The organism is Xanthomonas hydrangeae (genome assembly GCF_032697525.1).
GTDB lineage: Bacteria > Pseudomonadota > Gammaproteobacteria > Xanthomonadales > Xanthomonadaceae > Xanthomonas > Xanthomonas hydrangeae.
The window spans coordinates 2,763,949-2,821,243 of sequence record NZ_CP103836.1; the positions used below are offsets into that span (position 1 = coordinate 2,763,949).

The 57,295-nt window shown below is 62.8% G+C and carries 51 protein-coding genes (2 of these 51 running past the window's edge); 26 read left to right on the forward strand and 25 right to left on the reverse strand.

The window, feature by feature from the left end; translation table 11 throughout:
* The 10 genes in view from NYR97_RS11635 to NYR97_RS11680 are tightly spaced (at most 56 nt apart) and all read left to right on the forward strand, a layout consistent with a single transcriptional unit that may run on beyond the window.
* Positions 1-1,640, forward strand: the 3' portion of a protein-coding gene (locus NYR97_RS11635; protein ID WP_316693164.1) for an acyl-CoA dehydrogenase family protein. 139 nt of this gene lie to the left of the window's left edge; 1,640 of the gene's 1,779 nt are visible here — the last part of the coding sequence; its start codon lies off the left edge, out of view; the stop codon is at positions 1,638-1,640.
* A complete protein-coding gene (locus NYR97_RS11640; RefSeq protein ID WP_316693166.1) occupies positions 1,637-2,371 on the forward strand; it encodes an ABC transporter ATP-binding protein in 735 nt (244 codons plus the stop codon). Before NYR97_RS11635 ends, NYR97_RS11640 begins: the two co-directional genes overlap by 4 nt.
* Positions 2,368-3,840, forward strand: a complete 1,473-nt coding sequence (locus NYR97_RS11645) for an ABC transporter permease (protein WP_316693168.1) — start codon at positions 2,368-2,370, stop codon at positions 3,838-3,840. Before NYR97_RS11640 ends, NYR97_RS11645 begins: the two co-directional genes overlap by 4 nt.
* Entirely contained in the window at positions 3,833-4,804 is a 972-nt protein-coding gene (locus tag NYR97_RS11650; protein ID WP_316693170.1) for a beta-ketoacyl-[acyl-carrier-protein] synthase family protein, read from the forward strand. Before NYR97_RS11645 ends, NYR97_RS11650 begins: the two co-directional genes overlap by 8 nt.
* Positions 4,801-5,790, forward strand: coding sequence for a hypothetical protein (locus NYR97_RS11655; protein WP_316693172.1), 990 nt, complete (start codon positions 4,801-4,803; stop codon positions 5,788-5,790). The genes NYR97_RS11650 and NYR97_RS11655 overlap by 4 nt, the downstream gene beginning before the upstream one ends.
* Positions 5,791-5,812: 22 nt before the next feature.
* Complete coding sequence (locus NYR97_RS11660; RefSeq protein ID WP_316693174.1) at positions 5,813-7,030, forward strand: ATP-grasp domain-containing protein; 1,218 nt, start codon at positions 5,813-5,815, stop codon at positions 7,028-7,030.
* Between the two features lie 24 nt (positions 7,031-7,054).
* Complete coding sequence (locus NYR97_RS11665; RefSeq protein ID WP_316693175.1) at positions 7,055-7,504, forward strand: pentapeptide repeat-containing protein; 450 nt, start codon at positions 7,055-7,057, stop codon at positions 7,502-7,504.
* The gene (locus NYR97_RS11670) at positions 7,504-8,526 is read left to right on the forward strand and encodes a diiron oxygenase (protein ID WP_316693176.1); all 1,023 of its coding nucleotides are present in this window, start codon (positions 7,504-7,506) and stop codon (positions 8,524-8,526) included. Before NYR97_RS11665 ends, NYR97_RS11670 begins: the two co-directional genes overlap by 1 nt.
* A gap of 56 nt (positions 8,527-8,582) precedes the next feature.
* Positions 8,583-9,440, forward strand: a complete 858-nt coding sequence (locus NYR97_RS11675; RefSeq protein ID WP_316693177.1) for a hypothetical protein — start codon at positions 8,583-8,585, stop codon at positions 9,438-9,440.
* Positions 9,437-10,249 (forward strand): dimethylarginine dimethylaminohydrolase family protein, encoded by an 813-nt coding sequence (locus NYR97_RS11680; protein WP_316693179.1) that lies wholly within the window; start codon positions 9,437-9,439, stop codon positions 10,247-10,249. Before NYR97_RS11675 ends, NYR97_RS11680 begins: the two co-directional genes overlap by 4 nt.
* 675 nt (positions 10,250-10,924) lie before the next feature.
* Here the strand turns inward: NYR97_RS11680 and NYR97_RS11685 are convergent.
* Positions 10,925-12,028, reverse strand: coding sequence for an alkene reductase (locus tag NYR97_RS11685; protein ID WP_316698187.1), 1,104 nt, complete (start codon positions 12,026-12,028; stop codon positions 10,925-10,927).
* A gap of 111 nt (positions 12,029-12,139) precedes the next feature.
* Between NYR97_RS11685 and NYR97_RS11690 the strand changes: the two genes are divergently transcribed.
* A complete protein-coding gene (locus tag NYR97_RS11690; protein WP_316693181.1) occupies positions 12,140-13,048 on the forward strand; it encodes a LysR family transcriptional regulator in 909 nt (302 codons plus the stop codon).
* A 195-nt stretch (positions 13,049-13,243) separates the two neighbouring features.
* On the opposite strand, the gene NYR97_RS11695 is transcribed toward NYR97_RS11690, so the two are convergent.
* The gene (locus NYR97_RS11695; protein ID WP_316693183.1) at positions 13,244-13,846 is read right to left on the reverse strand and encodes a TetR/AcrR family transcriptional regulator; all 603 of its coding nucleotides are present in this window, start codon (positions 13,844-13,846) and stop codon (positions 13,244-13,246) included.
* 305 nt (positions 13,847-14,151) lie between these two features.
* On the opposite strand from NYR97_RS11695, the gene NYR97_RS11700 reads away from it, so the two are divergent.
* The 3 genes from NYR97_RS11700 (at position 14,152) to NYR97_RS11710 (ending at position 17,578) form a co-directional block, all read left to right on the forward strand.
* Complete coding sequence (locus NYR97_RS11700; RefSeq protein WP_425613072.1) at positions 14,152-15,288, forward strand: MFS transporter; 1,137 nt, start codon at positions 14,152-14,154, stop codon at positions 15,286-15,288.
* A gap of 148 nt (positions 15,289-15,436) precedes the next feature.
* Positions 15,437-16,549, forward strand: a complete 1,113-nt coding sequence (locus NYR97_RS11705) for a DJ-1/PfpI family protein (RefSeq protein WP_316693187.1) — start codon at positions 15,437-15,439, stop codon at positions 16,547-16,549.
* Positions 16,550-16,564: 15 nt separating this feature from the next.
* On the forward strand, positions 16,565-17,578 hold the full coding sequence (locus NYR97_RS11710) for a GlxA family transcriptional regulator (RefSeq protein WP_316693189.1): 1,014 nt from the start codon (positions 16,565-16,567) through the stop codon (positions 17,576-17,578).
* A gap of 95 nt (positions 17,579-17,673) precedes the next feature.
* Here NYR97_RS11710 and NYR97_RS11715 read toward each other — a convergent pair whose 3' ends face one another.
* Positions 17,674-18,744, reverse strand: a complete 1,071-nt coding sequence (locus NYR97_RS11715; protein ID WP_316693191.1) for an acyltransferase family protein — start codon at positions 18,742-18,744, stop codon at positions 17,674-17,676.
* A 209-nt stretch (positions 18,745-18,953) separates the two neighbouring features.
* The gene (locus NYR97_RS11720) at positions 18,954-19,487 is read right to left on the reverse strand and encodes a hypothetical protein (RefSeq protein WP_316693192.1); all 534 of its coding nucleotides are present in this window, start codon (positions 19,485-19,487) and stop codon (positions 18,954-18,956) included.
* A 239-nt stretch (positions 19,488-19,726) separates the two neighbouring features.
* Here NYR97_RS11720 and NYR97_RS11725 point away from each other — a divergent pair, with 239 nt between their 5' ends.
* Positions 19,727-21,205 carry a SulP family inorganic anion transporter gene (locus NYR97_RS11725; protein ID WP_316693193.1) on the forward strand — a complete coding sequence of 493 codons (1,479 nt, stop codon included), beginning with the start codon at positions 19,727-19,729 and terminating at the stop codon, positions 21,203-21,205.
* Here NYR97_RS11725 and NYR97_RS11730 read toward each other — a convergent pair.
* The gene (locus NYR97_RS11730) at positions 21,158-21,403 is read right to left on the reverse strand and encodes a hypothetical protein (protein WP_115039615.1); all 246 of its coding nucleotides are present in this window, start codon (positions 21,401-21,403) and stop codon (positions 21,158-21,160) included. The genes NYR97_RS11725 and NYR97_RS11730 overlap by 48 nt on opposite strands.
* Before the next feature lie 192 nt (positions 21,404-21,595).
* Between NYR97_RS11730 and NYR97_RS11735 the strand changes: the two genes are divergently transcribed.
* Positions 21,596-21,799 carry a hypothetical protein gene (locus NYR97_RS11735; protein WP_316693195.1) on the forward strand — a complete coding sequence of 68 codons (204 nt, stop codon included), beginning with the start codon at positions 21,596-21,598 and terminating at the stop codon, positions 21,797-21,799.
* Positions 21,800-21,927: 128 nt separating this feature from the next.
* Positions 21,928-22,158: a DUF1653 domain-containing protein gene (locus NYR97_RS11740; protein WP_176340263.1), complete on the forward strand. Its 231-nt coding sequence runs from the start codon at positions 21,928-21,930 to the stop codon at positions 22,156-22,158.
* Between the two features lie 132 nt (positions 22,159-22,290).
* On the opposite strand, the gene NYR97_RS11745 is transcribed toward NYR97_RS11740, so the two are convergent.
* From NYR97_RS11745 to NYR97_RS11765, 5 genes are all read right to left on the reverse strand, one after another.
* Positions 22,291-23,028, reverse strand: coding sequence for a DNA/RNA non-specific endonuclease (locus NYR97_RS11745; RefSeq protein WP_055821242.1), 738 nt, complete (start codon positions 23,026-23,028; stop codon positions 22,291-22,293).
* Positions 23,029-23,604: 576 nt separating this feature from the next.
* Positions 23,605-25,737, reverse strand: a complete 2,133-nt coding sequence (locus NYR97_RS11750) for a methyl-accepting chemotaxis protein (RefSeq protein ID WP_316693203.1) — start codon at positions 25,735-25,737, stop codon at positions 23,605-23,607.
* Positions 25,734-26,162 (reverse strand): type 2 periplasmic-binding domain-containing protein, encoded by a 429-nt coding sequence (locus NYR97_RS11755; protein WP_023905351.1) that lies wholly within the window; start codon positions 26,160-26,162, stop codon positions 25,734-25,736. Before NYR97_RS11755 ends, NYR97_RS11750 begins: the two co-directional genes overlap by 4 nt.
* Before the next feature lie 9 nt (positions 26,163-26,171).
* On the reverse strand, positions 26,172-27,341 hold the full coding sequence (locus NYR97_RS11760) for a hypothetical protein (RefSeq protein ID WP_205392624.1): 1,170 nt from the start codon (positions 27,339-27,341) through the stop codon (positions 26,172-26,174).
* Positions 27,342-27,863: 522 nt separating this feature from the next.
* Complete coding sequence (locus NYR97_RS11765) at positions 27,864-28,265, reverse strand: Rid family hydrolase (protein ID WP_316693209.1); 402 nt, start codon at positions 28,263-28,265, stop codon at positions 27,864-27,866.
* Between the two features lie 127 nt (positions 28,266-28,392).
* Here NYR97_RS11765 and NYR97_RS11770 point away from each other — a divergent pair, with 127 nt between their 5' ends.
* Complete coding sequence (locus NYR97_RS11770; RefSeq protein WP_316693211.1) at positions 28,393-29,319, forward strand: LysR family transcriptional regulator; 927 nt, start codon at positions 28,393-28,395, stop codon at positions 29,317-29,319.
* A 70-nt stretch (positions 29,320-29,389) separates the two neighbouring features.
* On the opposite strand, the gene NYR97_RS11775 is transcribed toward NYR97_RS11770, so the two are convergent.
* Complete coding sequence (locus tag NYR97_RS11775) at positions 29,390-31,249, reverse strand: M14 family metallopeptidase (RefSeq protein ID WP_316698189.1); 1,860 nt, start codon at positions 31,247-31,249, stop codon at positions 29,390-29,392.
* A 101-nt stretch (positions 31,250-31,350) separates the two neighbouring features.
* Here NYR97_RS11775 and NYR97_RS11780 point away from each other — a divergent pair, with 101 nt between their 5' ends.
* The 4 genes from NYR97_RS11780 (at position 31,351) to NYR97_RS11795 (ending at position 37,043) form a co-directional block, all read left to right on the forward strand.
* Complete coding sequence (locus tag NYR97_RS11780; protein ID WP_316693213.1) at positions 31,351-32,091, forward strand: ABC transporter ATP-binding protein; 741 nt, start codon at positions 31,351-31,353, stop codon at positions 32,089-32,091.
* Between the two features lie 10 nt (positions 32,092-32,101).
* Positions 32,102-33,538 carry an ABC transporter permease gene (locus NYR97_RS11785; RefSeq protein WP_316693216.1) on the forward strand — a complete coding sequence of 479 codons (1,437 nt, stop codon included), beginning with the start codon at positions 32,102-32,104 and terminating at the stop codon, positions 33,536-33,538.
* Entirely contained in the window at positions 33,538-34,806 is a 1,269-nt protein-coding gene (locus NYR97_RS11790; RefSeq protein ID WP_316693217.1) for a DUF3526 domain-containing protein, read from the forward strand. Before NYR97_RS11785 ends, NYR97_RS11790 begins: the two co-directional genes overlap by 1 nt.
* Positions 34,807-34,892: 86 nt before the next feature.
* Positions 34,893-37,043, forward strand: a complete 2,151-nt coding sequence (locus tag NYR97_RS11795; RefSeq protein WP_316693219.1) for a TonB-dependent siderophore receptor — start codon at positions 34,893-34,895, stop codon at positions 37,041-37,043.
* Positions 37,044-37,127: 84 nt separating this feature from the next.
* Here NYR97_RS11795 and NYR97_RS11800 read toward each other — a convergent pair whose 3' ends face one another.
* The 5 genes from NYR97_RS11800 to NYR97_RS11820 all read right to left on the reverse strand — a co-directional run bounded on the left by NYR97_RS11800 (position 37,128) and on the right by NYR97_RS11820 (position 43,359).
* A complete protein-coding gene (locus NYR97_RS11800) occupies positions 37,128-37,778 on the reverse strand; it encodes a DUF2894 domain-containing protein (protein WP_316693221.1) in 651 nt (216 codons plus the stop codon).
* Positions 37,775-38,449: an OmpA family protein gene (locus tag NYR97_RS11805; RefSeq protein WP_205392617.1), complete on the reverse strand. Its 675-nt coding sequence runs from the start codon at positions 38,447-38,449 to the stop codon at positions 37,775-37,777. Before NYR97_RS11805 ends, NYR97_RS11800 begins: the two co-directional genes overlap by 4 nt.
* Positions 38,446-41,127, reverse strand: a complete 2,682-nt coding sequence (locus NYR97_RS11810; RefSeq protein WP_316693222.1) for a DUF802 domain-containing protein — start codon at positions 41,125-41,127, stop codon at positions 38,446-38,448. The genes NYR97_RS11805 and NYR97_RS11810 overlap by 4 nt, the downstream gene beginning before the upstream one ends.
* A 10-nt stretch (positions 41,128-41,137) precedes the next feature.
* Positions 41,138-41,875, reverse strand: a complete 738-nt coding sequence (locus NYR97_RS11815) for a DUF3348 domain-containing protein (protein WP_316693224.1) — start codon at positions 41,873-41,875, stop codon at positions 41,138-41,140.
* Between the two features lie 284 nt (positions 41,876-42,159).
* Positions 42,160-43,359 carry an MFS transporter gene (locus NYR97_RS11820; protein ID WP_316693225.1) on the reverse strand — a complete coding sequence of 400 codons (1,200 nt, stop codon included), beginning with the start codon at positions 43,357-43,359 and terminating at the stop codon, positions 42,160-42,162.
* 103 nt (positions 43,360-43,462) lie between these two features.
* Here NYR97_RS11820 and NYR97_RS11825 point away from each other — a divergent pair, with 103 nt between their 5' ends.
* Both NYR97_RS11825 and NYR97_RS11830 read left to right on the forward strand, forming a co-directional pair.
* Positions 43,463-44,374: a LysR family transcriptional regulator gene (locus NYR97_RS11825; protein ID WP_316693227.1), complete on the forward strand. Its 912-nt coding sequence runs from the start codon at positions 43,463-43,465 to the stop codon at positions 44,372-44,374.
* Between the two features lie 280 nt (positions 44,375-44,654).
* Complete coding sequence (locus NYR97_RS11830) at positions 44,655-44,867, forward strand: hypothetical protein (protein WP_023905335.1); 213 nt, start codon at positions 44,655-44,657, stop codon at positions 44,865-44,867.
* 176 nt (positions 44,868-45,043) lie between these two features.
* On the opposite strand, the gene NYR97_RS11835 is transcribed toward NYR97_RS11830, so the two are convergent.
* Both NYR97_RS11835 and NYR97_RS11840 read right to left on the reverse strand, forming a co-directional pair.
* Entirely contained in the window at positions 45,044-45,313 is a 270-nt protein-coding gene (locus NYR97_RS11835; protein ID WP_316693231.1) for a hypothetical protein, read from the reverse strand.
* Positions 45,314-45,322: 9 nt separating this feature from the next.
* Complete coding sequence (locus tag NYR97_RS11840; protein ID WP_205392611.1) at positions 45,323-45,712, reverse strand: YkgJ family cysteine cluster protein; 390 nt, start codon at positions 45,710-45,712, stop codon at positions 45,323-45,325.
* A gap of 182 nt (positions 45,713-45,894) precedes the next feature.
* Here NYR97_RS11840 and NYR97_RS11845 point away from each other — a divergent pair, with 182 nt between their 5' ends.
* Positions 45,895-46,062 (forward strand): hypothetical protein, encoded by a 168-nt coding sequence (locus NYR97_RS11845; RefSeq protein WP_316693236.1) that lies wholly within the window; start codon positions 45,895-45,897, stop codon positions 46,060-46,062.
* A gap of 78 nt (positions 46,063-46,140) precedes the next feature.
* On the opposite strand, the gene NYR97_RS11850 is transcribed toward NYR97_RS11845, so the two are convergent.
* Positions 46,141-47,304, reverse strand: a complete 1,164-nt coding sequence (locus tag NYR97_RS11850; protein WP_115039634.1) for a zinc-dependent alcohol dehydrogenase — start codon at positions 47,302-47,304, stop codon at positions 46,141-46,143.
* Between the two features lie 260 nt (positions 47,305-47,564).
* Between NYR97_RS11850 and NYR97_RS11855 the strand changes: the two genes are divergently transcribed.
* Complete coding sequence (locus tag NYR97_RS11855) at positions 47,565-48,209, forward strand: DUF4142 domain-containing protein (protein WP_316693241.1); 645 nt, start codon at positions 47,565-47,567, stop codon at positions 48,207-48,209.
* A gap of 1,091 nt (positions 48,210-49,300) precedes the next feature.
* On the opposite strand, the gene NYR97_RS11860 is transcribed toward NYR97_RS11855, so the two are convergent.
* The 6 genes from NYR97_RS11860 to NYR97_RS11885 all read right to left on the reverse strand — a co-directional run.
* Complete coding sequence (locus NYR97_RS11860; protein ID WP_316698190.1) at positions 49,301-51,058, reverse strand: ABC transporter ATP-binding protein; 1,758 nt, start codon at positions 51,056-51,058, stop codon at positions 49,301-49,303.
* 26 nt (positions 51,059-51,084) lie between these two features.
* Positions 51,085-52,236, reverse strand: a complete 1,152-nt coding sequence (locus NYR97_RS11865; protein WP_316693243.1) for a glycoside hydrolase family 1 protein — start codon at positions 52,234-52,236, stop codon at positions 51,085-51,087.
* 93 nt (positions 52,237-52,329) lie between these two features.
* Positions 52,330-53,517, reverse strand: a complete 1,188-nt coding sequence (glf, locus tag NYR97_RS11870; RefSeq protein WP_316693245.1) for a UDP-galactopyranose mutase — start codon at positions 53,515-53,517, stop codon at positions 52,330-52,332.
* A complete protein-coding gene (locus NYR97_RS11875; RefSeq protein ID WP_316693247.1) occupies positions 53,514-54,698 on the reverse strand; it encodes a glycosyltransferase family 1 protein in 1,185 nt (394 codons plus the stop codon). The genes glf and NYR97_RS11875 overlap by 4 nt, the downstream gene beginning before the upstream one ends.
* Before the next feature lie 38 nt (positions 54,699-54,736).
* Positions 54,737-55,906, reverse strand: coding sequence for a UDP-glucose 4-epimerase GalE (galE, locus tag NYR97_RS11880; protein WP_316693249.1), 1,170 nt, complete (start codon positions 55,904-55,906; stop codon positions 54,737-54,739).
* Between the two features lie 1,073 nt (positions 55,907-56,979).
* Positions 56,980-57,295: the 3' portion of an SDR family oxidoreductase gene (locus tag NYR97_RS11885; RefSeq protein WP_316693251.1), read on the reverse strand. The gene runs 551 nt beyond the window's last position; the window shows 316 of its 867 coding nt (coding positions 552-867); the start codon falls outside the window, past its right edge; the stop codon is at positions 56,980-56,982.

A 57,295-nucleotide genomic window follows, 5' to 3' on the forward strand; every position in this document is an offset into this window, starting at 1 on the left:
CGCTAAACGAGGATGGCAGTGTCCGGCTGCCAGATGGCTTTGACGGGCTGTGGCAGCGATGGCTCGGATGGGAAGATTTCGGCATTCAGGCCGGTGCAGCCGATGCTGCTCGTGGTGTGATCCCCGCACCCGCCAAGCAATTGGTGATGGAATTGTTGATGGGTGCCAATCCCGCCTTCATGTGTTTTGGCGGGTTCACTCCACCAGCCACACGCCTGATTCGCATGCACGGCACGCCTTCGCAGAAAGCTGCCTTGCTGCCGCCGCTCGAAGGATTCCGCTGGGACGCCTGCTACTGCGCGACGGAGTCAGGGGCGGGATCGGACCTGTTGGCCATCCGCAGCGCAGCCACCGAGCTGGGCGGCGGCATCTGGGGCGTGGCGGGCGAAAAGCTTTATATCACTGCGGGCTACCACGACCTCACCGAGAACACGCTGTACATCGTGTTGGCGCGCCCCGAGGGAGCGAAGGCTGATTCGATGTTCCTCAGCTGCTATCTGGTTCCGCGACGCTGGTGGGACGAGGCACAGGGCTGCTATGTCGATAATCACGTGCGTTGCCTGGAGGTGACCCGGAAGATGGGAATGCGCGGCTGCCCAAATACGCATCTGCGCTTTGGCGATCGCGGAACAACTCGCGGTTGGCTGCTCGGAGACCGCCGCAATGCAGGTATGCTCCAGTTCGCCACGTTGGTACGACACGCGCGAGTCAACTCGGCCATCTTTGCAACCGGGCTGGCCTCGACGGCTTATTTAAACAGCGTGGAATATGCGCAGCGGCGGATACAGGGGCGGCGCCTGCACGAGAACGCGGTGGCTACTGCGCCACGCCAGCCCATCGCTGAGCATGCCGATGTAAAACGTATGCTGATCGACATGCGTTGCAGGCTCGAAGCCAGCCGCAGTCTGGTGAGTCGGGTTACTTGGCTGAGTGCGCTACAGGAGGCCGAGCAGGCCACGCCGGCACCCGATGGCGAGCAGCTTGATCGCTGGTCACGCCTGGCGTCGCTGCTCGTGCCCATCACCAAGACTTGGACCGCCGACCAGGCATGGAAAATCTGCGAGACCGCGATGCAGGTGCATGGTGGCATTGGCTATACCGAGCACCTGCCGATCGAGCAATACCTACGCGATGTCAAGATATTGTCCATCTGGGAAGGAACAAGTTACATCCAGTCGTTGATGCTGGTGCGGGATGGCTTGGCTTATGGCCGCTCGGAGCGCTTGCTGCAGGTCTTGCGCGGATGGGTGCAGGACGAGCTGCAGCCATGTCGTAGGCATCCGCTGCTCGACTCGGCCTGCGACGCAGTCATGCAAGCTTTGGATGACTGTACGGCCACCATGGCGCACGTGCGTAGCGAGGTAACGCAAGGCAGGCTCGACGCGTGCAGCGCGCACTTTGTCCGTATCTGCGACATGTTCGGCACCACGTTGGGCGCATGGGGGCTGGTCCAGAACGCTGCGGCCGAACGTGCCCAGGCGCTCACAGGCCAAGCAGAAGGCAGCGGATACCAAGCGTCACTGAGCCATTTCCTCGACACGGTTCTGCCGTCGGTTCGCTTCTCACGCCAAGTCGTCACCGGGGTGGTCGTCGCGCCACTCCAGGTAATGGTGGCCCCATTGCAAACGGAGGTTGCATGAACGTTGTCGCCCTGCCGCAATCCGAAACTCCAACAGCTTGTGTTACAGCACAGGTGGCGCCGTCCATCGTGCTGCGTGGCGTGGGGCGCCGCTACAAGCTTGGCAAAGTCGATGTGCCTGCACTGGACGATATCAACCTGGATATCGGTCCGGACGAACTCACCGTGCTCAGTGGTCCTTCCGGCAGCGGCAAGTCCACCCTGCTCAATATCATGGGGTGCCTGGACACTGCCGACAGCGGGCAGGTGATGATCGCCGGTCATGATGTTGCAATAATGGGAGTGGTGGCACTGAGCGACCTGCGTGCAAAACGCATCGGTTTCGTCTTCCAGAATTTCAACCTGCTACCGGTGCTGACTGCTTACGAAAATGTCGAGTATCCGCTGCGGCTTCTGGGCCTGCCCGCGCCCGATCGAGCTCGGCAGACAACCCGGATGCTGGAGCAGGTAGGACTTGCCGGGCAGGCGGGTCACTTGCCCGGAGAGCTGTCCGGCGGCCAGCGTCAACGTGTCGCGATCGCCCGCGCGCTGGTCAAACAGCCGGATATCGTTCTGGCCGACGAACCCACGGCCAACTTGGACACTGCCAACGGCGATGCGGTGCTGGTCTTGATGCGCGAACTGCAGCGGCATACGCGGACTGCTATCGTGATTTCGTCGCATGATCCGAGAGTGGTCGCCGTCGCCGACCGCGTGGTGCGTCTGCACGACGGAAAGGTTGTGCGCACATGAGCAGTTCCACTCGGATGCTGGCCAGCGATCTGGCCATCGCATGGCGCAACCTGCGTCGTAACTGGCGGCGCTCCTTCACCACTATGGCGGCGCTAACGGTCGGCATCAGTATGTTGCTGCTCTTCGGTGGTTTCACCCGCGCGATCATGGCGACGCTTGAGACTGGCATCGTGAGCACAACCGGCCATCTGCATGTGCAGATGCGTGATTACGCGCGATATGGATTCGGCAACTCGGCACAGTACAGCGTTGACAACATCCAGCGGGTCGATGCGCTGATCGCCTCCGATCCGGAGCTGTCCTCGCAAGTCAGGCTGACCACACCGCTATTGTTATTCCAGGGCCTTGTCAGCCGTTACGATACTGGCGTGTCGCGGATGATGAGCGGGGAGGGGGTCAACCCCGACGACCAGCGTCGCCTGCGTGAATGGAACGCGCACAACCTGCGCACGCTTCCCAATGATGGTTTCGTGCTGGCAAGCACCCCCCAGGACGGTGCCGTCGTCGGCACCAATCTAGCCCGCATCCTTGGTTACTGCGAGCAACTGCATGTGGACAATTGCCCGGCATCCACACCAGCGCCGGGTGCTGCCGATGTGCGCACCGCGGGAGCGGCGGCTGGTAACCCTGCAACGCAGATGCCGCAGGCCCTTGCCGCGCCCATGCTGGATGCAGACACGCTGGACCTGACTGCTGCAGAAGCGCGGGGCGGAATCGGAGAAACGCCCAAGGCCGATCTATTGGTGGCGAACAACCGAGGGGCTCCCAATGTGGTCACGGTCCGGTTGCAGGCTGCGGAAAACCAGGGCCTGGAGGCCCTGGATTCCAGCTATGTGGTGGTGCCGATCGCACTGGCGCGCCAGCTGATGTACGGCCGCGATGCAGCATCTCAGGCGACCTTCCTCGTGGTTCAACTGCATAGCACCGACGACCTGCATGCGGCCAAGGAGCGGCTCAACCAACTGCTACGCGACAATGGTCTGCCGATGTATGCGGCCGACTTCACACAGTACTTCCCGGAGTACAACCAAGTGAAGCTGATGTTTCGCACGATCTTCGGTTTCATCGCAGTGTTGATGGGCATCATCGTGCTGTTCACCATCGCCAACACCATGAGCACCTCGGTGATCGAGCGGACCGACGAAATTGGCACCTTGCGTGCGCTGGGTGTACGCCCCGCGGGTGTGCAACGTCTGTTCCTTCTGGAGGGATTACTGCTCGGCCTGATAGGCGTGGGCGCAGGCGTGGTGGTGTCGTTGATCGTTGCGCTGCTGGTCAACAACTCCGGCATGACATGGGTGCCGCCGAACCGCGTCGTCCCGGTGCCGCTGACCGTCTCGTTCTGGGAAAGCCACGCGCTGGTAGCCGGTGTCGCGCTGTCGTTGCTGATGCTAGCCGTGCTGTCGAGCTGGTGGCCCGCACGCTCGGCCTCGCGTTCCCCCATCGTGGAGGCACTGCGGCATGTATGAGCATAACCAGGCTGCTTTCGGAGTGCCGCTCGGCATCGTCGACGCCGCTTATCATCTTCCGGGCAAGCCGAACGATCTGTGCACATGGGGACCGCGCATGGGAGTGGATGACGCGCGCATCGAACGGCTACTGGGAAATGGCTGTCGCTACTTCCATAGTGCGCAGATTGAGAGCGACGCTGACATGGTGGTCGCTGCTACAAGCCGATTGCTGCAACAGTCAGCTGTCGATCCCCGATGTATCGCCTACGTGATCCATGCACGCACGCAGAATTTCAGCATGCCGGCTGCGCCGCACTCGCTTCTCGGGGAGGTCTGCGCCCGTACCGGGATGGCGCCGAAACTGGCGTTCGCTGTCAGTCACCTTGCCTGCGCTTCTATCATCGCCGCATTGGACACGGCAGCGCGTCTGTTGCAGGGCGACCCGTCCGCCAGCCACTGCCTGGTCACCAGCAGCGACCGCGTATTTGGAAATGCCGACCATCGCCTGCGCCAGGATTCTGGTATCCAGAGCGATGGAGGCTCGGCCATCCTGATTGCCCGCACCCAGGTCCGCAGTTGGATAAAAACCATCGCATTGCGTACCTATCCAAAGCTGCATCCGGGGCCCAGCACCCCCACTATGGGACGGTTGATCGGCTCGGCCGCCTGGGCGCATACCGGTGAAGTGCTGGATGGTCTAGATGGTGATTCGGACGGTGGCCTCGACCTTGTGGACGCGCTATTGCCGACCAATGCCGACATGCCGTATTGGCGCGCATTGCTGCAGGCACGCCACGCGCCTACCGAGATCCTGTTCGAAGACAACGCACGGCTGCGTGGCCACGCCTGCTGTGCGGACCTGGCGATCAACCTGGCGGACGAGGGGCTGCGGCGAAGCGAGCAGGGACAACGCGTGATGTGCTTCAGCCAATCCAACGTCGGGGCGTACGGATATCTGATGTTGGAAGGAGCAGGCGCATGAGCTTGGCGATCATCGCAGCCAGCACAGCCGCGCTACAGCCGTCCATTCCCACCCTCGCCAGCGGGCGACCGTTTCCGCATCTGAGCTGCGTGGCGGGCATGGCGTCTGCGCCGCCCAGTTCCGCGCTGCTGCGCGCTTCCGGGTATGAGCAGCATCTGCGGAGCAAGCGCTGCCACTCCAGTTTAGGAGCACATGTAGAGGCACACGCACGCGCGCTTCTCGCGTCGCTACCTGGGCAAGCCCCGCCGGTCCAGGATGTCCTGCACTGCCAGGCAACGCTGCAAGATCAGATACTTGCGTCGATGTGCTTGCGCGTTGCCTATGCCTGCTCGTCGGAACCTCGTCGCGCCATGACGATCGACCAGACAGGCACCAGCGGCGTGGCTACTGCTCTTTTCCTTGGCCTGCATGCCGGCGTGGCTGCTCCTGAAGGGCTACTGCTGGTGACGGCGGCGGATACATGGTCCTCGACGTTCCCGGGAACCTTTCTGCCACTTGTCGCCTATGGCGACGCTGTTGGTGCACTCCTCTTGCGGCATGCAGATCCGACCCGACCTGCGCCGGGCGAGCGGGCTCATCTGCTTGCCGTCGTCTGCCGGCCCTGCATCGGGCGGGAGCCCTTCTGGAGCAAAGGACCCGTACGTGTGCGCAATGAGATTTGCGAACAGCTGGCGGGTGTCGCCGAGGAGGTTCTGTCCCGCGTGGGCTGGAACGCTGCGTCGCTAGATCTACTGCTTGGCGATCCTATCGGGCCGGACATAGGTGCAGATCTGGTCCAGCGTCTGGGGGGCTGCCCGCAGCGCGCGCCTCAGGCAGAAGGCGACCACGCCGCCTCCGTGGCGCTGATGGTCAATATTGTCAGCGCAATCGAATTCGCACAGGTACAGGATCGACCCGTGAAGTGCCTGCTGTGGACGGCGTCAGCGGACGGCAGTGTAGCCGCCGTCGCGCTGCATGCATTTCCTGACGCCAAGACCACCCCCTGACTAAGTCAACAAGGAGCGTTGTGTGTCCTATGCATTGATGATCGGCGGTCGCACACCGCACACGAGGGTTTTCCATGACATCCATGGTCGATCAATTCTGTCTCGTTTTCCGGGGCGCGTCCTGCTGTTTCTGGATGCCCCAACCATCCACGATCATGGCCCGAACGTCACGGTCGAAGTGATCACGTACATGGAATATGAGCGCGCACTACACCTGGCACGGGAGTACCACCAGCGTGAGGGGATCAGTTCCATTTCCACGCTTGGTGAGGACTCCATCGAGTTCGTGGCTGACCTGCGTGAAGCGCTCGGAGTTGTAGGTATGCTCCCCAAGGAGGCAAAGCTACATCGCGATAAGGTTGCCATGAAGCAACGGCTACGCTATGCGGGAATGCGTGTACCCAATTGGTCAGAAGCAGCTGACACCGCTGCGGTATTGCAATTGGCGGATGCGGCGGATCAGGTGGTCATGAAACCACGTGATGGCCAAGGGTCACGGCAAGTAGCCTTCCTACGCGGTAGGGAGGCAGTTTCTACTGCGCTGCAACGCTGCCGCAATCCGGAGTCCTTTGAAGTAGAGGAATACATTGATGGTTGCCTCTATCACACCAATTCCGTCGTGATTGATGGCCAGTTGCGCTTCACCGCGATCGCACAGTACGTGCCCGGAATGGGCAATATTGACTACACCCGAGGCAGTCCTTTCGTCTGTCTAATGGAGCCTGACGGTGCGCTGCACGCACGGCTGCTCGAATACTCGCGCAGAGTGATCGAAGCACTGGGACTGCGCAACGGTGTCACTCACATGGAGCTGTTCCACTCCAATAACGATGAGATCGTCTTCTGCGAAACCGCAATCCGTCCGGGTGGCGGAGGCATCGTGCACATGATCGAGGCGCAGTACGGAATCAACATGTCATTTTCCGCGCTGCTCGTGGATGCAGGGCACGGCGATATGGCGCTGGACGGTTTGAAGGACAGCCATCCGCAGATGGGTTTGATCGGACTGCGCAACACCAAGATGGGGACCGTGCAGGTGGCCGAGGGCTGGGACCAGTTCAGCATGCCGTGGGTGCAACTGTTGGAGATCACCATCAAGCCCGGTGACTTTCGTCCGCCAAGTTCCCATTGCACCGATTTCACCGCGCTGGCCATCCTGGCGGCGGATGGACAAGAAAATTTCCATGAGCGAATCACCCAAATATCCGATCATTTCGACCGGCACCTGAGACTGGTTTGATCCACATGCTCCAAAGGACGCAAAATGTCAAATATCCCGCTGCGCAACGGCCAGTACACGGTACAGGCCTACGACGTGAATCTTGCCGAATCCACGTTCGAAGACGTGGCACTTACGGCGGCGACATTCAAGTACACCAGCTTGGAGTCAGCAACCTTCGAACTGGTCCGGTTCGATGGCGCCACGCTCCATAACGTCGGCTTCGACGCTGCCACCATGGACCGTGTGAGCTTCGTGCGTGCACGTCTCACCAATGCGCGATGCGACCATATCGCGCTGGACAATGTGGATCTGGCAGGGGCGTCGATCGCCAACACCAGTTTCAAGGACGCGCACCTTGAGCGCATCGACTTCTCCGGCGCAACTATCACCGGTGGCCGCTATGTTGGTACGACCCTGGAAGGCATTGCTGTCGAGCTGCTGCTTGAGCTGCATCGTATGCACAGTGGGGCCGTCGCGCCCGAGGAGGCGTGATGGAGGCGGGCCAAGCACTGAACGCGGTGAGGCAGATTCGCATTCCAGATCGCGCACCTCTGGCCACTCGATGGCCGCTCAACGTGGACGCCGTGCTGCTCGACGATTGCTCCGGCACCGATGACCAGCTGGACAAGCTCTACGAGAAGGCAAAGCAGCAGCAGTGGAATGCAAGCGACTATGACTGGTCGTATGAGCTCAAGCACGACAATCCCCTGGACATGCCGGACCAGACCTTGTTGGTGTATGGAACCACGCTCTGGAACGAGATGCCTGACCCCGAGCGCGCCGACGTCCGCCGTCACTTCCAAGCCTGGACTCTTTCGCAGATCCTCCATGGTGAACAGGCTGCCATGCTCTGCGCGGTAAAATTGGCGCAGGCGGAAGAAAGCCACGCCGCCCGCATGTGCGCATGTGCTCAGGCATTCGATGAAGCGCGGCACATCGAGGTGTACTCCCGGCTGGTCAAGGATAAGGTCGCCATCAGCTACCCGTTATCTTCCGCCCTGCGGGGATTGCTCGAAAACACAGTCACCAGCCGCGAACTGGATATTACGAATCTGGGCATGCAGATCCTGGTCGAGGGACTGGCCCTGGCCATCTTTCAGAACATCGTCGCCTACAGCCGTGATCCTTTTATCAAGACGCTCGTCAGCAAGATTCAGCGCGACGAGGCCCGGCACTTCGCGGTCGGGCGTATCACCTTGAAGCGGCTGTACAACGGTGGGCTGGAGCAACACGAGATGCGGATCCGTGAGGATTTCCTCAAGGAAAGCATCCACGTGCTTTACGAACATCTTTGCGCCGACGATGTCTGGGAAACCTTGGGGCACAACCGCAAGGCAGGAGAGCGCACGGTGCGCGAGTCGCGTATCGCCAATGTTCTTCGTCGGGCGATGTTCCAGCGCTTGGTACCCTCGATTCGGGATCTCGGCTTGCTCAGTGCTTCGGTCAGCAAGCAGCTTGAGCAGCTTGGAATGCTGGACTATGCCTCGCTTCCGATTCGCGAGGGCAACGTATGACATTTTCCCGAGTGCTTTGGAAGGGGATGCGGCCTCGTCTAATTCGCCATAGTTCGATGATTCTTGCGATCACGGTGGGCTTGGCGATACTCATGTATTTGCGTCCTGCGCAGGGGACCCGGATCGTCTCTGACGCACTGGTATTCTTACTACTTTCAATCCTGATGTATCAACTTTATGTCGTAGCAGTAATGAGCGGGATGCTCTTCAGCCTGCGCGTGGAACTGCGCCGCAAGACTGCGCATCTATTGGGCGGATTCATGCTTGTTCTAGCAGCGCTGCTGACTGCAACAAGTGCTGTGGTGGTGGCCCTGTGTCTTCTTCTTCTCGGTTGGCTGATAGCGACTAGAAAATTGCCTTCCTTGAAGATGTACCGGCAGCTGTCCGTAGATCGGCGGGATGGAACCGTGTCTTGGGGGGATCTCTGGTTTCCCGTAGGTCTAGGCGGAACGGCAATCTTGTTCGGTGCCCAAAGTGCCGAGTGGCTCGCCGCAGCGCTTGTTCTCACATTGGCCGACAGCGCCGCTGCGCTGACAGGAACTAGATTTCCGAGCCCTGGTTACCGGATTGCAGGTGGACGCAAGTCACTCGGAGGGACCTGTGCTTGTCTGATCGCAGCCTCGGTCTGTATCGTGCTTGCCGGCTGGGCATCAGGGCTCAATTGGTCGTGGATAGGTTGCTTCGGATTGGCGGCCGTGGTCACGACGGTGGAGGCAGTTTCCACGCGTGGCCTGGACAATCTCCTGCTTCCGCTTGCGACCGCTGTCGGATTGAGCTGGCTGGAGGGGATCCCAGCGATAGCATGGCTTGCGGTTGGAACAATCTGCCTACTGCTGTTGGCTGCCCTGTCGGCCTGGCAGAAGTGGAGCCAGAGTCTTCATCAGGTCGAGTCATCCGGACTTCAGCCCAAATGACACAACACAGCATTCTAATGTGCGCTCCAGAGCATTTTGGCGTCGATTACGTCATAAATCCGTGGATGAAGGGACAATGCGGATTAGTTGACAAAGTGCGTGCACAGGCGCAATGGAAATCGCTTGTCGATACCATCAAAAGCACCGCTCGTGTAGTGCTGATTCCGCCCCAGGAAGGGCTGCCGGATATGGTTTTCACTGCCAATGCTGCACTTTTGCATGGACGCCGTGCTGTGGTGAGTAGGTTTCGGCATCCTGAGCGGCAAGGCGAGGAGTCCTACTTCGACGCATGGTTTGCAGCGGCTGGCTACAGTAATCCGGAAGGACTGCGGGATGCTTTTTTCGAAGGTGCCGGCGATGCGCTTTTTTCTGCATGTAAAACAGCATTATGGATGGGTCACGGACATCGCAGCGATGCTGCTGCCGGTCCGCTGCTGTCTGAAATGCTCGGAATTACAGTCAGGCCGCTGCGGTTGGTTCTTGAAGAGTTCTACCATCTAGATACATGTTTTTGCCCACTCGACAACGGGCACCTGCTTTATTACCCACCAGCGTTCGATGATATGTCTCTCAAACTCATCGCAGACTTCTATCCCGAGCAAAAGCGGATCGCGGTAGATCACGCAGACGCACGTTTGTTCGCGTGCAATGCCGTTAGTTTAGGAGATCGAGTCATCGTGCACCCGGTTTCGACGCATCTGCGGACTCAACTGAATGAGGCGGGCTACCAAGTGGCGGAAGTCAATCTGGATGAGTTCCACAAGTCTGGTGGATCCGCCAAGTGTCTGACACTTCGGCTGCCCATGTGATCGATGGGCAGTATGATCACTCCGGCTACCTAAGGGCATGCGGATGCAGTCCGATAGGCTACCGTTTGACTACGTCAGAGATTGACTGCTAAAAGCGAGTCCGCCGCCTCACCAGAGGCGGCGGACGGCAGTGAAATCAATCGGGATCAACGGGATTTTTTGCGTTTAACCCAATATGGTGCCGATGTCATCGCAAGGGTTCAATGTAAGCAGGCCGGGGAGGCCGATGTATCGCTGACTTGGAGGGCGCAGATTGCCCTCAAACTGTCCGGGGCCGTCTAATGAGGTCCGATTCACGTCGGCTCAGAAATCAGTCTGAAAGTGAGTCGAATTCCTGTCTTGTTCAAGGAAATTATCGCTAGTACAAATAGACGCATTGGTTGTTCGTGTGATGGCGGACCCAATATAACGCAGGCACTTGGACGCGCGTCCAAGTGCCTTTTTTGTGGCTCGAGAAAATTTCGAGAAACGTCTTCTTCTTCACTGATCGCGTAGTTGGCGTCTTCTGGATAATCCACTGCGTGGGCGGTATTCATCATGCAACTCCGTTGTGGTGCGCTTGCTTGCGCAGCCAGGTGAGGACATCAACTGCGCGCTGCTATACCCCCATGGAGGCGAATTCGCAGCGCGCAGCGTCAGCCGCCGGCGGATGCATCGGAGGTTGATGCTTGTGCGTTAGGTTGCGACCGGATAGTCGGTGTAACCCTCCGCGCCCCCGCCGTAGTAAGTTTCGCGATCCGGAGTGGCGAGCGGGACACCTGTCTGCAGGCGTGCCACCAGGTCCGGGTTTGCAATGAAGGGCTGGCCGAACGCGGCCAGGTCGATCATCCCCTGGTCGATCAGCCGAGTGGCCCATTCCAGGTTCAATTTGCCCGCAAGGATCACGGTGCCGCCGTAGGTGCGCTTGAACGCTGCAAGGAATGTTTCGCTCATGTCCGGCGAGCCGTTTGCGTGGTTGTCGTTTAGATGCACATACGCAAGCTCGCGCTTGGCCAGTTCTTCGGCCAGGTACAGGTAGCTGGCCTCGCTCTCCGCGTACTCGGGCATGTCGAACTGGCGGTTGTTCGGTGCAAGGCGGATTCCCACCTTGTGGGCGCCGATGCGCGCTGCCACTGCATCCACGGTCTCGAGAATGAGCTGTGCCCGATTATGCAGCGAGCCACCGTAGGCGTCGACACGGTCATTGGTGATCGGGTTGAGGAACTGCTCGAAGAGGTAGCCATTGGCCGCATGGATCTCGATGCCGTCGAAGCCTGCGTCGATCGCACGCTGGGCCGCCTGCTCGAAATCCCTGACGATGCCTGGCACCTCTTCGGTCTCGAGCGCACGCGCCGGGCTGGGCTCAGCGGTCCCCCGCGTTCCGTCTTCGCGGTAGATGAATGCAAAGCTCTTGGAGCCGGGTGCAACCGGGCGCGTGCTCGCGCTCACCGGATCGGCGCCATCGGGCTGCAGCGAGGTGTGCGACATGCGGCCCACATGCCACAGCTGGGCGAAGATCTTGCCCTGCCGGGCATGCACTGCATCGGTCACCACCTTCCAGCCGGCAACCTGCTCCTGCGACCAGATGCCGGGCACATCGATATAGCCCTGGCCTTGCTGCGAGACGGGAGTGCCCTCGCTGACAATCAGGCCTGCGCTTGCGCGTTGGGCGTAATAGGTTGCCGTCAATGCATTCGCCACGCATCCCGGATTGCGGGCGCGGGTCATCGGTGCCATGACGATGCGGTTGCTCAGCTGGATGTCGCCGAGATCGAAGGGTTGGAAGATCTTTGATGTCATGGGGAGGGCTATTTGATGGGGACAGGCTAAAGAAGGTAAGGTTGACCTCGATGCACATAAAGGTGCTAAAAGTCCCAACATTCGGGACACGGATTCCCCAAAGGTCTACCGATGATCCCTGTCGAGACACTCAATGGACTTGTCACCTTCGTCACCGCTGCACGTTCCAGGACGTTTACCGAGGCGGCCGACTCCCTGGGGATCTCGCGCTCGGCGGTGGGGAAGGCGATCGCCCGCCTGGAGGCGCGGCTGCGCGTGCGTCTGTTCCACCGCACCACGCGGCGCATCGCGCTCACTGCTGATGGTGAATCCTATTTCGCGACATGCGCTGCTGCGTTGGAAGAGATCGCCAGCGCAGAAGCCAGCCTGGCCTCTCAGTCGTCACTGCCTGCCGGCCGGCTGCGTGTGGACATGCCGTCGTCTTTCGGCCGCCACGTCATGTTGCCGATCCTGCTTCGCATCGGCGCAGCGCATCCCGATCTCCATTACACGCTCTCTTTCAACGACCATCTGATCGACCCGGCCCAGGAAGGCATCGACCTGACGATCCGGTTTGGCGGATTGGAGAACTCCGGTGGCCTGGTTGCGCGCAAACTGGGACGGCAGCGGCTGGTGTTATGTGCATCGCCTGCGTATCTCGCTGCACACGGGGCTCCTCGCACGATCAAGGAGCTGCAGGCGCATCGCAGCATCGTCGGCTTCCGCAATGGCCAGCCTGTTGGCTGGAGGTTTGGCGACAAGGTGATCGCCGGCGATTTTGTGCCCCAAGGAACGCACCAGTTGAATGACGGGGACGCTGTCATCGACGCTGCGATCGCGGGTCTGGGCATCTGCCAAATGCCGATCTCGCTGGTGCGCCCGCACGTCCAGTCGGGCAGGCTGCAGCTCGTTCTGGAAGAGTGCACGGCCTATTGCATCGAAATTTTCGCGCTCTGGCCGCGCACGCGCCACTTGCGCCCGAAGGTGCGCTACGTGGTGGACGAGTTGGTGCGGCTTTCCGCTATCGGCACTTTCGATTAAAGAGTCACGCAATGCGCGCTGCCGCTACCATCGATACCTGTAACTAGGTCCGGCGGCTTGAGTCATTCACTGCGAAGTCGACCCTGAGAGCCAGGCGCAGCGAGGCAAGCGGGCTCTCAAATGAATCTAGCTCCGTCATCCCGCAGCGAACGCCATCCCGGCGTTCTGCGGCGCACGGGTTGAAGTGCGGCCTGCCTAGCGGGTCTGGGCGTCCCAGAACCCCATGAGCTGCGTAATGGCAGCGTCCATCGCCTTGAAGCTCATGCCGTCCCTGGCGAGTGTGGATAGCCCAAGCAGGAAGCTGTCGAACACGCATGTGAGTGCAGCGGGGTCGGCATCCGACCCGAGTTCTCCGTTGACGATGGCGCGTTCCACGCAGGCGCGGATGCCGGCGCGTGTGCGGGCGCGCGAGCGCGTCAGAGGGGCGCACAGTGCCGAGAGCTCCGGCGACGGCGCGCTCATCACTCCCAGCGTGACCATGCAGCCCTTGGGGTGGCCGCGCTCGCATTGCATCTTGGCTGAGCGACGCAGCGCAAGTTCTACCGCCTGCTTCGGACCAAGCGAGGTGTCCCACAAGCAATGGGTCACCTTGGCATAGGTCGCCAGGTAGCGGTCCATGCATTCCTTGAAGAGCGCTTCCTTGGAGACGAACGCGGCATAGAAGCTGGGCGCGGTGATGCCGCCGCCAATCGCCGCCTTGAGTTGGCTCAACGAGGTGGATTCGTAGCCCTGTTCCCAGAACAGGTGAAGCGCTTGCTCGACCGCGGTGTCGCGGTCGAAGCTGCGTGGCCTTCCCATCTGTACCATTGCACTCTCCGATGCCTACATACAGACTAGTCGATACATATGTCGTTGACAATGTGGCCGCTTCGTAATATACATACCGAACGATACATATATTTTGCTTTCGATAGCAGGCACGGGCAGGCTGTTCGGTAGGTGGCCTGTTTCTTTTTGGCTTATATATGTACCGATCGATATAGATCGGCGTGATCTGGCCCGAAACTTATCTCAACCAAGGACAGCATGTGACCTCTCCAAACACATCAACGGCCAGTGCAATCCCCGCGCCGTTACCCATCGCCGCCCTATTGGCGCTGGCGATGACCGGTTTCATCTGCATCGTGACCGAAACCCTTCCTGCAGGATTGTTGCCGCATATGTCCGCAGGCCTTGGCATTACTCCCGCCCTGGCTGGGCAGACGGTGACCGCTTATGCGTTGGGTTCGGTGGTGGCTGCAATCCCGCTGACCATTGCGACCCAGCAGTGGAGGCGACGTAACGTGCTGTTGCTCACCATTGTCGGCTTCCTGGTGTTCAACTCCATCACTGCACTCTCAACCAACTACAGCCTGACCTTGGTGGCGCGTTTGTTTGCTGGCGCAGCCGCAGGCCTGGCTTGGAGCCTGCTGGCCGGTTACGCCCGGCGCATGGTGCAGCCGGAACAGCAGGGCAGGGCCATGGCGATTGCGATGGTGGGCACACCGATTGCGCTCTCCCTGGGCGTGCCGCTGGGCACCTGGATGGGCGGCATGCTGGGCTGGCGGAGTGCGTTTGCCGCGATGTCGGTGCTGACAGTCGTTTTGATCGTCTGGGTGCTGGTGAAGGTGCCCGATTATCCCGGCCAATCGGCAGCGCAGCGTGTGCCGCTGCGCAAGGTGCTTGGCACTCCTGGCGTGCGTCCCGTGCTCGCCACCGTGATGGCGTGGATGTTGGCCCATAACATCCTCTACACCTATGTGGCGCCATTTGCCGCACACGCGGGGCTGGGCCATCGTGTGGACGTGCTGCTGTTGGTCTTCGGCGTAGCCGCACTGGTTGGTATCGGCGTGGCAGCAAAGCTGGTGGAGCATCACCTGCGTCGCACCGTATTGATCTCGCTGGCGACGTTCTTCGCACTGTCTGTGGTGCTGGCGCTACTGCAGGACATGCAGCCTGTCGTTTACGGGTGTGTGGCGGTGTGGGGTCTGACGTTCGGTGGAGCGGCGACGCTGCTGCAGACTGCACTTGCCGATAGCGCAGGAGAAGGGGCTGATGTTGCGCTGTCGCTCAATGTCGTTGCCTGGAACAGTGTCATCGCCGGTGGTGGTGTGGTGGGCGGCGTGCTGCTGGAGCAATGGGGCGCGCAGACCTTTCCGGCGGCCATGGCCTTGTTGCTGGCGGCTGGATTTTGCATTGCATGGCGCGCCCGAAGCTACGGATTCGCTGCGGGCACACGCGCGCCAGTCGTCGGTCATTAGCCTGTTAGCCGTGGCAGTAAATGACGGGTCAGCGACATTGCCGACAGCAGATTGTGGCGGAAGAATCAGCGGACATCTCCTCTGCGGCATCGCCATGGCCCCCCTTACGTTTCACCGCGTTATCCGACGCGCTGCCTGGGCTGCGTGCATGATCCTTGCCGGGTGTGCCGAGCCGGCGGCGCGGTCTGCACTGCCGGCGCGCGGTGCCCCGGATATCGCTGCAACGGCACAGGCGACGCTGCCGCCCTACCGTGCTCGCATGGCGCGCGCCCGCCCGGTGATCGCGGTGGTGGGAAACAATGCCGGTGTGGAAGTCAGCGACTTTCTGGTGCCGTTCGCCATTCTCTCGCGTGCCGACACCATGGACGTCGTCGCCGTCACCCTCGATGAGGGGCCGCTGACAACTTTCACCGACCTTGGCGGCCCCAGCTTCAAGATCGCGACAGACACAACCGTGGCCCAGTTCGATGCCGCGCAGCCCGAAGGCGCCGACTATGTCATCGTGGCCGCTCAGGCTTCCGAACCGCGACTGCTTGCATGGTTGAAACAGCAATCGGTGCACGGCGCGACCATCGTCACCATCTGCAACGGGGCACTCATCGCCGCACAGATGGGCGTATTCGATGGTCGCCGCGCCACGGCGCATTGGTCGACCAGCGCCAGCCGCGCCGAGACGTTTCCCGCCATCCGCTGGACGCCGAATCGGCGTTATGTCGCGGATGGAACGTGGATCTCTACCGCAGGCGTGAGCGCCGCGATCCCGGCATCGATCGCGTTGGTGGAGGCCATCAGCGGGCAGGCGAAGGCGCAGGAACTGGCATCGACGCTCGGTGCAAAGGATTGGTCGCCGCAGCACGACAGTGATGCATTCCGTCCTCGCCTTGGCACAACCGCGTGGCCGCTGGCGAAGGTGCTGTATACCAACCGATGGCTGCACAGTGGCGAGCAGATCGATGTGCTGGGCGCACCCGGGATGGATGAGGCGACACTTGCGCTGACCGTGGATGCGTACTCCACCACGGGGAGAAGCCGCGCGTCCGTCGTCTCTACCACTGGCGCATCCTTTGTCACGCGGCATGGACTTGTCATCGTGCCCGACCGACAGCGCGAGCCGGGCAGCACGATCCCACTCGTCGCCCCGGCCGACCCGATGCCGGTGCCGGCTTTGAATGATGCGCTCGATGGCATCATGCAACGCTATGGTCGAGCAACTGCCAAGGGCGTTGCGCTGGCATTTGAATATCCCGACTACCCGCGCTGAACGCGCAAGGCCTCCATGTCCGACTCATCTCCTTCGCGTCACGTTGTGCTGCTTGCGCACGACGACATGAATATTCTGGACCTGACCGGGCCAGTGCAGGCACTGCATACCGCAAATCAATGCGCGCCCCTGGCTGGGGGCAGTTCGCGCTACCGGATCACCGTCGCGTCCGAGAGCGGCGGCCTGGTGACGACCAGCTCCGGTCTGCAGGTGATGTCGGTGGCGATTGCCTCGCTGGACGATGTCGCCATCGATACGCTGATGGCGCCAGGTGGTTGCCGCGGTGCGGTTTACGCCGTCTCGCCTCGATTGGTTGAGTGGGTGGCCACGCGCGGCGTAAACGTTCGCAGGCTCTGCTCGATCTGCACCGGTGCGTTTTTGCTTGCCGCCGCAGGGCACCTGGATGGCCGGCGTGCAGCCACGCATTGGGGCTGGGCGGACCGGCTCTCCAGCCTGCACCCCGGCGTACGTGTGGATGCCGACAAGATCTTCGTGCGCGATGGACATGTGTGGTCATCGGCCGGCGTCACGGCCGGCATCGACCTGACGCTTGCGTTGATCGAGGATGATCATGGCCACCGGCTTGCGATCGATGTGGCACGTCAGCTGGTGGTCTTCGTCAAGCGCTCGGGCGGGCAGTCGCAGTTCAGCGCACCGTTGTCGGCGCAGACCAGCGCGGGCGGCGATTTTGCGGAACTGCACGGGTGGATGGCCGCCAACCTGCATGAGGATCTGCGGGTGGAAACGCTTGCCGGCCGCATGAAGATGTCGCCGCGCACGTTCGCACGCGTCTACCGCAGCACATGCGGTGTCACCCCAGCCAAGGCGGTGGAAACGCTACGCGTGGAAGCGGCGCGCCGCCTGCTGGAATCCGGAAACGCGCCGATCAAGCGCATTGCGGCGCTGACCGGTTTATCGGACGAACAGACACTGCGCCGTACCTTCCTGCGTGTCCTGGGCGTAGCTCCGGGCGACTACCGGGATCGCTTCCAGGGCACCGCAGCGGATGAGCGTTCCGCCGTCGCCTGATGCATCCATGGTTGCGAGTACGCGATGCGGGAACGTCGGGAAGAGCCTCGGCCACGACGCTCCCAACGCACGGCTATTTCAAACAAAGCGGTAGGCTATCTGGTGGTATCGGTCGCTTCGGGACGCGCAGGAGCCACTAACGGACGCGATTCGAAAAGCCTGGTTCCAATGCGCCGCAACAGCGTGTTACCGGGCAACTCGATGACGCGATACATCAGCCATGCCAGCAGGAAAACCACCAAGGTGATCAGCGCGGCCATGGCCGGGGTATGCGCATGGTCGCCCAGTAATTTCATGGCGACATAGATCACCGGAATGTTCAACAGATACATCGAAAAGCTGAACTCGCCACACATCATGATGGGCCGGTGGCCGAACAGCAGCTTGCCCAGAGGTGTATCGAAGGAGAACATGAACACGAAGATGCCCGAGAACAACGCGCCTTCCAGATAGTTGTAAAACTCGCGCTTGCTGCCGAATTCCACCGGCAGGATGCGTGCGATGACCAGGCCGATAACGATCAGCGTCAGGCCTTGCAGCAACGCAAGCGTGCGCATGCCCTTGTCGGACCAGGCTTGATTGCGGAACAACCCAAACAGCACGCCGGAGAAGAAATATTGCATCTTGGAGCCGACAAAGGTGCCGGGCAGTTGGTCGCGGTAGGAGATCAGCAGAAAAATCGCGGTCAGCACGATTGCAAGCACGGAGGCGTTTCCCTGGTTTCTGAATTTCCACAGTGCGAACCACAGGCCCACGAAGACCGCGTAGAACTGCACCTCCGGCGGAATGCTCCACAGCGCGGACACGTTGCCGGAGAACAGCAGGTGACGCAGCAGATTCTGATGGGTGATCGCGTAGACGAAAGATGGGTCGATCAGGTTGTAGATCAGATAGGAGCCGATCACCACAAACAGATAGGCCGGAGCGATCCGCGAGAAACGCGAGATGCCGTAGCGCACCACGGAAGAGTAGTCGAATTGCTTGTGGCCGTAGAGAAAGGCCATCAGGAATCCGCTCAGGGTGAAGAACACCATGACGCCCACTTCGCCCGGATACAGATGGCTACGCGAGAAGAATCCGTCTTCCGCAAGATGCGAATAGACCACCAGCAAAGCGGCCAGTCCGCGAATTCCGGTGAGCGCATCGATGCGCTGTGCGGAGCTCATCGATCGTTCCTGCTGATCGGGAGTTGCAGAAAACAGGGGTTTGCGTGGGGCATGGATGGTTTGTCTTTGGCGGCCGGGGGAGCTTCCCGCGTGAGTGCGCCTATGTGACAAATTGGTTGCATCCATAACCTGATCTCATGAATGCTGATTCAGCAGCATGAAGGCGAGACCGACTTGGTGCTGGGTGATTTCCATGTCCGCGAGAAGTTTTAGCTCCGCGGACTGCGCGGTCGCGTAATGCGTAGGGTCGTGTTGGTGCTCAGCAACATCTGTACCGCTGTTTCCACACTGCCAAACCTGCGGCGTTGCAACAGGTAGACCAGTGCGAGAAGTCCCAGAAACATCAAAACCACGCCCGGTCTGATCGCCAGCGCTGGAACAAGAATGACGATGACGATGTACAGAATGGTCCAGTTGCAGAAGCCGGTAATGACGATTTCACGTCGCCGGCGGTCGATCGCGATGTGCCCTCGCATCACCAGCGGGTAGACAGGACCGACGAACACCAGAAACGTCTCACGAAATGCGTAGGCATGCTCGGACAGGGGATGGAATCTGAGGTCTGGCCAACGTGTCGGTTCAACCGCGTTTTCGACCTGCGCTAATGAAAAACAGGCCAGCTGGGTGCTGGTCACCGGAATCCGCCGTTGGAACACGGGCAGTCCCCATCTGAAATACGGCCGATTCCAGGCGATCTGCAGAACGCCTTCGATCACTAACAGCACAAGCAACAGCTGGAACATCTGGCATCCGTTGTCGAGTGTTGAGTCGACTGTAGCAACTCGGTATGGGGGCTGCGCGGCCCGTCTTGTTCTGCAGTGCTTCAACGCGTTAGCATCGACGTTCGTCTATAGCGATCTCCTCCGACACCATGACGCCACCCTGACCTGACGCATCACGCGCTCGCAGTCTCTGCGAAGGTCCAGGTGTTCGACGTTCATGTATTCGCGCCGTGTGTTTGCCGGTGCGCGGAGTCGTTTCAATGTCCAGATTTTTCTCGTTGCGCCAGCAATGGTTCGGCAATGTGCGTGGCGATGTGCTCGCCGGCATCGTGGTCGCGCTTGCGCTGATTCCCGAAGCCATCGCGTTTTCGATCATTGCCGGTGTCGACCCCAAGGTGGGGCTCTACGCTGCGTTCTGTATTGCGGTGGTGACCTCCATCGCCGGTGGCCGCCCTGGCATGATTTCCGCAGCGACCGGCGCGATGGCGCTGTTGATGGTGGAGTTGGTCAAGGATCACGGGGTGCAGTATCTGTTGGCGGCTACCGTCCTGGCGGGTGCGCTGCAGCTGATCGCGGCGGCGTTTCGGCTTGGCGCATTGATGCGCTTTGTGTCACGCTCGGTGATCACCGGCTTCGTCAATGCGTTGGCTATCCTGATCTTTCTTGCGCAGTTGCCGGAGCTAATCGGCATGCCATGGCCGGTCTATGCGGTGTGTGCAGCGGCCTTGGCCATCATCTATCTGCTTCCGCGCCTTAGCACGGCGATTCCCTCGCCGCTGGTTGCCATCGTGGTGCTCACCGTGGCATGTGCGTACTGGCAGATCGACATCCGCAGCGTGGGCGATATGGGCCATCTGCCCGACAGTTTGCCGGTGTTTTTGCTGCCGGATGTGCCGCTGCGCTGGGAGACGGTGCGCATCCTGCTGCCGGTGTCGACGACGCTGGCGGTGGTGGGATTGCTGGAGTCGTTGATGACCGCGCAGATCGTCGAAGACATGACCGATACGCCCTCGCAACGCAACCGCGAATGCGCAGGCCAAGGGGTGGCGAACATGCTTGCCGGCTGCTTCGGCGGCATGGCCGGTTGCGCGATGATCGGGCAATCGGTGATCAACGTACGCTCCGGCGGGCGTGGGCGCCTGTCGTGCATGGTGGCCGGCGTGGTGCTGTTGCTGATGGTGGTCTACGGCGCCAACTGGGTGCGGCAGATTCCGATGGCGGCGCTGGTGGCGGTGATGATCATGGTCAGCATCGGCACTTTCAGCTGGGGGTCGTTGCGCGATCTGCGCACGCATCCCAAAAGCTCTTCGGTGGTGATGCTCGGCACCGTCGTGGTCACGGTCTGGACGCACGACCTGGCCAAAGGCGTGTTTGCGGGGGTACTGCTGTCGGCGCTGTTTTTCGCGCGCAAGGTCGGGCGCATGTTGCAGGTGCGGGAGATCGATCGCGACGACGGTGTGCGGGTCCATGCCGTGCGCGGCCAGGTGTTCTTCGCCTCGGCCGGGCAGTTCGCCGCCAGCTTCGATCTTCTGAGTACGCCGCCCAAGGTGCTGATCGATCTCACCCACGCGCACTTCTGGGATATCAGCGCGGTGGCAGCGCTGGATCGGGTGGTGCTCAAGCTGCGCGCGCACGGCGCCACAGTCGACATCGTCGGCTTGAATCAGGCCAGCGACACGCTGATCGAGCGCTTAGGAACCCACCGGCGCGCTTGCGCGCGCTTGCGGGTGAGTCACTGAGGTCTGTCGCTCATGCGCGGCGGTGGCGGCGCCCAGCGCAGTTGTAGCAGACGCATGCTCGCCGAGCAGCGCGCTGAGACGGCGGTGGCACTCCCGGAAGGCGAGCGCAGAGGCCGGCATGTCGCAGGCGTCGAACGTTTGCGCCTCGGCCTTCCAGGATGCGAGCAGGTCGTGCAGATCGTGGATCAGGCTCGGCATGGTGTTTCCTTTGTAGGCGTGCTGGTAGCTACGGACGGAAGCGCGGGCCGGATGCAGTGCCGGCGAGACAGCCTCATGCGTCACCGGATGACGTGGCTGCGACGAGCTGTCCGGCCGGTGCGCAGGACACACGTGCGCGTCACATGGCCGGGAGGAGGGTGGCTTTGCGGTCTTTTGCCGCTGGAGCTGATCATGAGCAGTTACGAAAACGGCGTAGACGACCCGACCACACCGCCTAACGGCGTCAAGGCACCCGGCAAGGACCATGCAGCGATCCAGGACGGGCCGGCGCAGGACAGCGAGATTGATGACGACGATGCCATCGAAGACGAAGTGGATGCTGAGGTGGATCTGGACGATGACGACAAAGACGAAGAGGATGAGGATGAGCAGTAGCCGCTCTGAGTAAACGTGAGCACTGGTGCGTTGCTGAGGTCACGAAGATGCCGCGCGCCTTGCGGCATCTTCTGGCTGTGGTCGCGCTGGCTGTTTAGACTGGACGGCCCTCGATCACGTTGACGTCCATGGATCATTTGCCACCACTGCCTTCCATTGCGCTCGGGCAGTACCGCCACTTCAAGGGTGGCCGTTACGAGGTGCTGGGTGTCGTGCGCAGCAGCGAAACGCTTGAGCCGCTTGTGCTCTACCGCCCGTTGGACAGCGACATCGGTATGTGGGTGCGGCCCTATGCGATGTTCGTCGAGCAGGTCGAAGTGGAGGGAATTGAACGCCCGCGGTTTGAGTTTGTGGAGTAACGGTTGTCTGCAACTCACTACGCTACGAGCCGATCTTTTAACTGATCTTTCGTCGTGCATGGCGACGGTGTGAAGCCAATCAAAAAGCCCGGGCGTGCCCGGGCTTCTCTACATCGCGTGGCTGACTAGTTATCAGCTCAGGTCGCAATTGCTCGGCTGCGGCCAGGTGGTGGCAGGCAGCATGGCCTTGACGGCGGCCGGGGCGGTGATGCCGATGGCGCTGGCGCCGTACAGGTCTTCCAGTTCGTCGATGCTGACGATGTAGCTATCGAGCGAACCGAGCGTAGCGCTGTTGGGAATCAGCCAGCTGATCGCGCGCGTGCCGCCGCCCGGGTTGGCGGTGATGATCGTCTTCCAGAAGAAGTCCGGGGTGCGGATGCCATGGCTGGTCAGGAAGTAATCGTTGGTGGTGTCGCTGTAGATCACCCCGCCGTAGACCTGCACGCTGGCAATGTCGCGGTAACACTCGGCCACATTTTCGGCACGCACCCAGATGCCCTGATTGAAGCTGGCTACCTGCGGCACGATGTTGGACATCAGGTTGGCGCGACGGATGTAGGTCGCGTTGTAGTCCATGTGGTTGGAGGTCACCAAGTGGCCGCGATCGTAGCCGGTGCGCACGCTGGCGTAGGAGGCAGTGGAGGTCTGGCCGGCACAGCCGCTGGGCAGTTCGGTATCCAGATTGAAGCTGGACGGACGCGCCGCCGAGCCGGTATCGGCCTGCAGGACGTATTCGTAGCGTAGCGCGGTGTGGTTGGTGCAGTCGTAGCGCAGCGTGTAGCCACCCTTGTTGAGGGTGACGACCTGTGCATTTGCGGTGGCACTGAAGGCGGTGAGAAGCAGAACGGCGAAGAAGGTCCTGAAGCGCATGGGAGTGAATCTCCTTGGAATCATTCGGACGCACGAGGCCACCGCCGCCTGCTGTGAGCAGTTCGACGTTCAGCGGAACGTGCGCTGGAAGGGGGGACAGGCTGGCTCGATCTCTAGCGAGCGCGACAGCTATCGCACGCAAATGTTTCTTGTTGGTGACGTAGGCGTGAGGAATGTGCACTCGTACCACTTTTTTCGATAAAAGTGTGATGGTTATCAGTCTTTTTCGTGCATACGGCGCGCTGGCGATAAGCGATTGGTTATGCCCGGAGCGGGCAGATGCGCGTCTGAACCACGCTTTTGCAGCGGCGCGCAATCAGCAATGCGCTGTGGGTAACGTCGGAGGACCACTGACGTGAAGGTCAGGAAGTACGCCAGCTTCGGCCGGCCCTATCGGCAACGCAGGGGCACTCCTCGATGGGAAGGGGGTCTGCTCGCCGGGCAACACTGCCGGATCACCACATCGCCTCAGCTTCGCATTCGCATGATCCCAAAACAAAAAACCCCTCGTCTGCAGTGCGTGCAGAGAGGGGTGTCGAGCGTGTGGCGAGGCGTTCGGGTCGATCGAACCGAATGCTATGCGACGTGTCGTACCAGCTGCTGTTCGGTGGCAGGCGCCAGTTGGAACTGCGAGACCAACTGCGTGAGCGTGCTCGATTGCTTCTCCATCGCCCGTGCCGCAGCCATGGCTTCTTCCACCAATGCCGCATTCTGCTGCGTGGTCTCGTCCATCTGGATGACGGTCTGGTTGACCTGCTCGATGCCGGCCGATTGCTCGCTGGAAGCTGCGGTGATCTCGCCCATGATGTCGGTGACGCGATTCACGCTGGCAACGATCTCGGTCATGGTGGTGCCGGCCTTGCGCACCAGTGCCGAGCCTTCGGCCACCTTGCCCACCGAGGCATCGATGAGCCCCTTGATCTCCTTGGCGGCCCCGGACGAGCGCTGTGCCAAGGTGCGCACCTCGCTTGCCACCACGGCAAAACCACGGCCCTGCTCGCCGGCACGTGCCGCTTCCACCGCCGCGTTCAATGCCAGGATGTTGGTCTGGAACGCGATGCCGTCGATGACGCTGATGATCTCGGCGATCTTCTTGGACGAGGTTTCGATACCCGACATGGTGCCGACCACCTGGCTGACCACCTCGCCACCTTGCGAGGCCACCCCGGCAGCGCTGCGTGCAAGTGCGTTGGCTTGACGGGCGTGTTCGGCGTTCTGCCTGACGGTGGCGGTGAGCTCTTCCATCGAGGCAGCGGTCTCTTCCAGGTTGGCGGCCTGCAACTCGGTACGCCGCGACAGATCCTGATTGCCGGCGGCAATTTCGCCGGCAGCGGTATCGATCTCCGAGGACGAATGCTGGATGCGCCCGACGATATCGGTCAGGCGGTCCACCGTGGTGTTGGCATCGTCGCGCATGCGCGCAAAGACGCCGGAAGAGGTGCCGTGCATGCGTGTGGTCAGATCGCCGCTGGCAATGGCCTGCAACACCTGCGACACCTCGCCAAGACTCCTGTCCGAGGTGCTCATCAAGTGATTGAGATCCACCACGATCTGGCGGAAATCATGTTCGAACGCGGTCTCGTCGCCACGTGCGCTGAAGTCGCCCGCCGCCGCAGCCGCGGCCAAGCGCTTGATCTCGCCGTTGATCGACAACAGGCTGGCCCGCACATCGTTGATGGATTGGCTGATCACCGCTTTTTCGCCCGGCAACGGGGCCAGCTGCTGCGACAGATCGCCCGCGGCATAGCGTTCGGTCAACGCAACGATCTGCATGGTCACTGCGAGATGGCTGGATACCAGCGTGTTGCTGGCGCGCACCATGCTGCCGAATTCGCCGGGAAATTCCTGCTCGGCGATACGGTGACTGACCATGCCGGCCTCGTGCTTGTCGCCCATCTCCGTCTGCGCCTGGATCACGCGACGCAGCTGACGCTGCATGCTGTCCATCGCCTGCAGCAGTTGGCCGACTTCGTCGTTGCGGTCGATCGAGATGGTGTTCTCCAGCTTGCCCGACGACACTGCATGTGCGATGCCGATGGCACGATTGAGCGGCTGGGTGATGGCGCGCGCCACGATCCAGCCAAAACCAATGCACACCACCGCGCCGACCAGGCCCAGGATCAGGCCGCCCATGCTTGCGGTGACCGAGCTGTCCAGCGCTTCCTGCACGGTGCCGCGGAAGCGTGCATCGGCGCGCTTCTGCATGGCGGTCAGGGTGGTGCGATAGGTGTCCAATGCCGGCGCCATCGCGCTCATCTGCTGCGCATCGGGTTCGCGCTGCTCCACGAACGCCGCAGCCACGCCATGCGCCAGGCTGTAGTACTGATCGAACTCCTTGCCCAGGCGTGCCAGCTCTTTTGCATTGGCCGGGTCGGCCTTTTGCAGTTTTACGTACGAGCTGTGGATCTCGTCGGCCACCGGCTTGGTGGCCGCCAACATGTCGGCATCGCCCGCAGCGGCGGCGCCATTGAGCCCGTTGATGAGCTTGTCCAGCGCCGCCACGTTGCGCGTCATCGCATCGAGCATGGGGAAATGCACGTCGCGCACCGCTTCCAGGCGGTCGTTGTTGCGGTGAAACACCAGCGTACTGAAGGCCACATAGCTCGATAGGCAGAGGATCGCCACCGCTGCCGGCATCAGGATTTTCCAGAACAACGGTAGCGACAGAATGCGTCTCATGACTTGAGTCTCGAGCAGGTGGCGGATCACGGCTTCAGGACGACCTTGACGCTGGCGTCCACTGCACTGGCACTGATGTAACCGATGGCGCCCGGTGTGGCCGCAACGGCCTTCTTGACCGCGTCATCGCCGCTGACACGCTTGGGACGCTGCGCCTTGCCGGTGAACATCAGCTGCGACCAATACGACTTCAGCTGCGCTGAATCGCGCGAGGCCACTTTCTTGTAGAACTCATCGCGGGTGGCGACGCCTTCTTCCTGGTCGATCGGCACGGCCGCGCCGCCGCCGGGCAGGCTGTTGGACTTGGCCAGGAAGATCTGCGACACCTGCGCAGCGCTCAGGCTGTCCGGGCCGCCCTTGGCGGACATCACCACCACCACATCGGCATTGGCACAGAAGGCGGTCAGCGACAACGCAGCAAGCAGGGAGACTGCAAAACACTTGGAAATGGTCATGGGGCTCTCTTAGAACACGAAGTCGACGGAGGCCGACAGCAGGTTGTAGCTGCCGCCCGGACGGAAGCCCGGCTGGATGTTGTTCAACGACCCGAACGAGCCCGCGTTGTTGTTGATGTGGCTGGCCTGCAGCTTGAACGCAACGCTCTCACGCGCGTCCCAACGCAGCGCGGCGGTGAAGCTGTGACGGCCGCTTTCGGCCTGCGCCAGGGCGCGCGTCATCACGCCGACCGGATCCTGGCCGGGCGCGATGCTCGGGCCCTTGCGATCGACGTTGGCATAGGTGATCGATGGCGTCAGCGTGCCGAAACGCCCGCCCACACTGAGATAGCCGGAGGTGGTCTTGCCGTTGAGCGAAGGCGAGTAATCGGCGCGAATCACTTCGCTGCGCAGGAACCAGCTGCCCGGATCGTAGGCGTAGCCAACGCTGGCAAAGCTGCCGTCCACGCCGTAGGTGGTGAGGCGATCGGCCAGCGCAGGATTGATGCGCTGATAGGCCGAGAACAGGCGGTCCAGCTGCGGGGTGTCGAAATCGGTGGTGCCCACGATGTAGGCGGCGCGGAACGTCGACGCACCCGATTCCAGGCCCAGCGCCAGGCCGCGCATGGCGTACACATCGGCCTTCTTGGAATTGATGCGGCCGTAAAAGCCCTGCACGCTGACCACGCTCTCGCCCGCATTGATGGTGTACACGCCTTCGACGCCGTCCATCGGCAGCAGGTAGTTGTAGACCTCGTATGGCGGACGCACCCACGGGGTGGCGTAGCCGACGCGCTGGTATTCGGACAGCATGTACAGCGGCGCAGTGATGCGGCCCAGGCGGGCGGCGAACTGCGGGCCGAACTGATACTTCACATGCGCCAGCGTGACCTTGGGATCGTAATCGCCGCGCTCGGCGTACTCACTGGTCACCTGCAATACGCCGGTGAACTTCTCGGTGAAGTTGGCATTGACCTGGCCGGCGATGCGCGAGTCCGGACGGGCCGAGGTGGAGTGACTGGCGCCTGCGCCTTCTTCGGTCTGGATGTCGGGCGTGAAGTCGGCCTGATCTTCGGTCGAATGCACCACGCCCAGCGTGCCGAAGCCGCTGAAGGAAAACATCGCGTCCTGCTGCGCATAGGCGCAGCTCGACGAAACCAGGGCAATGGCGCCACTGAGAAGCTTGACGGTCAATTTCATTGAAATCTCGGCTGTGTGTGATGGACGCAGCGCCATGGCGACGCGCGGGCAGAACGGTGATGGGCGTCGCAACACCCTGGATTGCGGTAGCGGCCGTCTGCATCGTTGCTTTAGCGAGATTTTTACAATTCAGATTGACTGGCTAAGATTTCGAAGGGCTGTAGAAATTGACGATAGCGATGCTCTATCGAGACGCCTGATTCACGGGTTTTGAAACCGCTTGCGTCAGTATCTACGGACATAATCGTCCGCAGTTGTGGCCTGTCGGTTGCCGGCGCGATAAGTGATGGCGTGAGAACGCCAGGGCCGTCTTTTATGCAGTCGAAATGGACAGTGCTGCTGTTGCCTTGAGCGCGCGCGATAACAAAATCGCCACGCACTGGCAAGCCAGGCGTGGCGATTTTTTGAGTTACTTCGATCGACCGTGCTAGTGACTTATCGCTAGTGGGAATTTTGCCATCAAAGACTTTTCAGCAGCACGCAGGAGCACCGAGGTAACCGCCGACGAGTTACTGAAATCGGTTACTGCTGCTGTGCCGGCAGTTTGACCACCACCTTGATCTCGAACCGAAAACCAGCCAGCCAGGTCACGCCCACTGCGGTGACGGTGGGGTAGGGCGCCGGGCCCCAGTAGCTCCCCCACTTTTCCCACATGGCCTCGAAGACCACCTCCGGGTTGACCATGAACAAGGTGACGTCGACGACGTCCTGCGCGGTGCAACCGGCCGCTGCGAGGATGGCATCCAGGTTGTCGAAAGCGCGGGCGATCTCTGCGGCCAGCTCCGGTTCCGGCGAGCCGTCTTCGCGGCTGCCGACCTGGCCGGCGACGAACAACAAGCCCTCGGCGCGCACCGCCGGGGAATAGCGATGGCGCTCATACAGGGCGTGGCGCCCTTGAGGAAAAACAACGTCACGTGTTGCCATGGGGATCTCCATCCAGCGTCGAGTCGGAACAGACAGCCACGGTAGGCGCTTGCGCGGCTGCGATAAATCGGCAACCCCGGCCAACACTATTTGTAGAATCCAAACAATCTTTGGGTTGGGAGCGGCGATGGATCGGTTCGACGCGATGCAGGCGTTTGCGCGTGTGGTTGAGACCGGCAGCTTTACCAAGGCAGCCGAGACCTTGCACATGAGCCGGGCCAGCGTGACCCAGTTGGTGCAGCAGCTGGAGGCACGCCTGCGCGTGACCTTGCTCAACCGCACCACGCGCCGGGTGCATGTCAGCGCCGATGGCGCGGCGTACTACGAGCGTGTGCTGCGGCTGCTGGCAGACATGGACGATGCGGAGACCAGCCTGTCCGATGCATCGGCGCTGCCGCGCGGGCGCTTGCGCGTGGATGTGCCCAGCCCGTTGGCGCGCCTGATCCTGATGCCGGCGCTGCCGACATTTCATGCGCGCTATCCGGATATCCAGCTGGATATGGGCGTGAGCGATCGTCGCGTGGATCTGATCGGCGAGAACGTGGATTGCGTGGTGCGCGGCGGCATCATCACCGATCAATCGTTGATTGCGCGCCGTGTGGGCGACCTGCAGGCGGGTGTGTATGCGGCGCCTTCGTATCTGCAGCGGCTGGGCACGCCGGCGCACCCGCAGGAGCTGGAAAACACCCAGCATCGCTGTGTCGGTTTCATGCGTTGGAGCAACAACAAGACCGTGCCCTATGTCATGCAGCGCGGCGATGAAGCGGTGAATCTGCAGGGGCGTTACGTGGTGGCGTCCGACGATGGCAACGCCTATCTGGCCGCAGGCCTGGCCGGCATGGGCGTGCTGTGGTTGCCGGTGTACATGGCCAGGGCGCATGTCGCCAGTGGCGAGCTGGTGCAACTGTTCGACGACTGGTCACTGGAGCCGATGCCACTGTCGATCGCGTTCCCGCCCAACCGGCATGTCAGCGCCAAGCTGCGGGTGTTTATCGAGTGGGTGATTGCGTTGATGGCCGAGCATGCACCGGTGGGGGCGCCTGCACTGCGGTAACCGGAGTGATGCGACAGAACTGCGCACGGCATTGCCGATCCCACATGGTGGAATCGGCAATGCCGATGAATCATTCTGCCAGCTGACGCCGCACCGGATAACGCCAGCCGTTGATCGCCGCATACGGCGAGCGTGCATAGATCCATTGCAGGCGCGCATCGCCATCGGCGCGGAATGCCGCATCGTCGGCGAGCTTGCGTTCGAACGCGGCGCGCAGGGCCGCATCGCTGTGCAACACGCGCTCGGTGAAGTCCACCAGCTCGGTGCCGTACAGGCCGCTGTCGGGGCTTCCGGCATTGCGAAAACGTCCGCTGGCCAGCAGCGAATCGCTGCTCTGCGGCTCCAGCAACGCGGCGGCCAGCATGCGCATCGGTTGATCGGCAGGCACGCGGATGCTGCCGGCGGCGAAGGTTTCGTGCATGTGGTCGGTGTGCGGCGTCTGGGTGCCGGCCTCCTTCACCACGCGGATTTGCTGCACGTTGATCTGGCGCGGTTGCTGCAAGCGTTCGAATGCAATGCCGTGTGCCTTGAGCAGTTCGACCACATCGTCGTTGCCGGGCGGAATCCACCACGCGAGCGGGTAGCGCACCGCCTGGGTCTGGCGATAGCCGATCACCGGCATGGTCCAGGTTTCGTCGCGGCCTTCCCAACGCAGCTCCTGCCGGCCGGACACTGGCGACAGCGCGCGGGTGTAGGTCACCCCTTTGAACGGCACGTGGGCGATCGGCTGTTGCAGGCGTTCCCAGGCAACCATCAATTCCTGCGGGCGTGCGGCGCGATCGGCGCGCTTGGCTGCAACGATTTTTTCTGCATCGCGGCCGACCACGCGCAGCGCTTCTTCCAGCAAGACATAGTCGCCGAGCACGCGCTGCCGGTACGACTTCAAACGATGGTTCTCCACCAGCACGGTGGGGATGCCGGCGAAGTCGCCATACCCGGTGGAATAGCGCGGGCCTTCCGGTGCGTAACGCAGGCCCGAGCGCGGCTCGTCTTCGTCGATCAGGCTCGGGTAGATGGCCGGCTCGTGACCCTGGCTGCGCAGCGCGGTGTTCATTGCCGGCGTGAAGCGCTGCTGCAACCACTCGGCGGTCGCGCGCGAGCGTGCGTAGGTGCCCCAACCGGCGAAGGTAAAGGTGATGTCGTACTGATGATCCAGCCCGCCGCTGACATGCAGGTCGATGTAGAGCGCCGGATCCAGCGTGTGCAATAAGGCGACCATCGCGCGCGTTTCCGGCGTTTCCAGGTTGAGGTAATCGCGGTTGAGGTTGATGCCGCGTGTGGTGGTGTTCCAGCCCATCTGTTGGGGGCCGCGCAATGCCGCGCCAATCAACGGGCCGCGTTGCTCGTGACCATCCACATTGAAGATCGGCACGAATACGAAATCCACCTGGTCGAGCAGGTGCTCCTTGCCGCGTTGGGCGATATCGCGCAGCAACATCAAGCCAGCATCCTTGCCGTCGATCTCGCCGGCATGGATGGCGGCCTGCGCCAGCACCACCGGCTTGCCGGGTGCGCCCTTGTGCGCGCGCACCAGCAGCAAGTCGCGGCCCTCGCTGCTCTTGCCGAACACCTCCAGCGACAGCAGCGGCGAGGCGGCGACCAGACGTTCCAGCCACGCGCGCGTTTCGTCGTAATTCGGCGTGCTGGTGAAATCGTTGCGCTCCACCGGCGTGCTCCACGGATCGCCCGGCTTGACGATCAATGCTTCGCTGGCCCCATGCCAGGCGCGCACCGGCGGCAGCGGCGCGCTGGTGTCGATGGACTGCGCGTCGACCTGTGCGGCGGTGAACAACGTTGCTGCGAGCAAGCTGGCGCAGGCGTGCCGGGACGTGCGGGCTGCGTGGGCGGTGGCAGCGTTGGCGGGCGCGTGCTGATTGCGTGGAGGGGCAGGTGAGCCGTGCAGGAAAGAGGGATGCGTATCGGAGGTCATGTGCGGCGTAGGGGTCTCGATCGAAGGGGAAATACGGAGGTGCTGCAAGGCTGCACGTTTAATGTGATAACATATCATTTCAGCAGGCGAGCTTCCTTATCATGCCCTTCAGCGCGACACCGACCCCCGCGATTTCCGTCAGCAACCTCCACGTGGCCTACCGCGGCCGCGCCGTGTTGCAGGGGCTGAATCTGCAGGTCGCGCCGGGCAGTGTCTACGCCTTATTGGGCGGCAACGGCGCCGGTAAATCCTCCACGCTTTCCACCCTGCTCGGTTTCGTCAAACCCAGCTCCGGCAGCTTGCTGGTGGATGGCATCGACCCGGTCGCCAACCCCGGCGCCGCGCGTGCGCGGCTGGCCTATCTGCCGGAAAACGTCGCGCTCTACGAGCATCTGAGCGCAATCGAAAATGCCGACTATCTGCTTGCGCTGGCCGGCCAACGCCGCAGCCAGGCCGAGATCAACCAGGCGTTCGCCGCTGCCGGTCTGCAAGGCGAGGCCTGGAGCCAGCGGCTGGCGGGGTTTTCCAAAGGCATGCGCCAGAAAGTGGCGATCGCGGTCGCCACCTTGCGCCAGGTGCCGGTGCTGCTGCTGGACGAGCCTACCTCCGGCCTGGATCCGCGCGCCATCGCCGACTTCAACCGCCTGGTCAGCGGCGTGCGCGAGCGCGGCGGTGCGGTGCTGATGGTCACCCATGACCTGCTCGGCGCGGTGGATGTGGCCGACCGGATCGGATTTCTGGAAAACGGACGTATTGCCGAAGAAATCGGCGCCGGCGACAGCGGCTTCGATGTGCGCACCTTGCATGCACGCTTCGCGCGTGAGCAGGATCAGGCCGCATGAGCGTTGCCGCATGAGTCCTGTGCTGTTGGTCGCGCGCGAAGAGCTGCGCTTCATGGCGCGCAACCGTTCCGCTGCGATCGGTGTGGTGTTGCTGATGCTGCTCACGCTGGTGGCGGCGTTGACCGCCGCGCATCATCAGCGCGAGGTTGCCGAGTTCCGCGCGCGCCAGCAACTGGCCGCGCAGCAGGCCTTCGAAGCGCAGCCGGACCGCCATCCGCATCGGGTGGTGCATTACGGTCACTTCATCTACCGCCCGCTGCCGGCATTGGCCGCGTTCGATGCGGGCGTGGATGCGTTTACCGGCAACAGCATGTTTCTGGAAGGCCATCGCCAGAACACCGCCAACTTCGGCGATGTGCGTCAGAGCTCGTTGCTGGTGCGTTTCGGTCAATTGACGCCTGCCTTTGTGCTGCAGGTCTTGGCACCGCTGATGCTGGTGTTTCTGGGCTATGGCGCGGTGGCGCGCGAGCAGGAAACCGGCACCTTGCGTGCGTTGTTGTTGCAGGGCGCGACGCGCCGGCAATTGTTCGGCGGCAAATATCTCGCGCTCGCCGCAGTGGCCGCTGCCTGCCTGTTGCCGGCCTTGGTCGGGCTGGTGCCCATCGCATTGTTGCCGGGCCAGGCGCTGCGGGTCGCACTGCTGGTGCTGGCGTATGCGGTCTATCTGCTGGTGTGGTGCGCGCTGGTGCTGTCGGTGTCGATGCTGTGCCGGCGCGGCCGCGATGCGTTGCTGGTGTCGCTGGCGGTGTGGGTGTGGCTGGCGTTGCTGGTGCCGCGCGTGGCACCGGATGTGGCCAGTGCCGCGTATCGATTGCCCACGCGGCTGGAAACCGACGTGGCGATCCAGCGCGATCTGCGCACGCTCGGCGACAGCCACAATCCCGACGACCCGCACTTTGCGCAGTTCAAGCAGCAGACCCTGACCCGCTACGGCGTACAGCGCGTGGAAGACCTGCCGGTGAACTACAAGGGCCTGCTGGCGCTGGAAGGCGAGCGGCTCACCTCCAGCCTGTTCGAACGGTATGCCGCACGCGATTCGGCCATCCAGCAGGAACAGAATCTGCTGGTGCGCACGTTCGCCCTGCTGAGCCCGACGGTTGCCCTGCGCGAACTCTCGATGACACTGGCGGAAACCGATCTGCGCGCACATGAGCGCTTTCTTATCCAGGCCGAGCGTTACCGTTACACGCTGGTGCAGCAGCTCAATCAACTGCAGGCCGACGCCGTGAGCATGGCCGACGACACCGCCCAGGATGCCGGCGCCGACCAACGCAAGCGCATCTCCTCCGCGCATTGGCATGAGATTCCGGTGTTCGCTTTCCAGCCCCCGGCCACAACGGAGGTGCTGCGTGCCGCAGGCATTACGCTTGGTCTGGTCGGTGCCTGGCTGCTGGCTGCGCTGTGCATGCTGATCGCAGCGGGCCGACGTGTGGGAGTGGCGCGCTGATGGTGCTGTGGAAGTACGAACTGCTGCTGTTGCTGCGCGCACCTGCCGCGGTGGCCGGATTGCTGTTGCTTGCCCTGTTGACGGTGTGCAGCCTGATCTCCGGCCAGCACGTCATCGCTGCGCAGCGCGACAACATCGCAGGCATCGCAGCGCTGCAGCAGGAAGACATCGCAGCGGTGGAGGACTATGTGGCGCGCACCAACGACGCTGGCAGCGCGGCTTACTACAGCTTCCACCCGACCTGGGATGTGCCCTCGCCATTGGCCTTCGCCGCGGTGGGCATGCGCGATGTCTCGCCGTACATCCTGCGTGTCCGCGCGCTGGGGCTGGAAGCGCAGATCCACGATGGCGACAGCTACAACCCGGAGTTGGCATTGGCCGGGCGCTTCGACTACGCCTTCGTGCTGGTGTTTTTGCTGCCGTTGTTCGTGATCGCGTTGCTGTTCGATCTGCGCTCGGGCGAACGCGAGGCAGGGCGCGCACGCATGCTGGCCGCGCTGCCGGGTGCGGGCACGGCGTTGCTGGTGCGACGCGTGGTGGTGCGTGCAGCCGCCGTGCTGGCCTGCCTGAGCGTGCCGTTTGTCATCGCTGCAAGCGTCAATGCGGTGCCGCTGCTGCAACAACTCGCAGTGCTCGCACTGGCCTGCGCCTATCTGCTGTTCTGGGTGCTGCTGTCGGTGCTGGTCGGGCGCATCCATTGGCGCCCGGCCGCGCATGCCACCGCCCTGGCGACCTGCTGGGTGGTGCTGGCGCTGGTGGCGCCGGCGCTGGCGCATGTGGCGATCAATCAGGCGGTGCCGGTCAACCAAGGCAGCGAGATCGCGCGGCTGCAGCGCGAGGCGGTCAACCACGCCTGGGATATTCCGCGCCAGGACACCATGCGGGCCTTCTACGCGCAGAACCCGCAGTGGGCAGATTCTGCGCCGCTGACCAGCGCGTTCCATTACAAGTGGTATTTCGCCTTCCACGAGAACGGCGATCAGCAGGTGGCGCCGCAGGTCGCGGCGTATCGGCAAGGCCTGCAGCGACGCGAAGCGTTGGCGCAGCGTGTGGCCAGCGTATTGCCGCCGGTTGCATTGCAGGCTGCGTTGACGCGCCTTGCAGGTAACGATCTGCGTGCGCAATTGGCCTATCAAGATCGCATTCGCGCCTATCACCAGGCGTTGCGGACGTTCTACTACGGCTATCTGTTTCGCGACCGGCCATTTACGCGCGAGGACTTCGGGCGCGCGCCACGTTTCGATGCAAGGGCCGATCCTGCGTCATAGCGGCCGTTGCGTTTCACCCATCACCTTTGGTTCTTTCACTTGCGACCCGGGCATTGCGTGCCTGGGTGCTTCAGGAGTTCTGCCCGATGTCCGTGTTCTCGTCCCGCCAACGCATGCCACACACCGTGCCGTTGCTCAGCATGCTGGCCTGCGCATGCGTCATTGCCTGCGCCGACGCAGACGCCGCCGAGCCGCAGGCGCGCGATCTGGATGCGGTGCAGGTGCGCAGCCAGTACACGCCGTACCGCGCATTGAGCGTTACCGGCGCCACCAAGACCGATGCGCCGTTGCGCGATCTGCCGATCAGTGCGCGCGTGCTCGATCAGACCTTGCTGGAGGATGCCGGTGTCAACGACCTGGCCGGTGCGCTGGAGATGGCCAGCGGCATCACCAAGGCCAATAACCTGGGCGGTCTGTGGGATAGCTACTCGATGCGCGGCTTCACCGGCGACCCGAATTTCAGTTCGGATTACATGGTCAACGGCTTCAATGCCAGCCGCGGTTACAACGGCCTGCGCGATGCGGCCAACACGCAAAGCATCGAAGTGATCAAGGGCCCGGCCTCGGCGTTGTACGGGCGTGGCGAGCCGGGTGGGGCGGTCAATATCGTCACCAAAAAGCCCTTGTTCCAGCCGCAGCACAGTGTGGATCTGTCCGCAGGGCGCTTTGACAGTTATCGCGCTGCGGTCGACAGCACCGGCCCGCTGGGCGAGAACCTGGCCTATCGCCTGAATGCGATGTACAAGGATCAGCACAGCTTCCGCGACACCGTCGATAGCGATAACACCTTGCTGGCGCCGTCGTTGTTATGGATGCCCACGCCCGATACCACGGTGTCGTATGAACTGGAATTCGTGCGCATCCATGCGCCGTTCGATCGTGGCGTCACCGCCATCGATGGCGATGCCAATCGGCTGCCGGCGTCGCGTTTTCTGGGCGAGCCGCGCGATGGCGATATCGATCTGCATTCCACCGGGCACCAGCTGTTTGTGGTGCACGGCTTGAATCAGACCTGGTCGCTGCAGGGCGGGGCGACGTATCGCGACAGCGGCATGCGCGGTTTTTCCACCGAGCCGTGGACGCTGCAGGCCGACGACCGCACGTTGCGCCGCGAGCGTCGCTACCGCGATTACCAGGGCCGCGATATCGCCGGGCGTGCCGAACTGCTCGGCACCTTGCAGGCGGGCAGCGTCACCCACAACGTGTTGTTCGGTGTCGACGGCAATCGCTTCGACGACAGCCGTTTTCAGCAGCGTGCACGCTCGGCGGCCACGCCGTACAGCATTGATGTGCTCGCACCGCAGTACGGTGTGGCTCAGCCGGGGCGGCTTGCCACGATCACCGACACCGAGGAGCGGCAACAGGTGTGGGGCGTGTATGCACAGGATCAGATCGATCTTGGCGCACGCTGGAAGGCCCTGCTCGGTCTGCGCTATGACCACTATCAGCAGGATCTCGACAACCAACTGCGCGGCACCACGCAGCGCGCCTCCGATGGCGTGGTCAGCCCGCGTGCGGGCGTGATCTTCCATGTCGACGATGCGTTGTCGCTGTATGCGAGCGCGGCGGCGGGCTTTCGCCCCAACAGCGGCGTGGGCGCGGACGGGCAGAGTTTTGCGCCGGAGAAAAGCCGTTCGCTGGAAACCGGATTGAAATACGTGCAGCCGGGCGATGGCCTGGAAGCGACGCTGGCGGCATTCCGCATCGACAAGAAGAACGTGCTGAGCCTGGATCCGGCCGACACGAGTTTTTCGCTGCCGGTGGGCGAGATGCGCAGCCAGGGCGTGGAGCTGGATCTGCTCGGGCGGCTGACCCCGCGCCTGGCCGCGTCGGTGGGCCTGGCCTACACCGATTCGCAGGTGACGCGCAGCAGCGAGGCCGCCGCCGGCACCGGCCTGGCCGAGGGACGACGCTTTCCGAATGTGCCGCGCTTCAGCGGCAACGCCTTCGTCAACTACGAGCAGCCGCTGACCGGCAAGCGCAGTGCGGCGGTTGGCGTGGGTGTCTTGCACACCGGAGAGCGGCTGGGGTCGGTGGACAGCAATACCGATTTCGTGCTGCCGGCCTACACCGTGTGGCGCCTGGTCGGCCATTACGATCTGAGCGAGCGGCTGCGCCTGTATGCCAAGGTCGAAAACTTCACCGACCGCCGCTACGCCGCGTTCTCGTACAGCGAGCAATGGGTGTATCCCGGCGCGCCGCGCAGCTGGACGGTGGGTGTACGGTTGCGGTTCTGAGACGGACCGTGGGTTCGATCGGTTGCTCTTGGAGCGGCTAACAAAAACGTAGCGAGCGGTGGTCAGTCGTCTTGTTAGTCGCTCTTAGCTGCGACGCGTGGGCGGACGCTTGCTGCGCTTCTTGCCAGGCGCGGCGGGTGCGGCGTCATCGCTGGCCAACGCGCCGCCGCTGTGCAGTTGCTCCAGCCACGACAGCGCGTCGACATAGCCGAGGAAGTGCTGCAGATAGCCCGGCGAGCATTCGCGCATCAGGGTGATGCAGCGATGCACCAGCACGCTGGAATTGAGCGGGCCGGCGTCCTTGGGTGCCTCCTGCAGCGACTGCCGCACCTGGCTGGCGGTGCGTACGGTGGTCCAGGTGCGGCGGAAATCCTCCAGCGCCGGCAGCTCGGGAAACAGCGTGGCATCGAGTGTGGCGGTCTTTCTGCTGTCCACCTCCATCAACGCCGCATGGCCTGCCATCTGGTCGGCTAACGCGCCCAGCGCGCTGCGTTGCAACGGCTGCGCGGTATCGGTAGTTGCACGACGGCGCGATGCTTTCTTGATTGCCACCGCATACGCATCGATCAAGTTGCGCAGCTTTTCTTCCAGCACTTCGCGCACCGCATCGGCCTGCATGCCGGCACGTGCGGCCAGTGTTTCCATCAGATGGAAACGCACCGGATCCAGCCGATCGGCACCCTGGCTGCGCCAATGCTGCAGACGCGCGTGTGCGGAGGTCGCCTGCGTGCTCATCGCGTGGTTGCGGCCGGTGTTGGCTGTGACGTGGCGGGAGCGCGCGAGGTGGAAGGACGCGCAATCGGTGCAATCTCCACACGCCGGTTCCTGGCGCGGCGCGTTTCATCGGCATTGGAATCCACCGGCTGTTGCGAGCCGAAGGCCGCAGCGAACACCGACGACGCCGGCACGCCTTCGGCGATCAACGCACGGGTCACCGTGAGCGCGCGCTGCGCGGACAGTTCCCAGTTGTCGGCGTAGCGGCGATTGCCGCCCAGCACCGGGCGGTCGTCGGTAAAGCCGCTGACCATCAGGATCTCTTCGCGCGCCGCCAGGTATTCGGTCAACGGCGCAGCCAGCGTTTTCAGCACCTCGCGGCCTTCCGGCTGCAGTTGATCGGAATTGAAGGCGAACAACACATTGCCGCGGATGCCGATGCGCCCATCGACCAGGGTTACGCGGCCGGCCGCCAGCGGTGCGGCCAGGGCCTGCTCCAGCGTCTTGCGGCGTTGCGCTTCGACCTGACGTTGCTTGACCTCTTCGTCCAGGCGGCTGGAGAGCTGCAATTGCACGCCGATCACCCCGACCAGAATCAGCACGAACGCGCCCAGCAGCACCGACATCAGGTCGCCGAAGGCGGCCCAGATCGGTGTGCCCGATTCGCCGTCGATGTCGATCTCGTCGCTCATGCGGTTGTGGCCTGGCCGGCATCGGTATTGCCTGTATCGCCGGCATCGCTGCGACCGCGATCGAGCTGACGCAGTTCTTCGATGATCTGCTTCTGCGACAGCATGCTGAGGTCGACCACTTCGCGCGCCTGCGCCACGTAGTACGCCAGTTGGTCGTCGCTGCGTGCGAGCGAGGCATCCAGTGCGCTGGCCACGTGTTGCAGGCGCTCGTTGAGCTCACTGGTGGAGCCGCTGAACAACTGCACCGCCATGCCGAAGGCTTCGCCCAGGCTGGCCACTTCCACCGCGCTGCCGCTGACATGCGCAGCCACTGCGCCGAGCTTGCCGGTCTCGCTGCCGATCTGTTCGGTGAGCTGGGTGCCCACCCGTTGCAGCAGATCGGCCGAGGTGGTGACCAGCGCATCCACCGCTTCGCGTTGTTCGGTGGAGGCGTGATTGACCGCGTTGAGCAAGGTGTCCAACGTGGCGAGCAGCTTGCTGCGTTCTTCCAGCATGGCGGTGTCGCGCACCATGCTCTCGGACAGGTTCTGGCGCAGTTCGGCCACCACGTCGGCGGCGGCCTTGGGTGCTTCGGAGGCGATCTGCATCAGGCGCGACACTTCGGTGATGGTGGCGCTGGCCTGCGCCTGCGCCTGCGTGGACAGCTCGCTGGCGGTGCTGGCCAGGGTGTCGCAGATCGCCTGTTGTTGCTGGGTCACGCGCTCGCCGGTGCGTTCCCACTGCGTGCTCAGGTCCGCGCTCATCGCGGTAAAACGCTCGCTCCACAGCGCCAGGCGCTGGGTGTCGCGGGCTTCCAGCGCGACCTGCAGCTCGGTATGCGATTGCTGCAAGGTGCCGACCAGGGCAGCGGCATGCGCATCGAAGCTGGCGGTGGCGGCAGCGAGTGCGTTCTGGTGCTGGCTTGCCAATGCCGCGCTGGCGTCTTGTTGCTGTGCCAGTGCGTCGGTCCATGCGCTGGCCGTCTCGTTGCTGGACTGATCCATGCGCTTGGATACTGCATCGACCAAGGCGCTGGAGCGTGCGTCGAAGGTGCTGGCGAACTGCGTGAGCGTGGTCTGCAATTCCTGTGTGAGCGCGTGATTCGAACGTTGCTGTTCGGCCACTGCCGCGGTCCACGTGGCGGCTGCAGCGGCGGTGCTGGTTTCCAGGCCGCTGCTCAGACCATCGAGTTGTTGCTGCACGGCCTGCTGCACGCCGTCCTGCAGCGCGGTGGTCTGCTGCGCAAGTTGCACAAGCGTGGCGTGCAACTGCGTGCTCAACGCTGCGCTTGCGCGTTGCTGCTCGGCCAGCACCGACGCCCAGTTGTCCGCAGTGGCGGCGTTGCTGCGTTCAAACCCGTCATTGAGTGCGCTCAACTGCTGCTGCACCGCCTGTGTCACGCCGTCCTGCACAGCGATGCTGCGCTGATCGATCTGTTCCAGCGTGTGCTGCAACTGCTCGGTGAGCGCTTGCTGCGCACGGTCCTGTGCGGCCAATGCGGTTCGCCACTGCTCGGCTGCGCTCTGCGCACCGGCCTGGAAGCCTGCGTTGATGCCGTGCAATTGCTGCTGCACGGCCGTGCTCACGCCATCCTGCAATGCGGTGGTCTGCTGGGCGATCTGCTCCAGCGTGGTCTGCAGCTGCGCATTGAGCACGTGCTGGGCGCGTTCCTGTGCGGCCAGGGCCGTGGTCCAGTGCTCGGCCGCTGCGCTGGCGCTGTGCTGGAAGCCGCTGGTGATGTCATCCAGTTGCTGTTGTACGGCGTGCGTGACGCGCTCCTGCAGCGCGGCGGTGTCGCGCGCGATGCTGGCCATGGTGGCTTCCATTGCCGGCTGCAAGGCCGCGCCTACCGCGCGTGCGCTCTCTGCCACGCCAGCCTGCAGCGATTGCTCCATCGCCGTGGCCAGGCGCGCATACGCCGCTTCGCTTCTGGCGTGGAACTCGGCCTGCTGTGCGGCCAGCCGTTCATCGGCGGCGATGCTTTGCTGTTCGATGGTGCTCATCAGCGTTTGCAGGCGATCGATCAACGTCGGCATCAAGGCGCTTTGTTGCTGCTGCAGCTTGAATACTTCGCCACGCTGATGCGCGTCCGAATGCGGGTGCAGTTCGGATGCGATCTTCAGGTCCAGCCGCTGCACAACCTGCAGTCGCTCGCGCCGGCACAATGCCGACAACAGCCCCAGCATCGCCGAGGTCGCAACGCCGGCAATGGAGGTGCCGAACGCGAACGCCAGGCCTTCCACCGGTGCCGCCAGCGAGCCGCGAATGGCCTGCAGGTCGGTGGCGCTTTGCAATGCGAAGCCGGTGCCCTTGAGCGTGGCCATCATGCCGAGCAAGGTGCCGAGCATGCCCAGCAACACCAGCAGGCCGACCAGATACGGCGTCAGCACCGGTGCGGACAAGGCCACGCGCTCGCCCTTGATGCGCAGGCGCACCGCATTGCGCAGGCTCGGATGCAGGCGCTCCAGCCATTCGCTCAATGCCGATGGTGCGGTGGTCAATGCGGCGACGGCATCGTCCAGCGTCGCGCTGGCCTGGCGATAGCGGTACAGCTCCAGTGCGCCGGCCACATAACAGGCGCCAATCACCGCTGCGATGCAGGCGCCCAGCGGATTGGAGCCGAGATAACCGATGCCGACCCAGCAAACCGCCAACAGGCCGACGAGAAACACACACAGGTGGACGAGAGTTCTGAACATGAGGTCCCAGTTAGCGGGTACGAAGCGCTGCAAGCAGGCCTTCGATCGGGTGAAAACGAACATCCAGCTCGGCGAGCAACACGCTCTGCATGTCTTTGCGAAATACATCCAGCCAGCCATCGGAGACCGCGCGTGGCGTGGTATCGCTATCGCTTGACGAATGCGGTGTTTGCGCCGCATCGCGCAGACGCTCGAAGTGCGCACCGAGCAGGCTCGGCACGGTGTTCAACAAGCTCTGCTCGCGCGGGCTCAGGGTGAGTTCCATTGCCGCATCCACTTCGGCCAGCCGCGCCATCTCGCCGGACGTCAGCGCCAGCAGGTCGCGCAGACGGCCACGCAGATCGCCGGTGGCGGTGCGCATCGCGCGTTGCATGGCGAGGTAATGCTGCCGGAAGGGTGCGTAGTCGGGCACTGGGGCACGGGCATCGAGATCGGCGGCGGTGTGCGCATCGCTACGCAAACGCACGACCAGCGCATCCAGATCGGCCACGCTGCTGGTCGCCAACCCGGCGCGCACGCGTGCGCAGGCCTGGGCATCGGCAGGACGCGGCTCGGGGAGATCGTCGGTCTCGGGCAGCTTGCCATCCAGCGCCTTGGACACCGCCACCGCGCGCGTCCAGTCGATCCACTGGCTCAGCCGGTCGGCGAGGGCGTGGTTGGACTGGGCAACGTGGACGTCGCTGAGGCGCGCGAGCAGGCGAATGAACGCCGGGCCCGAGAGGGGCGCCCGTGGAGAAACTTTCGCCATTCTTCCGGTCAAAGACCGCGCATTTTACACGGGAATGTGCGCCATTCGGCGCTTTGCGCAGCAGTTGCGTGCCTGCCGGAAGGCACGCAGCTGGCGGCATTCAGCCGGCCTGGTGTGAGGGAGCGCGAGGGACTTCGCCGCGCAGTGTTGCGTCAAACCGGGCGCGCAGCGCCCAACGACAGGGCCGTCTGCGGCGGTATTCGGCTCGGCACGCTTTCGTGGCCATGCGCATCGAGCGAAACCACAGCTGCGGACCGGATGCGCCTGGCCCGCAGCACCCTCTCTCAACGCCGGGCGCGATGCACCAACGGAATCAGCACCACGCCCAGCAGCGCCACCGCAGCGGCCACATAACCGATGCTGTCCAGGCCCCAGGCCGGTATCACCAGCCCGCCGATGATCGCGCCGACGCCGATGCCTGCATTGGCCGCCGACACATTGGTGGTGCCGGCCAGCGCCTGCGAATGGGTCACCGCGTTCATCACCCGCACCTGGCTGATCGGAAACAGCGCGGTGTAGGCAATGCCCCAGACCGCCAGGGTCAGAGGGAGCAGCACCCCGGTCTTGGCCAGCGGCACGCACAACGCCATGCCCAGCGCGAGCAGCAGCAGGAACACCGCCGTGGCACGCAGCGGCGAGCGATCCACCACCCGGCCGCCGAGCCAGTTGCCGATCAGACCGATCGCGCCGAAGCCCATCAGCCACCAGCCCACGTTCGCCGCCGGCACGCCCACGCTGCGTTCCAGCAGGTCGGCCAGATAGGTGTAGGCGGTGAACATGGCGGTAAAAACCACCACCGACAGGATCACATTGGCCAGGAAGAAGCGCTCGCCGAAGATGCCGGCCTGCTGGCGCAGATTCACCCGTGCGCTGCGGGCCACCGTCGGCATCCATACCGCCAGCGCGGCGGCCATCGCCAGCGACAAGGCGGCCAGAATCCAGAACGCGCCGCGCCAGCTGATGCCGTTGGCCGCCACCGTGCCCAGCGGAATGCCGAACAACAACGCCGCCGAAATGCCCAGATACACCCGCGATACCGCGCGCCCGGCGTGCTGCGGCCCGGCCAGTTGCCCGGCGGTCTCGCTGGCGGTGCCCCAGAACACCGGCAATGCCAGCGCCGGGATAAAACGCGCCAAGGCCAGCACCCAGATGTTGGGCGCCAGCGCGGCCACCGCGTTGGAGACCGCAAACACCAGCAGGATCGCGATAAACAGGCGCCTGCGATCCACGTGCGACAGCCACGCGGTCAGCGGCGGGCCGAACAGCATCACGGTGAAGGCGAACAGCGTCACCAGCTGGCCGGCGGCGGAAATGGAAATTTCCATATCGCGCGCAAGGCCGGGCAGCAGCCCGACGATCAGGTATTCGGTGGTGACGATCACGAACGCGGCAAACGCCAGGATGAAGATCGCCAGCCCGCTGCGCGCGGTGGCCGGCGCAGTGGTGGCAGACGCGGTGGACGTGGTGGAACGGACAGCAGACATGGCATGCGCCGCAGTGTGGGCTGGCCATGATAGGAAAGAATTCAAGTCGTATATCGGGAGTATTTTCCGTACATTGCAGACTTCAGTTCTGCAATGTGCCGTCATGCATCCCTCCGAACGCGTCAAAGGCATCGACATCTTCGTCAGCGCCGCCGATGCCGGCAGCTTCACCGCCGCCGCCGAGCGGCTCAGTCTGACCAGCTCGGCAGTGGGCAAGGCCATCGCCCGCCTGGAAGCACGCCTGGGCGTGCGCCTGTTCGCGCGCACCACCCGGCGGCTGGCGCTGACCGATGCCGGCGCGGCGTTCTACCGGGTCTGCGTCAAGGTGCTCGACGAGCTGGAAGAGGCCGAGCACGTACTGCGCGCCGAAGGCCAGGCGCCTACCGGCCGGCTACGGCTGGACCTGCCGGTGAGCTTCGGCCGGCGCAAGGTGCTGCCGGTGTTGCTGCCGTTCTTCCAGCGCTATCCCGGCCTGCAGCCAAGCATTTCGTTCACCGATCGCTTCGTCGACATGGCCGAAGAAGGCATCGACATCGCAGTGCGCATCGGTGGGCCGGAGCAGTGGCACAGCAGTCTGGGTCACCGCTATCTGGGCCATGAAAAACGCGTGTTCTGCGCCGCGCCGCAGTATCTGGCGCACCGTGGCATGCCCGACAGCATCGCTGCATTGCTGGCACACGACGCGGTGCTGTACGGCAAGGCCGATGGCAGCAGTGGCCCGTGGTTGCTGCGGCATGGCGCAGGACCGGTGGAACAACGCGTGATGGACGCGCGGGTGGTGTTCGGCAATGCAGAAGCGCAGGTGGATGCGGTGGTGGCCGGGCTGGGCATCGCGCAACTGCCGACCTGGTTGATCGATCACCATCTGCAGCGCGGCAGCCTGGTCGCAGTGCTGCCGCAGTGCGATACCGAAGGCCTGCCGCTGCATCTGGTGTGGATGCGCGCGCGCCAGTTGTTGCCCAAGCTGAGCCGCTTGCTGGAATGCCTGCAGCAGGGCTTGCAGGACGCGGCGTGATGGCCGTGCATAGCGAAGCCTGAGGCGTGCGCTGCATCGGGTTGTGCACCCTATGCATCCACTAGCGTTGGTTGCAGCGCAATTCAAGGTGCGCGTTGGTAAGCGCGTCATTACACGCAGCAGCGCGTTGCAGCACGCCAGATCGAGCCACTCACGCCGGTATGCGCGTGCTCTCTAACCAATTCAGTTTCAAATACGCTGACGCACGCTAGACCCTGTTTTGTAAGGTGAACGCGTGTAGGCTGCGGGCCGGGGACGACTCCCCAACGAGGTGACCGCAATGGATCGCTCCGACATGCAAGTGTCCGATCTCATGGTCCTGGAGTTGCAAGGGTTCCACGATGCCTATGGCAATGGACCGGACTTCTGGGACGCGTATCAACGCATCATGACCAGTGCCGCGCAAGCCGGCGGCGACGTGATCGCGCTGGCCAACGAAATGGCGTCCCTGGCGCAGGGGCTTGGCGTGATCAAGCACGCGCAGTTGCTGTAACTGCCGATTGCGCCGCCTGCCGGCGACGCCGGTTTGCCTGCCAGGCGCAGGCCCTTGTCGAAGCCGACGATGGCTGGCGCTGTCTCTTTGGCCGGCTGCAGCGCGCATCAACATCCATCGTCAACATCCAGCAGCGACAGCCACAGCGCGGGTGCGCTGCCACTGCGATGCGTGGCTTATTCGGCGTCGGTGGTTTCGGTTGTCTCTGTCGCTTCTTCAGACCTGTCGGTTGTCTTGACGGCCGGCTTTGCGGCGACGGCTGCAGCCGGTGCAGCGTCGGACTCGCCGCGCTTCTTGTCACGACGCAGCGGCGTGTCGCCCAGACGCTCGATCGCGCCACCGGACTGCTGAAACGCTTCCAGATCAGCAGCCAGGCGCTGTTCGGACAAGCGCGGCTTGCCTGGCTGATTGCTCACGGTCATCGACTGGCGGCGGGAATTATTCATCGCAAATCCTCATGCGTTGTAGAGCGTCAAGGGAATGCCCCGGCGGCGCTGATCGTCGTAGGTGGCACGCACGTCGCGGCAATACGGGCCGGACATGACGAAACGGCGGCAGATGGCCGGCCGTGTGTCGTAGATCGAGCAACACATCCGCGCGGCATCGATGGCCACGCACCAACCTTCCTCGTCACGCGCCATCACGTGCCAGCCTTGCGGCGTCACGGTGGTCAGATGGTTTGGAATGCGGTCGGTTGAGTCGACCATGACAGTGAGCCGGCAACAGACGGCGTCGCAGCGTTCGCAGAGATTCTTGATGGAGAAGGCCAGATAGAGTGAAGGCGACACCGGACTCCGGCCGCCTCTGCACCATACACCCTGGGCGTGTCGGGGTGTGAACCGCACCCCGGGATTGGCTTTGCATGGCTTGGCGGTTACGCCGCTGCGCACGCGGATGAAGGCGCGCGCGTCCGGCTTGTGTAACGCGTTGCCTTTGTCGCCTCGATGCGAAGACCGCTTTCACCTGTGTCATCGAGGTGGCGCCGTAGCGTGGCGCAGTCCGCATCCATGTAGCCAGGAAACGCCCGATGAGCACCTCCAATCAAATGTCATCCACACCCGACCACAGCAACGATCACGACGACCAGCGCAGCGAGAAAGAAAAGCAGGATGCGCTGCAGGACGATGCGCTGGAAGAGACCTTTCCGGCCAGCGATCCGGTGTCGCCGTTCGTACCGGCCAAACCGCTGGATTGATCCGCATCCCAAACGAGTGCGATAGAAAAGCGGCGCACTCATCGATTGCGCCGCTTGTGTTTGCCTGTTCGCCAGCGGTTACGGCGTCAGCACGACCTTGCGGCAATCGTCCTGCTTCTTGTCGAACAAGTCGTAGCCGCGCGCTGCGTCGGCCAACGGCATGCGATGCGAAATGATCGCGCTCGGCTTGAGGTCGCCGTTGCCGATATGTTCCAGCAACTGCGGCATATGTTTTTGCACATGGGTCTGGCCCATCTTGAAGGTGAGTCCCTTGTCGAAGGCATCGCCGAACAGGAAAGCGTGGATGAAGCCGGCATACACGCCCGGCACGCTGACCACGCCGCAACGACGCGTTGCCGCGATGCATTGACGGATCGCCACACCGCTGCTGCCTTCCAGTTTCAAGGTGGTCAGTGCGGTTTCCACCGCGCTGCCTTCGGCTTCGAAGCCCACTGCTTCGATGCTGGCATCCACGCCGCGGCCATCGGTCTGCGAGACGATCACGTCGGCCGGGTCGTCGATCTCGTCGAAGTTGATCGGGATGACGCCATACGCCTTGGAGGCGAAGTCGAGCCGATACGCGTGGCGGTCGACCATGAAGATACGTTCGGCGCCCAGCATGCGGCAGCACGCTGCGGCCATCAGACCGACCGGGCCGGCGCCGAAGATGGCCACGGTGGAGCCTTGTTTGACGCCGGCATCGACCACGGCTTGATAACCGGTGGGCAAGATGTCGGACAGGAACAACACCTGCTCGTCATGCAGGACATCGGGCACCACCAACGGTCCGACATTGGCCTTGGGCACGCGCACGTATTCGGCCTGCCCGCCCGACAGACCACCGTAGAGATGACTGAAGCCGAACAAGGCCGCCGGTGGGCGCATGTCCTTGTGATTCAATGCCGCGCCCTTGCCGGTGTTGGTGGTTTCGCACGCGGAAAATTCCTGCAGCACGCAATGGAAGCAGCGCCCGCAGGCGACCACGAACGGAATCACCACGCGGTCGCCGGGTTTGACTGCAGTGACATCGGGGCCAACGTCTTCGACGATGCCCATGAATTCATGGCCGAGAATGTCGCCATGGCGCAGATCGGGAATCTTGCCGCGATACAGATGCAGGTCCGAGCCGCAGATGGCCGTTGCGGTAACGCGCAAGATCAGATCGTCGCGTTCGACAAGAACCGGATCCGGCACGGTTTCAACCCGTACGTCGCGTGATCCGTGATAGTTGAGGGCAAGCATTGAGATCTCCCGAAAAGGCCGTCGATGCGCGGCAACCCATGCAGTGTTCGTGCAGCATCGTTAAGCCCATCAGCACACAGCGTGCGCATGGTGTGGACGCGTCCGATTGGCGACGCCGCGTTGATGCGCAAGTCACGTCTGGATAACCCTCGCACTCGCACCCTGGGATCACTCGTCAAATCGCTTGCAGTCATTCCACACATCACGATGCGAACCCGACAATCAATGATCGCCAAGCAACGATCACTCAGGAGGCAGTAATGGGACTTTTCAAGATGGTAACCGCCGGCGCCGTGGGCTATGTGGCGTACAAGGCATGGCAGCGTCGTCAGGGCCAATCGACCGATGCGACCAGCGACACTGGCAGCGACCGCGACATTCAACAGACCACGTTGACCGGACCTGCCGCCAGGAGTGCAACGCCACCGCATGGCGACCCACTACGCACCGATGCCAACATTTCCACCGACCGCAAGCAGGCATTGGGTGCACTGGTCATCTTCAACGAGCAGGAGCGCACGCTGGCGCAACTGGCTGTGGTGAAGGGCATCGGCGGCGAATCGCTGCAGTTCGCGCGCAAGATGGATGAAGCCCACAGCGCCGCGTTGACCGACCTCAGCCGTTTTGCGCCGGACCGCAATGGCACCCTGGCGCAGGCCGCGTCCGCACGCGCGGACGGCACCCGCAAGCGCCTGGACGGGTTGAACGGCAAGGAATTCGAAACGCAGTACCTGCAGGCCAGCGTGACCAGCCATGAGCAGGCGCTAGCACTGCTGGATACGCAATTGAGCAGCGAGCCGGGGTCGAGCGATCTGGGCAAGGAACTGCAGCGTGCCCGCGAAACGATTGCCCAGCACCTCGAACATGCCAAGGCGCTGCGCACCAAGTCGACCCAAGCGCATTGATCGGTTGCTGGTCGCTCTTGTAGCGGCCAACAAAATGAATGCTAGCGGCCAACAAAACGACTGCGCTCATCGTCAGGTGGGCGCAGTTGTTTTTTTGGTACCCGTTCGAAGATGAGCAGCTTGGAAAGTGCGATGTCATCATCGCTTGATTGGCTCTGCGGTGTTATGGATGCCGGTACGTAGCAGTCTTGGGTGGATGCATGGCGTGTTCCGACACTGGATGTGGCACTACGCATCGACTATCGGATTGCACCACGCCTGCCGGTTTTGTGCGAAGGCTTCGGTCTGCTGCAGGCGCTTGCACGCGTACCGGCGTGGGACACGCCGCAAGTACGTCCATGTAGGCTCTTACGCGGCATCCATGTCGCGTAAGGTCCCACGCCGGCACGCGTGCAAGCACCTTTCAGGTTTTGTCGGTGGCTGCAGAATAAAGCGAAGGTGTTGCTTGCCTATCAGCAGCCGTAAAGGGTGGATGCAATCTCGCGAATTGACTATCGCCGCGCACGACGCCTGCCGGTTCTGCGCGAAGGCTTCAGTCTGCTGCGGGCGCTTGCACGCGCACCGGCGTGGGACACGCCGCAAGTACGTCCATGTAGGCTCTTACGCGGCATCCATGCCGCGTAAGGTCCCACGCCGGTACGCGTGCAAGCACCACCCATTGTTGTCGGTTGCTGCAGGAAAATCCGCCACTGGTGACTGATCGCGCTTTAGATTGATCGCGGCTTTGAAAGTGTCCTTCGCTTGTGAAGTGCTGGATCTTCGTTTGGCCGCATCCGAGCGATGCCAAAGCATCGCTCAGGCATAATTGCGAATCCGCAGACGTGACGCCCGGCTTATGACATTGCTTGTCGATCCGCAGTCGCGAAAGGTGAAAGCGCGGTGTCGTATCCGGGGGCGGGACCATGTGGCGGCATGGATGCCGCCACTGAGCCTCCACGGACGGATTCACGGCGTGTCCCGACACCGGATGCGGCGCCGCGCACAAGCTGACTCGGCACATGACGCCTGCCAGTTTTACGCAACTACTTCGGTCATTGAGCGGCACTTGCGCGCGTAACGGCATGAGAGACGCGCACGTGATCCACCTAGCATTACGCTTGGGTCTGGTCAGGTGCTGCCTGCTCGAATCCGGCCGCCTGCCGCTGCCACAACCCGTCGAAGACGCCGCCATGCCCGCGCAGCTGTGCAGGATTGCCGTCTTCGACCACGCGGCCTTCCTGCAGCACCACGATGCGATCGAAGCCGATCACCGTGGACAGCCGATGGGCTACCGCCAGCACGGTGCGGTCGCGCATCAGATGATCCAGCGCGGCCTGAATTTCCGCCTCCGATTCGCTGTCCAGTGCCGAGGTGGCTTCGTCCAGGATCAGGATCGGTGCGTCCTTGAGAAACGCACGCGCGATGCCCAGCCGCTGCCGCTGACCACCGGACAACATCACCCCGCGCTCGCCAACCTGGGTGTCGTAGCCTTGCGGCAGTTGCCGGATGAATCCATCGCAGAAGGCATGCCGCGCGGCGTCCTGCACATCTGCATCGCTGCCGTCCGGCCGCCCGTAGCGGATGTTGTCGGCAATGCTGCGGTTGAACAGCGCGGTTTCCTGCGGCACCACTGCGATCTTTTCGCGCAGGCTGTCCTGGCTGACACTGCGGATGTCCTGGCCGTCGATCAGCACGCGCCCGGATTCCACATCGTCCAGCCGCTGGATCAATGCAATCAAGGTCGATTTGCCGGCGCCGGATGGACCGACGATGCCGACCTTCTGGCCTGATGGAATATGCAGATTCAAGTCGTGCAGCACCGCCGGGCGATCGGGATAGGCAAAGTGCAAATGTTCGAAGCGCACATCGCCTTCGGCCAGCGTCAATGGCGCAGCCGCATCCACCAATGCATGCGGCTGCAGGATGATCTGCAAGGTATCGGCGATCGCGCCGAGTTGCTGCGTGGTATCCACCAGCGTCAGCGCCAGGTCGCGTGAGCCATGCAGGATGCGAAACGTCAGCGCGCTGACCAGCACCACATCGCCTGCGCTCACCGCCCCGGCACGCCACACGCCGATCGCCCAGATCAACATGCCGCCGGCCATCAACGACAGACAGATGTCATGGATGACGCGGGCCTTTTCCACATACATCCAGCTGCGCCGGTGCGCGACCGCTTCATAGCCGATCTGTTCTGCCAGCCGTGCGCTTTCGCGATCGCGCGCGACAAATGCCTTGATCGTCCATACATTCGACACCGCATCCACCAACTCGCCGCCCACGCGTGCGGCCTGCGCGGCAAAGCGCTGATGCTTGGCGCGGCCGCGGATGCCGAAGCTGGTGATGATGGCCGCCACAATGCCGATGAAGCCGACCAGGGTGGCGGCCATGCGCCAGTCCACCGTCAGCAACAACACGATGGCACCGATGAAATCCACGATCGGCGGCACGATCTTCCACGCCAGCCCGCCGTAGATCTGCCCGGCCGCACTGCCGAGCGCGGTGATGCGATTGCCCAGCGCACCGGCGAAATGCTCGCTGAAATAGCGCATCGGGTGTCCGGTGAGATGACGGAACAGATCCACCCGGATATCCACCACGCTGGCAACAACGGTGCTGCAGCCCAACCAGCCGCCCAGGCGCCACAGCAGGTTTTCCACCGCAATCAGGCCGATGAACACGCCCAGCGGCAACCACACATTGGCCTGGTTGCGTTGATCGGTGGCCATCGCATCGACCAACACCTTCATGCCGTACTGCACCGACACCGCGCAGCCGGCGGCGCCGATGATCAACAACAACAACCCACTGAAATGCCAGGGCCGTTGGCGAACGTAATGCCACAGAAAGCGTGCCGGCGTGTCCGGCAATAATTCCGGCTGGGCAGTGGGCGTTGTCACGTGTCGATGTCGGCTAGTGCAAGCTGCGGCGCTTGCAGGCCAAAGCGTTCGTGTTCGCGACGCAGCTGTCTGGCCAGCCCGGCATGCAACGGGCGTTCGCCCTGCTCATCGGCATAACCGAACAGGCCGGTGGGGCAATGGCGGTAGTTGTCCCAGCCCGGATAGTCCAGCACCGGGTAGAGGCAGATGCCTTCCATCGGCACGCCTTGCTGCATCGCCAATGCCACTTCGCTGCCGACATGGTCAAGCCAGGGGCCGCGTTTGTCGGCTTCGGCGCCGGTTTCGGAGATGAACATCGGGCGCCGATAACGCTGCCAGAACTCGTCGATGATGGCCGAAAACGGGCGGTAATCCGTTGAGCTGCGCAGGATCGGTGTGCCGCCCAGATACCACTGATTGTCTGCGTAGTAGTTGAGGCCGATGATGTCCAGATGCTGAGGTGTGCCGCCCAATCCGGGCCATTGCTTGCCGCAGATCATGTCCCAGGCTTCGAACTGGGCCAGCCGCAGGCGTTCGGCTTCGCGGCGCGGGCCGGGGCGGTCGTTGGAGGGGATCACATGGATGGCCGGGTCCACCTGCACGAAGCGCGCGCGCGGTTCCACCTGGCGTACCGCATCGATCGCGGCGATGGTGGCGCGTACCAGCTGATGCTTGAGCTCGAAGCCGCGTCCGCGTGCCTTTGGATACATGCCTGAGTGGTCGCCGCCGTTCCAGGCCCAGAACGAGATCTCGTTGATCGGGGCATAGAATGGCACCGCGTCGGTTTCGTTCTTGACGCATTGCGCCGCCGCAGCGGCAAAGCGCGCAAAGCGATCGACAAAGTGCGGCGCCCAGATATCCACATCGTCCGGCCAGCCGTAATGGCACAGATCCCAGATCACCTGGGTGCCGGCAGCATTGGCCGCATGCAGCATCGGCAGAAAGCTGGACCAATCGTAATGGCCGGGGCGTTGTTCGATCAGGTGCCAGCGCACGCCGTCGCGCACAGTACGCAAGCCGTGCGCCGAGACGGCGCGGTAATCGTTGGCGGCCCAGCGGTCGTGCTTGGTGCCGGCGATCAGATCCAGCCGGCGGCCATCGCGGCGGCGATGGGTCGAACACTCGAACCCCGCCATGAAAAAACTGTCGAACACTGTGGGGGTATGCATCTGACATCCTGCTGCACGATCGATTGCACGCTGGCAACCGACCATCGATGACTGCCCCCGCAGCGCGAGCGCGGTGGGGCGGGGTGTTGCCGATCAGACAGCCGGTTCGGCGTGACGCTGGTGTTCTGCCTCTTCGATGCGCTTGAACAAGGCCAATGCCTGGCCGATCACTTGATCCATGTTGTAGTACTTGTAGGTGCCCAGCCGCCCGAGGAAGGTGACATTGGGCGTCTCGGCCGCCAGACGCTCGTAGCGCCGGTACAGCGCGGCATTCTCCGCACGTGGAATCGGATAATACGGGTCGCCGTCGGCCGATGGGTACTCGTGGGTGAGGCTGGTCTTGGGATGTTGCTGGCCGGTCAGATGCTTGTACTCGGTGATGCGCGTGTAGGCCACACCTTCGGCCGGGTAGTTGACCGTGGCCACCGCCTGAAAGTGTTCCTGATCCACGGTGCTGTGTTCGAACTTGAGCGAGCGATACGGCAGCTTGCCGTAGCAATAGTCGAAGTATTCGTCCACCGGCCCGCTGTAGACCAGTTGGTCGTAGTCCAGCTCGTCGCGGATCTCGCGGTAATCGGTATTGAGCATCACCTTGATGTTGGGGTGATCGAGCATGCGTTCGAACATGCGGGTGTAGCCGTGCAGCGGCATCTGCTGGAAGGTGTCGGTGAAGTAACGGTCGTCGTCATTGGTGCGGGTGGGCACACGCGAGGTCACCGACTTGTCCAGCTGTGACGGATCCAGACCCCATTGCTTGCGCGTGTAGCCGCGGAAGAAGGTCTCGTACAATTCGCGGCCCACCTGGTTGATCACAACGTCTTCGCTGGTCTGGATATCGGCCACCGGTTCGGCGCGGCTGGCCAGAAATGCAGCGGCGTCTTGTTCGGTTGCAAGCTGCAAACCGTAGAGCCGGTTCAAGGTGGTCATGTTGATCGGGATCGGCACCTGCTGCTCGCCTACCTGCGCCAGCACACGATGCGCGTACGGCCGCCATTGGGTGAAGTTGGACAGATAATCCACGATGCGCTGCGCATTGGTGTGGAAGATGTGCGGGCCGTAGCGATGGATCAGCACACCGGCGTCATCGTGGAAGTCATAGGCGTTACCGCCGATATGCGGGCGGCGGTCCACCACCAGTACGCGCTTGCCCAGGCCTGCGGCCAGGCGCTCGGCCAGTACGCTGCCGGCAAATCCCGCACCGATGATCAGGTAATCGAATCCGCGCCGGGTACCGCCGAGGGTGCGCGTGCTCGCCAGCGGAACGCTGCCCGAAGGTGTCATTGCTTCCACGTGAGTTTCTCCTTCATCAAGTCATAGGTGTGGTCCCAGGACATATCGCCCAGCACCTGGTCAGCGGTTTCCAGCAGCTGCTCACGGTCGGCGCCGTCGCGTAGCGCGGCCTCGCACGCGGCAACGAATGCATCGGGCGTGTCGGCAATGCGCACCACGCCGGTGTCGCCATAGGTGCGCACCACATCGTGGATCGGCGTGGAGACCACCGGGCAGCCGCCAGCCAGATATTCGGGCGTCTTGGTCGGGCTGATGAAGCGGGTGGAGGCATTCATCGCAAACGGCATCAACGCCACCTCCCATCCGGATAGATAGCCGGGCAACTGGTCGTAGCTCTTGCCACCCAGGTAATGGATATTGTCGGCTTGCGGCAACTCGGCCGGGTCGATCTTGACCACCGGGCCGATCATCACCCACTGCCAGTGCGGGCGTTGCGCGGCGATGCTGCGCAATAGCTCCACGTCGAAGCGTTCGTCGATCACGCCATAAAAACCCAGGCGCGGATGCGCGATGTCGGCTTGATCGGCAGGCTCCTGCTGGGGCGCGCGTGCCGCAGCGAAATGCGCCACCTCCACACTGCTGGGAAAGGCATGTGCGTTTGCGTGCAGCGCGCGTTTTGCTTCCCAGATGCTGTAGCCACCGGTGAACACCACATCGGCGCGCTGCAATAGTTCGCGTTCGCGCTGTACCAGTTCGGGCGGCGCACCGCGAAATGCCGACAGCTCGTCCATGCAGTCGTACACGATCACGCGCGGGTGCAGATGCGCGCTGAAGCTCTGGCTCATCGGTGTGTAGTACCACAGCACCAGATCGTCCACACCGAGTTCGGCCAGATAGCCATCCAGCAACTGGCGTTGGATCTGCACGGCGGCCTCGCCTTCGCAACCGGTCGGCAGGCGGGGCACCAGCACATGCAGGCCGCCCGCTTCGCCACGCACCTGCAGCCACGGCTCGGGTTCGTCGCAGGCGATGGGCTCCTCCCAGAACAGCAGATTGAAATCATGCGCAAAGCGCGACATCAGATGCTGTGGGCGCTGATACACAAAACTCCAGCGCAGATGCGACAAGCACAACAGCGTGGGTCGCGATGGGTCGAATTGCGGGGTGTTGTCGGATGCGACGGCGCGGCGGGTGTTGCCGATGTCGTAGTGAAACTGACCAGCCCAGCTCATGGAATGCCCTCAATCTAAAAGGAAAGAATCAGCGCGCGTCACGCGCGCGAGAGACGGTCTGCAGCCAGCAGGGTGCGAGCGGACTCGTTGCGGCGGCGTCCCTCTGTCGTAGGCAACAAGCGACGTGACGGTAGGACCAGCTCGCGCGCAAGCTCACGCTCGGGCACGGTGGCCGGGGTGCGCGGTCTGGTCAGGCGCGAGGTCGCATAGCCGTCCGGATGCAGTTGCTGCCAACGCCAGGTATCGCGACACATGCGGTCCAGGTCGTATTCGGCCTTCCAGCCCAAGAGCCGATTGGCCAGCGTGGCGTTCGCGTAATACACCGCCACATCGCCATCGCGGCGCGGTGCAATGCTCAACGGAATGCGGCAGCCACTGGCACGCTCGAATGCGGCAGCCACCTCGCGCACGCTGTGGCCGCGTCCGCTGCCCAGGTTCACCACCAGTCCCTTGCGTTCGCGCTGCAGGTAGTCGATGGCATCCACATGCGCGCGCGCCAGATCCATCACGTGCAGATAGTCGCGCACCCCGGTGCCGTCGGCGGTGGGGTAATCATCGCCGAACACCTGCAGTGCAGCGCGGCGGCCGACGGCCACCTGCGCGATATAGGGCATCAGGTTGTTCGGCACGCCGCGCGGATCTTCGCCCAGATACCCACTGGGATGCGCGCCCACCGGGTTGAAGTAACGCAGCAGCGCAGCATTGAATTCGGGCCACGCGATGCTCAGATCACCGATCATTTCTTCCATCATCAACTTGGTGCGGCCGTAGGGATTGATCGCCTTCAACGGTGCGCTTTCCTCGATCGGGCTGATGTTTTCATCGCCATACACGGTGGCCGAGGAGCTGAATACCAGGTTGGACACTTCGGCGGTGCGCATCGCACGCAACAGCGCCAGCGTGCCGGTCACGTTGTTGTTGAAATACAGCAACGGCTCGCGCACCGATTCGCCAACGGCCTTGAGTGCGGCAAAATGCAGTACGGCATCGATGCGCTTGCTGCTCAGCAACTCAGCGAGCTCTGGTGCGCGCACATCCATGCGATGAAACTCCGGTCGAGCTCCCATCAGATACTGCAGATGGTCGAGCACGCGCTCGGATGAATTGCTCAAATTATCGACAATGCACACGTCGTGCCCACGTCGTGCCAGTTCCATGCAGGTATGTGAGCCGATATAACCGGTGCCGCCGGTGACCAAAATTCTCATTGATTGCCTGCCTTGTGGAGGGCGCTGAGGCGCCGGCTTACCCAGGACGCGGATCACCACCGCGCACGTTTGCCTGCGTGTTGGGTGATGTCATCGCGCCGACAGCGTGCTGATGAGCAGCCACGCATTGGGCGGCAGCCAGGTCTGGGCGAGCAGAGACTGCATGCATCACGGTCCAACACGATCTACGGTAGGTGGCAGAACGTGAGAACAGGCGCAGGGGTAGGTGTGTGCCACGCGAGTGAGGCGTTGACTAGTTACTCACCGGCGCTGTGTGTTTTTTAGTCGCGCACACTGGGTGCCAGGAGTGGCTGGCAAAAATCATTTCCCGGCGATTCATTGCTGAGCTTAGGAGTTGGGTCTTCAGTGAGGAGCGGCCGATCTGCGGTTTGGCTGCAGGGCCCTTGCCCGCCCACCATCGCAGGACACGCCGCAAGTACGTCCGTGTAGGCTCTTACGCGGCATCCATGCCGCGTAAGGTCCCGCGACGGAGGGCGGGCAAGGACCAGTCGAGTTGATCGGTACGCATGTTTTTAACAAAGCAGCCAGCGACCTGTCTGGTGCGATGTCCTCGCTGTGCTCTTGATGCTGTTATTTTGCTGCAGGGTCCTTGCCCGCCCACCATCGCAGGACACGCCGCAAGTACGTCCGTGTAGGCTCTCACGCGGCATTCATGCCGCGTAAGGTCCCGCGATGGTGGGCGGGCAAGGACCATCGAAGATGGTCGGTGTGCGTGGTTGCAAGCAGTGCATTACGTGCGTTGTTCGGATAACAGAGGCGCATTCGATCAGCTTCGCAACGCAAGGCTGTCAACAGACAGCTTTCAACAAAGCAACCTGCAAACTTGCTGGTGCGGTGTCCTTGCCGCTCGCGGGACCATGTGGCGGCATGGATGCCGCCACTGAGTCTCCATGGACGGATTCACGGCGTGTCCCGTGAGCGGCAAGGGCACCGCGCGCTCGGCCAACCAAGCCTTTGATCGAATCTAGAATGCACATGCAGCACGCTGCTGCACACAAAAAAACCCGCGTTGCTGTGAGAGCAACGCGGGTTTGGCGACAACGTGGAGCGGGCTACAGCGTGACGGCGCCACCGGCAATGGTCAGCAACGTGCCTGAGGTGTAACTGGCAGTGTCGGCCGCCAGCATCACGTAGGCCGACGCCAGCTCGACCGGCTGGCCGGGCCGTCCCATCGGGGTCTGGCTGCCGAAGTTTTCCACCGAGTCTTCGTCCATGCCTGCAGGAATGAACGGTGTCCAGATCGGGCCGGGCAGCACCGCATTGACGCGGATGTGCTTGTCGGCCAGCACGCCGGCCAGGCCAATGGTGAGGTTGGCCAACGCGCCCTTGGTGGCGGCATAGGGAAGAATATTCGGCGTGGGTTTCTTG

Coding starts and splice junctions, on each gene's coding strand:
- NYR97_RS11640 (WP_316693166.1), top strand. CDS start 1,637: ATGAACGTTGTCGCCCTGCCGCAATCCGAAACTCCAACAGCTTGTGTT.
- NYR97_RS11645 (WP_316693168.1), top strand. CDS start 2,368: ATGAGCAGTTCCACTCGGATGCTGGCCAGCGATCTGGCCATCGCATGG.
- NYR97_RS11650 (WP_316693170.1), top strand. CDS start 3,833: ATGTATGAGCATAACCAGGCTGCTTTCGGAGTGCCGCTCGGCATCGTC.
- NYR97_RS11655 (WP_316693172.1), top strand. CDS start 4,801: ATGAGCTTGGCGATCATCGCAGCCAGCACAGCCGCGCTACAGCCGTCC.
- NYR97_RS11665 (WP_316693175.1), top strand. CDS start 7,055: ATGTCAAATATCCCGCTGCGCAACGGCCAGTACACGGTACAGGCCTAC.
- NYR97_RS11670 (WP_316693176.1), top strand. CDS start 7,504: ATGGAGGCGGGCCAAGCACTGAACGCGGTGAGGCAGATTCGCATTCCA.
- NYR97_RS11675 (WP_316693177.1), top strand. CDS start 8,583: ATGATTCTTGCGATCACGGTGGGCTTGGCGATACTCATGTATTTGCGT.
- NYR97_RS11680 (WP_316693179.1), top strand. CDS start 9,437: ATGACACAACACAGCATTCTAATGTGCGCTCCAGAGCATTTTGGCGTC.
- NYR97_RS11685 (WP_316698187.1), bottom strand. CDS start 12,028: ATGACATCAAAGATCTTCCAACCCTTCGATCTCGGCGACATCCAGCTG.
- NYR97_RS11690 (WP_316693181.1), top strand. CDS start 12,140: ATGATCCCTGTCGAGACACTCAATGGACTTGTCACCTTCGTCACCGCT.
- NYR97_RS11695 (WP_316693183.1), bottom strand. CDS start 13,846: ATGGGAAGGCCACGCAGCTTCGACCGCGACACCGCGGTCGAGCAAGCG.
- NYR97_RS11700 (WP_425613072.1), top strand. CDS start 14,152: ATGACCGGTTTCATCTGCATCGTGACCGAAACCCTTCCTGCAGGATTG.
- NYR97_RS11705 (WP_316693187.1), top strand. CDS start 15,437: ATGATCCTTGCCGGGTGTGCCGAGCCGGCGGCGCGGTCTGCACTGCCG.
- NYR97_RS11710 (WP_316693189.1), top strand. CDS start 16,565: ATGTCCGACTCATCTCCTTCGCGTCACGTTGTGCTGCTTGCGCACGAC.
- NYR97_RS11715 (WP_316693191.1), bottom strand. CDS start 18,744: ATGAGCTCCGCACAGCGCATCGATGCGCTCACCGGAATTCGCGGACTG.
- NYR97_RS11720 (WP_316693192.1), bottom strand. CDS start 19,487: ATGTTCCAGCTGTTGCTTGTGCTGTTAGTGATCGAAGGCGTTCTGCAG.
- NYR97_RS11725 (WP_316693193.1), top strand. CDS start 19,727: ATGTCCAGATTTTTCTCGTTGCGCCAGCAATGGTTCGGCAATGTGCGT.
- NYR97_RS11730 (WP_115039615.1), bottom strand. CDS start 21,403: ATGCCGAGCCTGATCCACGATCTGCACGACCTGCTCGCATCCTGGAAG.
- NYR97_RS11735 (WP_316693195.1), top strand. CDS start 21,596: ATGAGCAGTTACGAAAACGGCGTAGACGACCCGACCACACCGCCTAAC.
- NYR97_RS11740 (WP_176340263.1), top strand. CDS start 21,928: ATGGATCATTTGCCACCACTGCCTTCCATTGCGCTCGGGCAGTACCGC.
- NYR97_RS11745 (WP_055821242.1), bottom strand. CDS start 23,028: ATGCGCTTCAGGACCTTCTTCGCCGTTCTGCTTCTCACCGCCTTCAGT.
- NYR97_RS11755 (WP_023905351.1), bottom strand. CDS start 26,162: ATGACCATTTCCAAGTGTTTTGCAGTCTCCCTGCTTGCTGCGTTGTCG.
- NYR97_RS11760 (WP_205392624.1), bottom strand. CDS start 27,341: ATGAAATTGACCGTCAAGCTTCTCAGTGGCGCCATTGCCCTGGTTTCG.
- NYR97_RS11765 (WP_316693209.1), bottom strand. CDS start 28,265: ATGGCAACACGTGACGTTGTTTTTCCTCAAGGGCGCCACGCCCTGTAT.
- NYR97_RS11770 (WP_316693211.1), top strand. CDS start 28,393: ATGGATCGGTTCGACGCGATGCAGGCGTTTGCGCGTGTGGTTGAGACC.
- NYR97_RS11775 (WP_316698189.1), bottom strand. CDS start 31,249: ATGACCTCCGATACGCATCCCTCTTTCCTGCACGGCTCACCTGCCCCT.
- NYR97_RS11780 (WP_316693213.1), top strand. CDS start 31,351: ATGCCCTTCAGCGCGACACCGACCCCCGCGATTTCCGTCAGCAACCTC.
- NYR97_RS11785 (WP_316693216.1), top strand. CDS start 32,102: ATGAGTCCTGTGCTGTTGGTCGCGCGCGAAGAGCTGCGCTTCATGGCG.
- NYR97_RS11790 (WP_316693217.1), top strand. CDS start 33,538: ATGGTGCTGTGGAAGTACGAACTGCTGCTGTTGCTGCGCGCACCTGCC.
- NYR97_RS11795 (WP_316693219.1), top strand. CDS start 34,893: ATGTCCGTGTTCTCGTCCCGCCAACGCATGCCACACACCGTGCCGTTG.
- NYR97_RS11800 (WP_316693221.1), bottom strand. CDS start 37,778: ATGAGCACGCAGGCGACCTCCGCACACGCGCGTCTGCAGCATTGGCGC.
- NYR97_RS11805 (WP_205392617.1), bottom strand. CDS start 38,449: ATGAGCGACGAGATCGACATCGACGGCGAATCGGGCACACCGATCTGG.
- NYR97_RS11810 (WP_316693222.1), bottom strand. CDS start 41,127: ATGTTCAGAACTCTCGTCCACCTGTGTGTGTTTCTCGTCGGCCTGTTG.
- NYR97_RS11815 (WP_316693224.1), bottom strand. CDS start 41,875: ATGGCGAAAGTTTCTCCACGGGCGCCCCTCTCGGGCCCGGCGTTCATT.
- NYR97_RS11820 (WP_316693225.1), bottom strand. CDS start 43,359: ATGTCTGCTGTCCGTTCCACCACGTCCACCGCGTCTGCCACCACTGCG.
- NYR97_RS11825 (WP_316693227.1), top strand. CDS start 43,463: ATGCATCCCTCCGAACGCGTCAAAGGCATCGACATCTTCGTCAGCGCC.
- NYR97_RS11830 (WP_023905335.1), top strand. CDS start 44,655: ATGGATCGCTCCGACATGCAAGTGTCCGATCTCATGGTCCTGGAGTTG.
- NYR97_RS11835 (WP_316693231.1), bottom strand. CDS start 45,313: ATGAATAATTCCCGCCGCCAGTCGATGACCGTGAGCAATCAGCCAGGC.
- NYR97_RS11845 (WP_316693236.1), top strand. CDS start 45,895: ATGAGCACCTCCAATCAAATGTCATCCACACCCGACCACAGCAACGAT.
- NYR97_RS11850 (WP_115039634.1), bottom strand. CDS start 47,304: ATGCTTGCCCTCAACTATCACGGATCACGCGACGTACGGGTTGAAACC.
- NYR97_RS11855 (WP_316693241.1), top strand. CDS start 47,565: ATGGGACTTTTCAAGATGGTAACCGCCGGCGCCGTGGGCTATGTGGCG.
- NYR97_RS11865 (WP_316693243.1), bottom strand. CDS start 52,236: ATGCATACCCCCACAGTGTTCGACAGTTTTTTCATGGCGGGGTTCGAG.
- glf (WP_316693245.1), bottom strand. CDS start 53,517: ATGACACCTTCGGGCAGCGTTCCGCTGGCGAGCACGCGCACCCTCGGC.
- NYR97_RS11875 (WP_316693247.1), bottom strand. CDS start 54,698: ATGAGCTGGGCTGGTCAGTTTCACTACGACATCGGCAACACCCGCCGC.
- galE (WP_316693249.1), bottom strand. CDS start 55,906: ATGAGAATTTTGGTCACCGGCGGCACCGGTTATATCGGCTCACATACC.